At 43.4% G+C, this 57,671-nt stretch carries 42 protein-coding genes and 2 pseudogenes (1 of these 44 running past the window's edge); 9 read left to right on the forward strand and 35 right to left on the reverse strand.

Features of this window, described 5'->3' with window-relative positions; all coding sequences use genetic code 11:
- Window positions 1-257: 257 nt before the first annotated feature.
- Window positions 258-638 (reverse strand): hypothetical protein, encoded by a 381-nt coding sequence (locus ACKLNH_RS16970; protein WP_413113450.1) that lies wholly within the window; start codon window positions 636-638, stop codon window positions 258-260.
- A gap of 318 nt (window positions 639-956) precedes the next feature.
- Here ACKLNH_RS16970 and ACKLNH_RS16975 point away from each other — a divergent pair.
- A pseudogene (locus tag ACKLNH_RS16975) lies at window positions 957-1,214 on the forward strand (transposase); the annotation flags it as partial.
- Window positions 1,215-1,467: 253 nt separating this feature from the next.
- On the opposite strand, the gene ACKLNH_RS16980 reads toward ACKLNH_RS16975, so the two are convergent.
- A complete protein-coding gene (locus tag ACKLNH_RS16980) occupies window positions 1,468-1,941 on the reverse strand; it encodes an ASCH domain-containing protein (RefSeq protein WP_413113451.1) in 474 nt (157 codons plus the stop codon).
- 188 nt (window positions 1,942-2,129) lie between these two features.
- On the opposite strand from ACKLNH_RS16980, the pseudogene ACKLNH_RS16985 reads away from it, so the two are divergent.
- Window positions 2,130-2,405, forward strand: a pseudogene (locus ACKLNH_RS16985) (site-specific integrase); the annotation flags it as partial.
- Between the two features lie 164 nt (window positions 2,406-2,569).
- Here the strand turns inward: ACKLNH_RS16985 and ACKLNH_RS16990 are convergent.
- From ACKLNH_RS16990 to matP, 5 genes are all read right to left on the reverse strand, one after another.
- Window positions 2,570-2,881 (reverse strand): hypothetical protein, encoded by a 312-nt coding sequence (locus tag ACKLNH_RS16990; protein ID WP_413113452.1) that lies wholly within the window; start codon window positions 2,879-2,881, stop codon window positions 2,570-2,572.
- A 363-nt stretch (window positions 2,882-3,244) separates the two neighbouring features.
- Window positions 3,245-3,739: a hypothetical protein gene (locus ACKLNH_RS16995; protein ID WP_413113453.1), complete on the reverse strand. Its 495-nt coding sequence runs from the start codon at window positions 3,737-3,739 to the stop codon at window positions 3,245-3,247.
- A 548-nt stretch (window positions 3,740-4,287) separates the two neighbouring features.
- Window positions 4,288-5,001 carry a PilZ domain-containing protein gene (locus tag ACKLNH_RS17000; RefSeq protein ID WP_413113454.1) on the reverse strand — a complete coding sequence of 238 codons (714 nt, stop codon included), beginning with the start codon at window positions 4,999-5,001 and terminating at the stop codon, window positions 4,288-4,290.
- 101 nt (window positions 5,002-5,102) lie between these two features.
- Window positions 5,103-5,405, reverse strand: a complete 303-nt coding sequence (locus ACKLNH_RS17005; RefSeq protein ID WP_413113455.1) for a DUF3634 family protein — start codon at window positions 5,403-5,405, stop codon at window positions 5,103-5,105.
- Window positions 5,406-5,407: 2 nt separating this feature from the next.
- On the reverse strand, window positions 5,408-5,857 hold the full coding sequence (gene matP, locus ACKLNH_RS17010; RefSeq protein WP_413113456.1) for a macrodomain Ter protein MatP: 450 nt from the start codon (window positions 5,855-5,857) through the stop codon (window positions 5,408-5,410).
- Between the two features lie 191 nt (window positions 5,858-6,048).
- Between matP and ACKLNH_RS17015 the strand changes: the two genes are divergently transcribed.
- Window positions 6,049-7,704, forward strand: coding sequence for an AAA family ATPase (locus ACKLNH_RS17015; protein ID WP_413113457.1), 1,656 nt, complete (start codon window positions 6,049-6,051; stop codon window positions 7,702-7,704).
- A 71-nt stretch (window positions 7,705-7,775) separates the two neighbouring features.
- A complete protein-coding gene (gene fabA / locus ACKLNH_RS17020; protein ID WP_413113514.1) occupies window positions 7,776-8,291 on the forward strand; it encodes a bifunctional 3-hydroxydecanoyl-ACP dehydratase/trans-2-decenoyl-ACP isomerase in 516 nt (171 codons plus the stop codon).
- A 156-nt stretch (window positions 8,292-8,447) separates the two neighbouring features.
- On the opposite strand, the gene rmf is transcribed toward fabA, so the two are convergent.
- The 14 genes from rmf to ACKLNH_RS17090 all read right to left on the reverse strand — a co-directional run bounded on the left by rmf (window position 8,448) and on the right by ACKLNH_RS17090 (window position 29,346).
- The gene (gene rmf, locus ACKLNH_RS17025; protein ID WP_413113458.1) at window positions 8,448-8,621 is read right to left on the reverse strand and encodes a ribosome modulation factor; all 174 of its coding nucleotides are present in this window, start codon (window positions 8,619-8,621) and stop codon (window positions 8,448-8,450) included.
- Window positions 8,622-8,784: 163 nt separating this feature from the next.
- Window positions 8,785-10,632: a DUF3466 family protein gene (locus ACKLNH_RS17030; protein WP_413113459.1), complete on the reverse strand. Its 1,848-nt coding sequence runs from the start codon at window positions 10,630-10,632 to the stop codon at window positions 8,785-8,787.
- On the reverse strand, window positions 10,632-12,563 hold the full coding sequence (gene uup, locus ACKLNH_RS17035) for an ATP-binding cassette ATPase Uup (RefSeq protein ID WP_413113460.1): 1,932 nt from the start codon (window positions 12,561-12,563) through the stop codon (window positions 10,632-10,634). The genes ACKLNH_RS17030 and uup overlap by 1 nt, the downstream gene beginning before the upstream one ends.
- The gene (locus ACKLNH_RS17040) at window positions 12,541-12,792 is read right to left on the reverse strand and encodes a glutaredoxin family protein (RefSeq protein WP_413113461.1); all 252 of its coding nucleotides are present in this window, start codon (window positions 12,790-12,792) and stop codon (window positions 12,541-12,543) included. Before ACKLNH_RS17040 ends, uup begins: the two co-directional genes overlap by 23 nt.
- A gap of 18 nt (window positions 12,793-12,810) precedes the next feature.
- Window positions 12,811-14,943 carry a bifunctional 23S rRNA (guanine(2069)-N(7))-methyltransferase RlmK/23S rRNA (guanine(2445)-N(2))-methyltransferase RlmL gene (gene rlmKL / locus ACKLNH_RS17045; RefSeq protein WP_413113462.1) on the reverse strand — a complete coding sequence of 711 codons (2,133 nt, stop codon included), beginning with the start codon at window positions 14,941-14,943 and terminating at the stop codon, window positions 12,811-12,813.
- A gap of 584 nt (window positions 14,944-15,527) precedes the next feature.
- The gene (locus ACKLNH_RS17050; protein WP_413113463.1) at window positions 15,528-16,070 is read right to left on the reverse strand and encodes a cell division protein ZapC; all 543 of its coding nucleotides are present in this window, start codon (window positions 16,068-16,070) and stop codon (window positions 15,528-15,530) included.
- Between the two features lie 125 nt (window positions 16,071-16,195).
- Entirely contained in the window at window positions 16,196-17,206 is a 1,011-nt protein-coding gene (pyrD, locus tag ACKLNH_RS17055) for a quinone-dependent dihydroorotate dehydrogenase (RefSeq protein ID WP_413113464.1), read from the reverse strand.
- Between the two features lie 45 nt (window positions 17,207-17,251).
- Entirely contained in the window at window positions 17,252-22,078 is a 4,827-nt protein-coding gene (locus ACKLNH_RS17060) for an NAD-glutamate dehydrogenase (protein WP_413113465.1), read from the reverse strand.
- A 179-nt stretch (window positions 22,079-22,257) separates the two neighbouring features.
- The gene (locus tag ACKLNH_RS17065; RefSeq protein ID WP_413113466.1) at window positions 22,258-22,479 is read right to left on the reverse strand and encodes a DUF2835 family protein; all 222 of its coding nucleotides are present in this window, start codon (window positions 22,477-22,479) and stop codon (window positions 22,258-22,260) included.
- A 47-nt stretch (window positions 22,480-22,526) separates the two neighbouring features.
- On the reverse strand, window positions 22,527-25,139 hold the full coding sequence (pepN, locus tag ACKLNH_RS17070) for an aminopeptidase N (RefSeq protein WP_413113467.1): 2,613 nt from the start codon (window positions 25,137-25,139) through the stop codon (window positions 22,527-22,529).
- A 137-nt stretch (window positions 25,140-25,276) separates the two neighbouring features.
- Window positions 25,277-25,933, reverse strand: coding sequence for a lipocalin-like domain-containing protein (locus ACKLNH_RS17075; protein WP_413113468.1), 657 nt, complete (start codon window positions 25,931-25,933; stop codon window positions 25,277-25,279).
- Window positions 25,934-26,126: 193 nt separating this feature from the next.
- Window positions 26,127-28,121, reverse strand: coding sequence for a carboxy terminal-processing peptidase (prc, locus tag ACKLNH_RS17080; RefSeq protein ID WP_413113469.1), 1,995 nt, complete (start codon window positions 28,119-28,121; stop codon window positions 26,127-26,129).
- A gap of 17 nt (window positions 28,122-28,138) precedes the next feature.
- Complete coding sequence (gene proQ, locus ACKLNH_RS17085; protein WP_413113470.1) at window positions 28,139-28,780, reverse strand: RNA chaperone ProQ; 642 nt, start codon at window positions 28,778-28,780, stop codon at window positions 28,139-28,141.
- A gap of 107 nt (window positions 28,781-28,887) precedes the next feature.
- The gene (locus ACKLNH_RS17090; protein ID WP_413113471.1) at window positions 28,888-29,346 is read right to left on the reverse strand and encodes a GAF domain-containing protein; all 459 of its coding nucleotides are present in this window, start codon (window positions 29,344-29,346) and stop codon (window positions 28,888-28,890) included.
- Window positions 29,347-29,548: 202 nt separating this feature from the next.
- On the opposite strand from ACKLNH_RS17090, the gene ACKLNH_RS17095 reads away from it, so the two are divergent.
- The 3 genes from ACKLNH_RS17095 (at window position 29,549) to rsmF (ending at window position 34,929) form a co-directional block, all read left to right on the forward strand.
- The gene (locus tag ACKLNH_RS17095; protein WP_413113472.1) at window positions 29,549-30,757 is read left to right on the forward strand and encodes a PqiA/YebS family transporter subunit; all 1,209 of its coding nucleotides are present in this window, start codon (window positions 29,549-29,551) and stop codon (window positions 30,755-30,757) included.
- On the forward strand, window positions 30,747-33,353 hold the full coding sequence (locus ACKLNH_RS17100; protein WP_413113473.1) for a PqiB family protein: 2,607 nt from the start codon (window positions 30,747-30,749) through the stop codon (window positions 33,351-33,353). Before ACKLNH_RS17095 ends, ACKLNH_RS17100 begins: the two co-directional genes overlap by 11 nt.
- A gap of 148 nt (window positions 33,354-33,501) precedes the next feature.
- Entirely contained in the window at window positions 33,502-34,929 is a 1,428-nt protein-coding gene (rsmF, locus tag ACKLNH_RS17105) for a 16S rRNA (cytosine(1407)-C(5))-methyltransferase RsmF (RefSeq protein WP_413113515.1), read from the forward strand.
- 241 nt (window positions 34,930-35,170) lie between these two features.
- Here the strand turns inward: rsmF and ACKLNH_RS17110 are convergent, their stop codons facing one another.
- The 14 genes from ACKLNH_RS17110 to ACKLNH_RS17175 all read right to left on the reverse strand — a co-directional run bounded on the left by ACKLNH_RS17110 (window position 35,171) and on the right by ACKLNH_RS17175 (window position 53,114).
- A complete protein-coding gene (locus ACKLNH_RS17110) occupies window positions 35,171-36,466 on the reverse strand; it encodes a MipA/OmpV family protein (RefSeq protein WP_413113474.1) in 1,296 nt (431 codons plus the stop codon).
- A gap of 97 nt (window positions 36,467-36,563) precedes the next feature.
- The gene (locus ACKLNH_RS17115) at window positions 36,564-37,229 is read right to left on the reverse strand and encodes a beta/alpha barrel domain-containing protein (RefSeq protein WP_413113475.1); all 666 of its coding nucleotides are present in this window, start codon (window positions 37,227-37,229) and stop codon (window positions 36,564-36,566) included.
- Window positions 37,230-37,472: 243 nt separating this feature from the next.
- Entirely contained in the window at window positions 37,473-38,747 is a 1,275-nt protein-coding gene (locus ACKLNH_RS17120; protein WP_413113476.1) for a glycosyltransferase, read from the reverse strand.
- A 164-nt stretch (window positions 38,748-38,911) separates the two neighbouring features.
- Window positions 38,912-40,021, reverse strand: coding sequence for a hypothetical protein (locus tag ACKLNH_RS17125; protein ID WP_413113477.1), 1,110 nt, complete (start codon window positions 40,019-40,021; stop codon window positions 38,912-38,914).
- On the reverse strand, window positions 40,018-41,400 hold the full coding sequence (locus ACKLNH_RS17130; protein WP_413113478.1) for a DUF3131 domain-containing protein: 1,383 nt from the start codon (window positions 41,398-41,400) through the stop codon (window positions 40,018-40,020). Before ACKLNH_RS17130 ends, ACKLNH_RS17125 begins: the two co-directional genes overlap by 4 nt.
- A gap of 23 nt (window positions 41,401-41,423) precedes the next feature.
- The gene (locus tag ACKLNH_RS17135) at window positions 41,424-42,824 is read right to left on the reverse strand and encodes a DUF3131 domain-containing protein (RefSeq protein WP_413113479.1); all 1,401 of its coding nucleotides are present in this window, start codon (window positions 42,822-42,824) and stop codon (window positions 41,424-41,426) included.
- A 26-nt stretch (window positions 42,825-42,850) separates the two neighbouring features.
- Complete coding sequence (locus tag ACKLNH_RS17140) at window positions 42,851-44,173, reverse strand: DUF3131 domain-containing protein (RefSeq protein ID WP_413113480.1); 1,323 nt, start codon at window positions 44,171-44,173, stop codon at window positions 42,851-42,853.
- Complete coding sequence (locus tag ACKLNH_RS17145) at window positions 44,163-46,025, reverse strand: glycosyltransferase (RefSeq protein ID WP_413113481.1); 1,863 nt, start codon at window positions 46,023-46,025, stop codon at window positions 44,163-44,165. The genes ACKLNH_RS17140 and ACKLNH_RS17145 overlap by 11 nt, the downstream gene beginning before the upstream one ends.
- 21 nt (window positions 46,026-46,046) lie before the next feature.
- On the reverse strand, window positions 46,047-47,705 hold the full coding sequence (locus ACKLNH_RS17150; RefSeq protein ID WP_413113482.1) for a glycoside hydrolase family 9 protein: 1,659 nt from the start codon (window positions 47,703-47,705) through the stop codon (window positions 46,047-46,049).
- Between the two features lie 9 nt (window positions 47,706-47,714).
- The gene (locus ACKLNH_RS17155) at window positions 47,715-49,871 is read right to left on the reverse strand and encodes a glycoside hydrolase family 2 protein (protein WP_413113483.1); all 2,157 of its coding nucleotides are present in this window, start codon (window positions 49,869-49,871) and stop codon (window positions 47,715-47,717) included.
- Window positions 49,872-49,890: 19 nt separating this feature from the next.
- The gene (locus ACKLNH_RS17160; RefSeq protein ID WP_413113484.1) at window positions 49,891-50,343 is read right to left on the reverse strand and encodes an ATP-binding protein; all 453 of its coding nucleotides are present in this window, start codon (window positions 50,341-50,343) and stop codon (window positions 49,891-49,893) included.
- Between the two features lie 10 nt (window positions 50,344-50,353).
- Complete coding sequence (locus tag ACKLNH_RS17165) at window positions 50,354-51,553, reverse strand: nucleotidyltransferase family protein (protein ID WP_413113485.1); 1,200 nt, start codon at window positions 51,551-51,553, stop codon at window positions 50,354-50,356.
- A gap of 17 nt (window positions 51,554-51,570) precedes the next feature.
- Window positions 51,571-51,903: an STAS domain-containing protein gene (locus tag ACKLNH_RS17170; RefSeq protein WP_413113486.1), complete on the reverse strand. Its 333-nt coding sequence runs from the start codon at window positions 51,901-51,903 to the stop codon at window positions 51,571-51,573.
- Window positions 51,855-53,114: a SpoIIE family protein phosphatase gene (locus ACKLNH_RS17175; RefSeq protein ID WP_413113487.1), complete on the reverse strand. Its 1,260-nt coding sequence runs from the start codon at window positions 53,112-53,114 to the stop codon at window positions 51,855-51,857. Before ACKLNH_RS17175 ends, ACKLNH_RS17170 begins: the two co-directional genes overlap by 49 nt.
- Before the next feature lie 225 nt (window positions 53,115-53,339).
- Between ACKLNH_RS17175 and ACKLNH_RS17180 the strand changes: the two genes are divergently transcribed.
- Both ACKLNH_RS17180 and ACKLNH_RS17185 read left to right on the forward strand, forming a co-directional pair.
- Complete coding sequence (locus tag ACKLNH_RS17180) at window positions 53,340-54,332, forward strand: hypothetical protein (RefSeq protein ID WP_413113488.1); 993 nt, start codon at window positions 53,340-53,342, stop codon at window positions 54,330-54,332.
- A 177-nt stretch (window positions 54,333-54,509) separates the two neighbouring features.
- Window positions 54,510-57,671, forward strand: partial view of a beta strand repeat-containing protein gene (locus ACKLNH_RS17185; protein ID WP_413113489.1) — the 5' portion only. Its footprint extends 1,485 nt past the window's final position; 3,162 of the gene's 4,647 nt are visible here — the first part of the coding sequence; the start codon lies at window positions 54,510-54,512; the stop codon falls past the right edge of the window.

A 57,671-nucleotide genomic window follows, 5' to 3' on the forward strand; every position in this document is an offset into this window, starting at 1 on the left:
CCCGCAGCAAGCCCCCCCCCAAGCGCACAGCCCAGCAGCGGGCAATCAGGCAGCTCGAAGCCATCAACCCGGTACTCATTCACTCGGAACAATTCAAAGCCAGCAACCGGAGAAAGCCATGACATCCCTACTCCACAGTCACATAGAATTCCTTTTGAATCTGAGGTTAAAGGCCATTTAGCACAGATGATGAGTGATGTTTATCATGTGGGATGAAAACATCACCAAAAATTAGTGATTGACGCCATAGTCGTTTGCTATGTACATTTTTCCAACATCAACTGCCAGTCACTTTTTGATACCCAAGGCTCGTAAACCTTAACCCTATGATACCCATTTGAGGTCAAAGACGTGATACGAATATATCGCTTTCCCCAAATTGACCTTTGATACCTTAAAGCAGCCGGAATACCGAATAGATAAATATCGGCGTTATCCGTCGTCAGGTTGCTTTCACTTTTTTTCATCGTCCCTACGTATTGGAAAATAGCACCAACTAGAACTGCACCATAGGTAAACAAGTTTTGCTCTACAGAAAAGACAAACTGCATTACTAGTAATGCAGATATGCCGGCAAACAATGATGCCATACTCATAGAAAGCGCTCGGGGAAACCCCATAAACTTAATTTCTCGCATGTATAGAACCTCCTTTACTTATTGTGCTATGAAATGCGAAAAGTGCACCCGATACCTAGAATCATTGCGAGATGGTTAAAATAGATGCATGCACATAGACATATTGACCCCCACGAGGTGCTAGCCTCCAATATCGTGGATTAGCTTGACGCTAGAGCCATAATTAGTGTGTTAACAACCAAATTTGGAGGCTAGCATGAATAACGATAGTCTAATTTTCATAGACTTAGATACCCACAAGTCCTTTATTCAAGTCGCACTTCTGAGAGAAAATCGAGGAGTAAAGCCCGAGCAACTTGGACGAATAAAACCTAACAGTGGAAACATCGTACGCTGCCCACACTGAAGTTCTTGATGCTCATCTTGCAGCATGTCCTTCCCAAAGGGCTACTGCGGGTAAGAGATTATGGGTTCTTGCGAGCACAAGCACGACAGGTATTAGGCCAAATACAACTGCTGCTTGGCCTGTTTTATCAACTGCCGAGGCTTAATCCTGTCACCCGAGCGAAAGCCACTCGCCACTGCCCATGCTGTCAGCATGAGATGACCTGCGTCGGTATCTCTCGACCGAGGTAGCCGAAAGGCGAACATAATAAGGATAATGGCATGGGATAAACGGGGAGGAGTTAACACTTAAAGACCAACAGACAGCAAGTAACCATCTGATAAGACTAAACTCTTTGTCTTGTCATGACTGCGTTCGCCTTGAGAAAACCATCAAGGCGATGCCACTTCTAAATATGATCGCACAATTTACTAATATAGAGGCATCGGGCTTGTTTAACAATCGGGATTTAGCGCTGGCTTCGCAGCGTTTAATCCTTATTTGTTATATTGCGGATTGATAAACCACATGAAATCGCTCTAAAACAAGCATCATATCTTCACTTGGTTCGATATTAAGCTCTACACATTCTTGTGCAAAGAAATCCCAATGGGCTTTTCGCCACCATTCAAGTGAACGATCACCTTCGCCTTCCAAGTACGCAAAATCAGCTGAAACATCGGAGTACTTACACTCTTCTACCGAATCAATTTCAACGATACAAATAGGCTTACCATTCCAATCTGTGACGACCAGCAAGTGACCAATTGTTGGCATTGGTTCATCATCTAATTCATACCAATATTTCAGGCTACAGGTTGCTGTCTTTTGACCAATACGAATCAATTCAGCACATAAATTGGCATTATGTTCATCAGCACAAAAGTAGTCTGCGCTAAATGATTGATATTTCTTACGTTCAGAATCACTTAATGATTCAAGGTATTGATTTAGATAAATTTGTGCTTGTTCTTCCATGATATCCACTTACTATTTTTGCAATATAACGCTTGCCATAAACGGCGAGCGATTTTTGCGAGTCCAGCGCCCGCAGGGCGCGATGTTTGATGGCTTTGTTGAACGAAGCCGCTCTGCGGCAGAGTAAAGCGTAAGACCACCATACTCTTTGTAACCCATCATTCGATGGTCAACAAGGAGTCAGTACCATGAACACCACTGAACTTTCTCGCTACAACTTCCTTTATTAGCAACACCTTACCAACCTATCTCTGCAAGGTAAACGCCCTGCAACCATTGATGCCTATTCTCGTGCGGTTCGTCGGATAAGTCAGTTCTTTAACTGCTGCCCTGATACATTAACTTCCGAGCAGCTCAAGCAATACTTCGCCAGCCTGATTAAGACTCACTCATGGAGTACCGTTAAACTCGACCGTAACGGATTGCAGTTCTTCTATCGCTACACGCTCAATAAGCAATGGGAGTGACTCAATATTGTAAAACCACCAAATTGACCACTTAAAACACAGAAGCGAGTAGATACAAAATTGCCAAGCGTTTTTGAATCCAGTTGAACAATTTGTATGAAGCTATTTGCGAAACCAAATACCAAAGTCCTTGAATGCGAAGACTGTGAAATAGCGCAAAGTCAATTTGTCACGACTGCATCACCATATGCAATAACATATGTTACTTGCCACTCCGAACCTTTAGCTTGATAAGACCCAGACATTACCTTCACATTAACAACCGAATCTGCACCTTTCTCTTTAGCCGCAGATAACAAGCTTTCAAAAATATTCCCACTTATTTTAGGTATATCACCTGCAATACCTTTCTTCGTGTATTCAATGAGCCCTAAAGACTTAATTATTTCCTTCCCCGGAATACTAGGTAATGTCGTGCAGCCTTCTATTAATGAAGAGCTCTCTTCTGGTCCACCCAATCCCAAAAAGCCCATGAAATCTCCTTAATGATATTAATTGCTAATGTAGTTGGTACGTATGCGCCCTAACGCTTTACATATGGCGAGTAGCCGCATATTTCCCTAATAACGCTTTCAGATTACACTGCATTATTTCTATTAAATCAATAAATTATGTTTAAAATGTTAATCACGTAACAAGTTATGCGGCAGGTTGATAGGCAAGTGGCGGCCCGGTTTACAAATTCACATTGGGTAAGGTTTTGACACTAACCACCATGGTACTGTTTATTTGTACAGTAATGGTGTTATTACATCCATTTCTGGCAAATATGCACCAAACCTGGTTACGCCCTACCCACTTTTAGCGGTTCATCGCTATGTTTCTTCATCACGCAATTATGCATTCGAGCAAAAATAACCCAAAATACCTAATATGATAATTGGTAGATACGGAATATACACTAATGGAAGTAATGCGTTACTAAGCGTTTGATCTAACGGTGTTTTGTTTATCTTTACTTTCTCATATTTATGCACTGGAGGATCTAACGTGTACGCCTTAAACCAAGAGTTATATACTTGAAATGGTTTTATATCTTGGTATTTTTCCTCACCACGAAAGTAAGCCTCTAGCACTCTGATTCGGTATGAATTGGCATATTGAAAAGTTTTCCATTTTGCTTCTATTACCCAAAACAGAAACGCCGATAATGCAACAAAAGCAAAGAGAGTTGAGCTAAATCCACCTTTCCCTTCGTCAAAACCAAGAGCAAGTGCACCCAACGAAACCGTTATGCACCAACTCTTTATAAGCAATGCTCTATTGTCGAAGTCTTCATATGTCTGCTGAAGGAAAAGGTATTCTTCTTTTAGTTCATCCCTGATGCTCATTTTACCTCCTGTATGCAGAATCTATTAACCAATAGTATAGTAAATTGCCGGAGACTTGACTTATTTCATGGGCATCGCCCAGAGTTAGCGAGTCAGTGATATAATAGGTGACTCGCTGATGTTTCAGCTTGCACCAGATCTAAACTCACCGACACAGACTTAAACGCCAAGTCATATTTTGAGTGCCTTCACTTCTGTTAATGCTTATTCTTATTATTCCTTAGTTGTCAAAAAAGCGCATGATAAGTAACTTCGCCGGTCGGAATATTATTGGCTAGCGATAGGCCAATACTTATTTTGGGGGAAATTTGAAATCAATATCGTGCAAAGGAAGGAAGCCGCTTGCGCGGTACGGTGTTTGGAACCGTTTGGTGAAATCAACAGGCGATTAACGGCAACTAACCTACTCTCTCGCACTAAGACTAAAGTCTCAGTGCAATTAGGTAAGAAACAGTTAATATGGTTACTAAATTGAAAGTGTATTTCCGTCATTGAGTGACTCAACGCTAGCCGACATTGCTGTTGAGTTACTCGTTTTTTTGTTCCGTTTAGCTGTCTGTAAATGCCAGCACACTACCGTTATAAGTGAGTTGCGACATTAAATGTTTCACGCTGCTCTCACCTTGTTCGTCGAGTTTCACCCCAGCGCGGATTTCCATGTTGTTCTCTGTCAGGTTCATTACTTCGCCCGTAAAGGTATAAACTTGCCGAGTTGATTCGTTAATGACCTTAACCTTTATTTCATCATCAACAACAAATTCACAGTGAAGTCGGTTAACAGAGAGTCCACATCCATGCATAGAGAGATCGGTGACGGTTATCGGAACTTTCTTATTGTGTCTTAGCGCAATACCTTTCAGTGACGTGCTATAGCGGGATTCACTACGTAGTGTTTTCATTGTGACCGTAAAAGGTAACTCTATCGCCAATAGGCCTAGGCTATCAACGTATTGAACAATTTTGGATTTGAATGCTAGCTTGGCGCCCTCACCTTGGTCACAAATGGTATTCACCTGTACCCAATACCCTTCATTAAGAAAGTACCGTTTGTCATTGGGAGAGATGTCGGGAATACGCAAGTATATATGCTGCTTAAAATCACAGCCGATCAAGCTAGACTTACAACGAATTTTCTTACCCAAAGCGGTAGTTATTGACAGTATCATCTCCGTTGTTAACGATACTAATTGCAAAGCTTCGGCACCTCTTAAGTACTTCAGCTCATCATTACTTTCCAACTGTTTTGTCGCTAACTGAGACACAAAAACCTCATTATTGCACCGCTTAATTTACTGTTTTTTCTCATGAAAATTCTATTTATCATGAACTTAAATGTATCAACATCATGTGGTAGAGCTTACAATTAGGCTCGCTTTCCAGGTTTTAACTTACTTTGATGGGGAAAAACATTACGAATACGCTGCTTTACCTTACTAGGCACTGATTTTGAGAATACGATTTTGGTTGTAAATCGATTTTTATACACCTTAATCGTGCCGCTAAAGGGCTGCTTATGGGCAATCTCTTTACTATTTTGCAAGAAACCTCCCGGTATTTGCCCTTTGCTCTTGATCAACTCACCATTATTGAATTTCAAGTAAATGATGGGACGATCGATAAAAATAAAAAGACAAACCGCAAGTGCGAGAACGGCGACATATAACATTGCTACTCCTCATCCATCTTTAAAAGTTCATGTAGGTCGTTCTTAATATCAACAACCCGCTTAGATGCTCGATTAGACTCTGTGATAAGATACTCAATTGTTTCAGAGAGGGTTGAGCCTAGCTCTGTCGATTTATCTGCAAGCATCTTCCAAACCTTGTAGTCCAAATCAATTGATTTCTTGCGCGTGTGCTCCTGCTCAGCGTTAAAATGGCGTTTACGCTTTGCTCGGATAGCCTGCTTGAGCTTATTTTCAATATCTGTAGAGATGTGAGTATCTATCCAATCCAACACATGCGTTGGTTCGTGCTCTAATGAGAGCAGTGTCTCTACCGCAGCTTGATCTTCACTGGTATCAATGTAGCGAGTAATGTGTTCACCATCGCGATGTTTTTTAACAAGGTACGTCCACTTCCAACCGGCTTCTAGATTTTCAAGCTGTTGATATTTCATTTTTATTATAATCCTTTTCGTCACATCATCACTGTTACAGTGTAATGCATTATTAAGTATAGTTACAATCTCCGCCCTTATAGTTTCACGGTATTCTGTTTCACTTTGTGAATTGTCTTGGATTCGCTACTTAATTTTCAAGAAATCCTATATACTTCCGAGCTTTCTTACGATATACAGCGAACCAGAACATGCAAGACAATCATTGGTTGAAGTTTGAACCGAATTACGCCCCTCTAGATGATGCATTGAGTAACGGTGCACGTATGCGCGATGGGTTTAGACAACGTCTGCAACCAAGGCTGTCTGATGCTATAAAACGTTTCTGTTCCTTGACATCGCAACCAAGAGCGATGCGCATCACAGCGCCAGAAAATCGAATTTATCGTGGCGAAATACTTAACTTAATAAATGCAACGTCAAATAAACCGGTTATTGCACCGGATTATATTAATGAACGTACACTATTAGGTGCAGTCACATTAGACGACCAGCAAGCAATACATACGACCCCCGGTTTTCTGCACCAAGCTGATGGCGGATATTTATTATTGCCAGCGACTCAGCTTCTCGCGTCGCCGCAACTTTGGCCCATACTGAAAAGTACCATTAACGGTAACCCGCTAAGTTGGCGTGCCGCGAACAGTAAGCAGCACCTCATTTTGCCAGAACCCGTCGAACTTAACGTTAAACTGATCATTTACGGTGATAGAGCTTTAATGGCGGAACTCGAGAGCTTAGAGCCTGATCTATTTACTGGCATATGGATGTACAGCGAGTACGAGCAAGACATCGCGTTAACAGACGCTGTGCTTCCTGCTTATCAAGCAATGGTAGATGATTGGTGTCAAACGCTATCTATACCGCAGATTAATGATAACGCCGCCTGGAAAGCACTCTTTCGAGCAGGATCACGAGAGTGTGAAGACCATGATAAAGCCCCATTGTGTCCCCTATGGCTTATTGGTGTTCTCAGTGATGCCGCGCTAGAGAGCGAAGTTAACGCCATTACAGCACAGGCGATTAAGCTCGGACAAATTGCCAAAGAGTACCGTGAATCTTACCTGCCAAATCGTGCATTAGAAGATATCCATGGTGGGCATGTCATCATTGATTGTAAAGGTAGCGAAGTCGGCCAAATTAACGGCCTGACGGTGGTTGAGTTGCCAGGTCACCCTAAAGCGTATGGCGAGCCAGCGAGGATCTCTTGTGTCGTGCACTTTGGCGATGGTGATATTTCAGATGTAGAGCGTAAAGCCGATATGGGCGGTAATATTCATGCAAAAGGGATGATGATCATGCAAGCCTTTATTAGTGCTGCATTGGATTTACAGCAACCCTTACCCTACTCTGCATCCATTGTTTTTGAACAGTCATACTGTGAAGTTGATGGTGATAGTGCATCATTAGCTGAGTTATGTGCCGTTGTAAGTTCACTAAGTAAAGTGGAAGTTAACCAACAAATCGCTGTAACAGGTGCCGTCGATCAATTTGGTCGAGTACAGGCGGTGGGTGGCATAAATGAGAAAATTGAAGGATTTTTCCATGTTTGCGCACATCGTGGGTTAACTGGTTCACAAGGTGTTGTTCTGCCTCACGCTAACATCGTTAATTTATGTTTGAATGACGAAGTACTGTCAGCCATAAAAGCGAACAAGTTCCACTTATGGCCTGTTAAAGATGTTCATCAAGCATTGCCATTATTAACCGGCATGCCTTTTGATGGAGAGAAGCACGAAGAGACACTACTAAATAGAATAGGCCAGCGTATTGATTCTTTTCATGATGGCGAACACCCACCACGCGGGGTGTTATCACGGATTCTAAACTGGTTTGTCCAGAACTGATCCGAGTTGTTTGGCGTACACGTGTACGCTAAATTGGCATCATAATTTTTAGGGAGTTACAAAAGAAGATGCTGATGAAACGCCAATCATTTGAGTACGAGGATTTAGTTGCGGCTGGAAAAGGAGATCTTTTTGGTCCGGGACGCCCTCAATTGCCAACGAACAACATGCTAATGTTGGATAGAATCGTGACCATTACAGATGAAGGTGGCGACTTCGGTAAAGGCTTCATTCATGCAGAGTTAGATATTAAACCGGAACTATGGTTCTTCGATTGCCATTTTGAAGGTGACCCTGTCATGCCAGGCTGTCTGGGACTGGATGCAATGTGGCAACTTGTTGGTTTCTTCCTCGGTTGGAATGGTGGCACAGGTAAAGGCCGTGCATTGGGTGTTGGTGAAGTGAAGTTCACTGGACAAATCCTACCAACAGCGAAAAAAGTCACCTACGAAATTCAGATGAAGCGTGTAATAAACCGCAAACTGATTATGGGTGTTGCCGATGGTCGAGTGTTAGTTGATGGTAAAGAAATTTATGTTGCCAAAGATTTGAAAGTTGGATTGTTTGCCGATACTTCATCTTTCTAATTGAACACTAATATTTTGATAAAAGCCGCCTTTTTTATAGGGCGGCTTTTTGTTGTGCTCACGATGTAATTGTTGATTGGTTCTTGCAAACAACACAAGTTATAGTGCGCTAGATGGGCAAGTAAAAAGCCCCTTGGGGGGCTTTCCTGAGGTTAATTACTTATAGAGACCAGTTTGCAGATCGCTTCTGGCTTCCCGCCAACCACCGAGCCATTGTGTTCGGGCATCTAGTGTTTGATATGGACAACTTTCTTGAGAACGGCCGTTAATACCTGCTTGGTAACCGCTTTTTTGGGCGCGCTCTAAACGATCCCGTTTTTGTCTCTTCATAGATTGTTCCTCATCCTTACAATGCGTGGTGCATCACTACTGTTACGTAATGATGGAGTTTTTGTGACTCCAGTTATAAGAATTAGTGAAACAACGCTAGAGGTCAACAATAATCTCGTCCTAACGGTCATTTTGTGAGCGTGGACGAGATTATTAGCTGAGTTTACTTACGTCGGCGTAAACCAAGTAAGGCAAGCAACGATAGCGCACCCCACCCTAAGCTACCTCCGCTACGCGAGACAGACTCACTTTCTGTTGGGCGCTGTTGAATACTTCCCGCGGTTGACTTCGGCACTAACGTTACTGAAACCAATGACTCAGACGTACTACAAGTGGCGTTTTCGGCCAGTGAATCGTATCCACCTTCACACTTAAGTGCTGAGGCTACAATCACCCCTTGATCGTTGATGTCAGAGGCCTGAGCAATACGGTAGTGATTAGCATTACCATCGACCTCACCATCGTTTATAAGGTCATCTAGGAGCCAAACTGGCGTGTTTTCAAAGATCTCGTTATTACGTTGGTTATCTGTCGCATAACGATAGATATAACCGCGTTGTCGGCGTGGACGCCCGGATATTTCGTTAACACTTTCAACGTCAACCCAGCCAACAATTTCATCGTAGTTATTAATCGCACTTGCAAAGTTATTAGAACCATTAAAGAACAGCGATGAATCAGACGTACCTAACAACTTTGCATCTGCAGAGTCGTTGGTCAGATCGTAAACAAAGCTCTTATTTGGGTATGTTCGGCGCTCTGGAAGCTCATTCTTCGCATGGCCAATGACTAGACCATTATTATTCACACCAACGGCCATAGTGAAAAGACGAATAGCATCTCGACCAGAGAAGATATCAATCCCTGGTATAACCTTTGTTTCCCACTGTGCTGTATTCAATGCGTTACCATCAAAATCAGCCTTTGGTGCGAAAACCGCCGCTCTAGCGGCAACAGCAACACCATCTCTATCGTAGTATTGTGTTGTGTACCCAACCCCATAAGGTAACGGTGTGCCAGAGTTATCGGCATCTACCATTGCAACGCCACGTGCAGACGCTTGTGCTGCACGATCAAGGCGGATACCACTACTGTTCCAGTTTGGCCAGCCATCAACCATTGGGAAACCAGCATACGACCCATCAGGGTTTTCAGTCCACACATAGGCTTGAGTGACAAAGCTAAGGTTGTTACACGCAAAGCTGTCTACACCTAGCGTGCAACTATCCTTGCCATCTTTATCACTGGCAAAGTTAGAACCAAACACCGTAACTGCACCAGAGCCCACATAATAAGACTGGCTACCATCTGAAGCACCATCAAAGGCACTGGTGTGGCCATGGGCTTGAATTTTATCGATACTCTCGCTACTTGGTGGGAGCATGACAGGATCAACACCCGGCTTAGTAATAAAACCACGCTTAGCAAATTGACGCGGATAATTACCTTCGTTATTTGCGATGAACGCAGCGCTGGTAATACCAACAATTTCGCCGTCATTTACGATAGCGTTAACAACGCTATTGGTCGACTGGCCCTCGTCACCTGTGATGGCATCGAGTTCTAGCGCGGCTTCGTTACCAAAAGCCGTTGCGTTCGACTCATAGCCGTTAAACCATGCATTCCGCTCAAGCGCCAAAGCATCCCACTGCTCTTCGCCCCACGTCGTACAGGTACTGTAGCCAAGAAACTCATTACAATAACTACGTAAGTCCCAATCTTCGTCAATATCGAATCGATAAAAACCCATATACGCGACTTCATCACGGTATGGCACACCCATGCGCCCACGCAGTGACTCAGAAGCAGTGAGTGGAGATTGTTGACTACAGTCATTTTCAAAACAGTTGTTGTCAACGACATTGTCTATAGGACCAACGGCACGACCATAAACCGATACATCACTTCCAATTCCAACTTCAACGACATCGTAAAGTGCCGCGTTTGCGTGTGTGGCTGCAGCGATTGAAAGTGCCAATGCACTGAGCTGTAAAACATACTTATTTGACATTATTGTCCCTTTTGCATTGCCTCTAACTCTTCCCAGCGTTCGAACGCTACTTCAAACTCTTGTTCAGCTTCCGTCAATCGTGACAGTGTCTCTTTAGTGTCACTGTCTGACTTCTGGAAAAAGGCAGGATCATTAATTGCTTCCTGCAAGAGTGCAATTTCATTTTCTAATTGTTCAATTTTTTCCGGCAAACCATCTAGTTCACGTTGTAACTTATAAGACAGCTTTTTAGAATTCAGTTGGGTCTTTTCTGCCTGCTTGGTCGCTTTTTTCTCGTCAGCTAAGCGTTGTTTCTCTCTGCGCTCGGCTTCCTGCTTCGCGATCATGGCAGCGGAGTTAGCACGCTGCTCTTGAGCATCATGGTAACCACCTACATACTCATCAATTCGACCCTGACCTTCAAATATCCATGAACTTGTCACAGTATTATCAACAAATTCACGATCGTGGCTGACCAGTAATAATGTACCCTCATAGTTGGCAAGCAATTCTTCTAAAAGTTCCAACGTTTCGATATCTAAGTCGTTTGTTGGTTCATCCAAGACCAATAAGTTACATGGTTTTAGGAACAATTTGGCCAATAATAAGCGGTTTTTTTCCCCGCCTGAGAGTGCTTTTACAGGTGTTCGTGCGCGTTTAGGGTGGAAAAGGAAATCTTGCAAATAACCCAAAGCATGGCGCGTACGGCCGCCAACGGTGACCTCTTGCTTACCATCCGCAAGGTTATCCATGACTGTTTTTTCAGGATCCAATTTTTCACGATACTGATCGAAGTAAGCCACTTCTAGCTTCGTTCCGCAGTGCAATTTCCCTTCGGTGGGTTGTAGTTGGTCTAGCATGAGTTTCAACAGTGTACTCTTACCACAACCGTTTGGACCGATCAGAGCAATTTTGTCACCGCGCATAATCGTAAAGCTAAAATCATTTACGATCGGCGTATCGCCATAACTGTACTTTAGGTGCTCTGCCTCAAAGACAATTTTACCCGAGCGAGTGGATGTATCGAGATTAATATTGGCTTTGCCCATCACTTCCCGGCGTTCACTGCGCTCCCGACGTAATTGTTTAAGTGCACGTACACGTCCTTCATTACGCGTTCGACGTGCTTTGATGCCCTGACGGATCCACGTCTCTTCTTGTGCTAGCTTTTTATCAAACTCCGCATTTTGCTCTGCTTCAACGCGTAACAACTCTTCTTTGCCGTCGAGATACTTATGATAATCACCAGGCCACGACGTCAATTGTCCACGGTCTAGATCAACGATGCGGGTCGCCATCGACTGAATAAATGCCCTATCGTGAGAGATAAACACAATGGCGCCTCTAAACTCTTTTAGATAGCCTTCTAACCACTCGATAGTGGTGACATCTAAGTGGTTCGTCGGTTCGTCTAGAAGCAGCACGTCCGGTTCACAAGCCAATGCACGTGCTAATGCTGCTTTACGCTGCCATCCCCCAGATAAGCTATTTAGTGGCGCTACACCATCAAGGTTAAGATCTTCCAATACTGAACTGATCTTAGTGTCGATACGCCATGCGTCAGCTAGGTCAATTTGCTCTTGTAAACGGGCTAGTTTGTTAAAATTTGATTCAGTGGCTTCTGTCGCAACCAGATCCAACATCGCATGATATTGAGTGAGTATGTCGCCCACATCAGCCACGCCCTGCGAGACATACTCAAAAACAGTCCCTTGAGTTCCTCGCGGCGGATCTTGCTCTAAGCGCGAGACTTTAAGATCCTGCATCAATTGTATCGAACCATCATCAAGCTGAATCTGACCATCAAGAACCTTCATCATGGTCGATTTGCCTGCCCCGTTTCGCCCGACTAAACAGACGCGCTCACCAGGTTGCAGAACAAATTCCGCCTTATCCAGCAAAGGATGATCGCCAAACGCCAACTGTGCGTTACTTATTGTTACTAATGCCATGTAATTTTAACCAATCTGCAAGTACCACTGAATCGAAAGGCCAGTTCAGTGATACATCTTGAGTATGCTTTAATTGTATAACAGGGATTGTGACCCCGTAACGAGAAAACAGTTCATCATCAAAAGCGATATCGACGATCTCTGTCTGAGAAGAAACCTCAGCTTGAACAAGGAGGCTATAAGCCTCCTCACAAAGGTGACAGCCTTCCGTGCTGTAGAGTATTAGCATTGCTTCCTGCGCCACCATTTATATGTGTTTTACGATCCAACAATTATGAATCTGCTTATTACGCGCAAAGTCTTGCGGCAACGTTTGAGAAGAAATATTCTCAGCCTGTAAACCTAACGCAGATAAACGTTCAAAGTCCATCTTAAAACCGCGTTTATTGTTTGAGAAAACAATTGTTCCGTCTTTACGTAATAGACGTTTCAGGTTTTCCATCAACATGATGTGATCTCGTTGAATGTCAAACGATTGCTGCATACGCTTCGAATTTGAAAACGTTGGTGGGTCAATAAAAATAAGATCATATTCGCCATCAACCTGCTGCAACCACTGCAAACAATCAGCTTGAATGTACTGATGCTGCGAACCAACTTGACCATTCAATGCCATGTTTTGCTGAGCCCAGCGCAAATACGTGTTGGACATATCAACGGTGGTGGTACTTTTTGCGCCGCCAACGGCTGCGTGCACCGTTGCTGAGCCGGTATAAGCGAATAGGTTTAAGAAGTCTTTGTCTTTCGACATCGTACCCAGTTTACGGCGGGTAATGCGGTGATCTAAAAATAGCCCTGTATCAAGGTAATCATATAAGTTAACTTCAAGCTCAACATTATACTCTTTCACTGTCATGGTTTTTTGCGCTTGGGACAGTTTCTCATACTGCTTCGTCCCCTTTTGACGCTGACGAACTTTGAGTATGACATTGTTGGGATCAACACCTGTCACCTCGATCGTTGCGCGCATAATATCCATCAGACGTAAACGGGCTTTTTCTTCTGGTACCGATTTAGGTGCTGCATATTCTTGAATAACGATATAGCCGTTATACCAATCAATGGCCGCATTGTACTCCGGTAGATCAGCATCATATAGGCGATAACACTCTATACCTTCACGCTTTGCCCACTTGGTAATTTTTGCTTGGTTTTTCTTTAAACGGTTAGCAAAATCAGGAGCAATCTCGGCATTTTTCACCTCTGCTACACCACTTTCAGTGTCGCGTTTTACTGCGCCACCGGTAATGAGGTAGCTTTTCAATACTGCATCTAGCGCACCATTGGGCAGTCTATATTGCTTATCTGCACGCATGCGAAGACAGCTTAATAGTTCATTCGATGATGAATAGATCGCTGCAGTACAACCAGAGAAAGCGATTTTTAGGCGGTTACCTAGATCGGTATAAAGCTGAATCAACGCAGGCGTGGTCCCCAGACGTTCACCGTAAGGCGGGTTTGATAATACAACACCACCAGTAAAGCCTTCAGGCGCCGTCAGTAATGAAGCATCTTCTACTTTAAAATCGATTAAGTTCTCAACACCGGCACGTTTCGCGTTCTCACGAGCGATGGACAAAACACGTTGATCCACATCGCGACCATAAAATGACGTTGTCACTTTATTTGGGCCACGACGAGACTTCACTTTGGCTTCAGCTAGTACCGTTTGCCAAATCGTCTCATCATGCGATTTCATCGCTTCGAAGCCCCAACGGGTACGTTTTAGGCCAGGCGCAATATCGGCTGCCTTCATTGCAGCTTCGATTAACAATGTGCCAGAACCACACATAGGATCTAATAATGGTTTATCCGATGTCCAGCCACTCTTAACCACTAAGGCTGCAGCGTGAGTTTCACGTAAGGGTGCCTTACCCGCTTCAGTACGATAGCCGCGCTGGTGCAGGCCACTACCTGCCATATCTAAACCTAAGATTCCCTTATCGCGTGACAAACGCATATGAATTCTTAAATCTGGTCGCTCACGATCAATATCTGGTCGAGGCAAGCCCGCTTTGGTAAAACGGTCAACGATGGCATCTTTAATTTTTAACGCACCATACTGGCTATTTCGAATCTCTCGGTTCGTGCCATTGAAGTCAACCACAATACGTGTTGATGCACTAAATTGGCTTGGCCAATCTATTGCTGACGCGCCAAGATAAAGTTCAAGATCGTCCCGGACACTAAATTCACTCAAAACATGAATAATACGTGACGACAGGCGAGACCAAAGACAACAACGATAGGCTGTTTCTAAGTCAGCTTTAAATCGGACACCTGCACCGACGACATCCACTGATGTCGCGCCAAGCTGGGTAAGCTCGTCTGCAAGTAAATTTTCAATACCACGAGATGTGATGGCTAGATACTGATTCATGATGTTATTCGTTTAACAATGTTGAGCTGGATTATAACTGAATAGTGACGGATTAGCTTATTGAATCCAGGCCTTTTCTACCACTGCCGCCATTAAATGGGCAATAAATCGCCGTGATGACACGCATTTACCCCCAACAGACCTCAACAGATAGTGCGCATATGGAAACAATGTGGCCCAATCACCAATTCCCCTACTTTCCGCAGGTAAACACTCACTTTCACTACACCCTCGATAAAACTTACCGAATCAAATTAATTCCAAGAAGGAACTAATCTCCATGGGCACCTCACGCCTTGTAATAAAATTACAACCTCGGCATAAATAGGGAAAAACAACCGCTAAATTGAACCTTTACTTCATTGATTTGGCTGATTTTCATACGGTATACGCACAAAAGTCTTAAGAAGAAAAATCATTGTTGATGTAAATTTGTGAGTTATATCACGAAGTAAATTTAAGAAAGAGAGAGGCGTTGTTCGCTTTTTAAGCAAAACAGGTTGTGTTAACGCAGGTAGGCACGCAAAAAAAAGACTTTAAGCCTTACACTTAAAGTCTGAAACTAGCAGATAAACATCGATTGATTAGCCAACTTTAGCAAATTGATGTTTTAACTCATCAAAGTAAGCAATATGCATGCGATCATTCATCACCTTAATACAATCACAAAAGCTAAGTGACTTATTGTCGGACATTGCCAATGACTCTAGCGAGGCTAGCATACACAGGCTCGCAGAACCGCTGTTTTCAATAACGACAAAATGCGCTTGTCCATATGCGGTCTCTAAGACAATAACATCCGCTAATTCGGGCACAGACGGCTCTCCTGCCGTTGAAAAGAACCAACTCTTAGGTAGCATAGGCTTATGATAACGATGTGCCGCTATCGCATTAAGGACAAGCTCTGCACGCCTTGGAGCCGATAAAGGCAGATGGGCAATACTATCGTTAAATGTTTGAAATAAAGTGGCGTCTTCAACCGAAAACGGAATTTGACGTGTCGCATCGGGAATGAGATTTTTCGCTGGAATAGCAGTTCTAAACATCATATCACCGCCTAAATCCAGCATCAGCTGTTGGTCTTCAGCGTTATAAAACCAGGTCCATGTATTGTTCGGTTTTAGCATATATTTGCCTTACCTATCCCTGAGTAATGATATGAAGTAGAAAGTTTAAATAGATAAGGTAAATTTTAATAAGCACAAGCGGGGAAATCACTTTCCCCTTTTTCTCGATTTTAATCAAATATTGATTAAATATTATTCACAATATCTTTAACCAGCTTAGGACCATGGTAGATAAAGCCAGTATAAACTTGTACCAACTTGGCTCCCGCTTGAATTTTCTCGCGCGCCGCAACAGCAGAATCAATGCCACCTACCCCAATGATTGGAATTTCTCCATTAAGGGCTTCTGCAAGCTTACGAATGACTTCGGTACTCTTGTTTTGAACAGGACGTCCACTTAAACCACCGGCCTCATCACAATGCTTCATGCCTTTTACTAAGCGGCGATCCAATGTGGTGTTTGTACCAATCACCCCATCCATCTTATGGCGTAGACACGCTTGTGCCACTTGGACAATTTCGTCGTCTTCGAGATCGGGGGCAATTTTTAACGCGACTGGAACATATTTATCATGCTTTTCAGCTAATTCTGTCTGCTTCTCTTTTAATGCCGATAGCAGTTCGTCTAATGCATCACCATACTGCAGAGAGCGTAAATCTGGTGTGTTTGGAGATGAGATATTAACGGCGATATAGCCAGCATGCTCATACACTTTCTCCATACAGATTAGGTAATCATCTTTACCCTTCTCTATCGGCGTATCTTTATTTTTGCCGATATTGATGCCGATAATACCATCGTATTTTGCTTTTTTTACATTTTCGACAAGATTATCAACACCATGGTTATTAAAGCCCATTCGGTTAATAATTCCTTCCGCTTCTAATACGCGAAATAGTCGTGGTTTGTCATTCCCTGGCTGTGGTCTTGGTGTTACTGTTCCAACTTCAATGAAACCAAAGCCCATTGCACCAAACGCATCAATACAATCGCCATCTTTATCTAAGCCTGCCGCTAAACCTACAGGGTTCTTAAAAATAAGCCCCATGGCTTCGACAGGCTTATAAGGAACATTTTGTCGATAAAAGAGATCAAGAGGTGTGCCGGTGAAACGTGAAAAGTTTTTCATGGTTAGATCGTGAGCATGCTCAGGATCCAACTTAAAGATTGCCGCTCTGGCGAGGGGGTATAACATTGCACCTCCAATAAAAAAAGCCCCGTATAAACGGGGCGTTATTATTCACTTATTTGAGCGACAATTCAAATTTAATAACACAAGTTCGCGCATTGCGACTGAAAATTTTGCAAATTCATGCACCGCACCAACACGAAACTCAGCAAGTATACTCTCCCAACGTGCAACAGCGCCCTTATGTCGTTCAATCCAGTCACTGACCACTTCCTCTGGAGTGAGTTCTTCCGGCATGTCAGTCAATATCGCAGCCGTTAATAAGCGTTGCTGCCAATCGAGATCTTCTCTAAATGTGGCTCTTGCTAGTGCCTGCCAGTGATTATCTACACTTTGGTGGTTAATTTGGTCTAAGAACCAATGTAAAGAGAGCTTAGCCCCCATAATAAAGTAGATTCTAGCCACAACAGCAATGTCTTTACCCTGCTCTTCCGCAATTTGCGCAATGTCCATGGCCGAATAAAGACTACTCATTCGCGCAATAGTATTTGCCAACGATTGAGGAACGCCTTGATCCATATATTGTTGTGCATCACGATCATGATCCTCGATCTCACTCGGCACTAAATAACTGCCAATATGATCCTTAAGATCATTTGCGACAGGTTGATAAATCGAAATTTTCTCTTCTATACCTAGCCCATCTTGCGAACGCAATATCCAACGTGTTGCGCGTCGCAACATACGACGGCATTGATAGAGTAACTGGTATTGCAAAGTCGCATCAATACTATTATCGAGGGCACGAATATCCTCAAGCATCTGTTTAAAATGAAAAACTTCACGAGCGACACTATAGGCATTTGCAATAGATATAACATCGGCACCAGTTTCATCATGCATGCGCTGCACGAAGTTGCATCCCATATCGTTGGTCATTTGATTGGCCAAACAGGTGGCAATAATCTCTTTGCGTAACGGATGTTCTTCCATCGCCGCACGATAGACATCTTGCAAATCCGTCGGAAAATATGCGGGAAGCATCCGTGCATAATAAGCATCATTTGCGACAAGTTCTGATGCCAACTGCTCTTTTAGCACCATTTTTCCATAAGCGGTAAGCACAGCATGTTCTGGCCTTGTTAAGCCTAAACCTTGCTTCTCTCTATCTGCTAACGCCTCGTCGTCGGGTATGTACTCTAGTGCCCTATCCATATGGCCTTCCCGCTCTAAGTAATGGATAAAACGATTCAACTCTTTTAACGACTCCACACCACTGATAACGGACACCGAAATGGACTCTGCTTGCCAATAAGCGTCATTAAGGACGATGGCACTCACCTCGTCTTCCATTTTCTCTAGCAGTTGATTACGCTTTTTAACCGTGAGCTCTTGCGCCATAACAAGTGAATTCAGCAAGATTTTTATATTTACTTCATTATCTGAACAATCGACACCACCGACATTATCAATAAAGTCTGTATTAACTCGCCCACCTTGCTTAGCAAACTCAACCCGAGCTAGCTGAGTCATCCCCAAGTTTCCGCCTTCTCCAATAATGGCGGCTCTTACATCACACGCGTCAATACGCAATGCATCGTTTGCCCTATCGCCTACATCGGTATTGGTCTCTTTACGGCTCTTAATATACGTACCGATCCCACCGTTCCAAAGAAGATCCACAGGCATCTTAAGGATCGCATTGATCAACTCGTTGGGTGTCATCGATTGCTTAGATGTTGCTAGCAGTTGCTGTATTTGCTTAGTTAAAGGAATGGATTTGGCACGTCGAGAAAATACACCTCCACCTTCAGATATTAACGAAGGATCATACGCATCCCAACCTGACGCCTGACTACTAAATAACCGCTTCCTCTCTTTATAAGTTTTCGCGGCATCGGGGCAAGGGTCAATAAAGATGTGCAAATGGTTGAAAGCCGCTTGTAGGCAAATATGTTTTGATAACAACATGCCATTACCAAATACATCTCCTCCCATATCGCCAATCGCTACACAGGAAAAGTCAGAAGACTGGCAATCAACACCGATCTCTCGAAAATGGCGCTTCACTGATTCCCACGCACCTTTCGCTGTAATCCCCATTTTCTTGTGGTCGTAACCATTCGAACCACCTGATGCAAACGCGTCGCCCAACCAAAAATCGTACTCCTGAGAAATACTGTTCGCTAAATCAGAAAAAGTGGCCGTACCTTTATCTGCGGCAACAACTAAGTAAGGATCATCATCATCGTGGCGGATCACGTTTTTAGGTGGGACTAATTCACCGTCAATTATATTGTCAGTGAGTTGCAATAGGGATTGAATAAATATGCGGTAGCACCGTTTGCCTTCTTCTAAAATTTCCTGCCTGTCTGTCATTAGTGGCTGCTTCTTACATACAAAGCCTCCCTTGGCCCCAACAGGCACAATCACGGTATTCTTTACTTGCTGCGCTTTTACTAATCCCAATACTTCGGTACGAAAATCCTCACGTCGATCAGACCAACGTAACCCACCTCTCGCCACTTTTCCTCCGCGTAAATGCACGCCTTCAATGTCTGGCGAATAGACAAATATTTCATAAGCTGGAACGGGTGCCGGCATGTCAGGAATCAAGATGGGTTGTAACTTGATCGCCAGTGATTGCTTATTTTCCCCACCGCTATCTTGTTGAAAATAGTTTGTTCTAACCGTCGCCAGCATCAAATTAATATAGCGACGTAATATACGATCATGATCAAGGCTATCGACTCGTTCTAATTGAGAATAAATTTTCGTGACAGCGTCACTAATTAGCTTCTCACTGTTTTTACGCCGAGGATCAAAACGCTGTTTAAAAAGATCGACAAGCTGACGTGCAATGTCTGGCTGGCTATTTACTGTAAACTCAATATAATCGGGACTAAAAGGAAAACCAATTTGACGCATATATTTTGTATACGCTCGAATAATCGTGACTTCTTTACCGGTTAAGCCGGCATTAAGTACCAATTTATTGAACCCGTCATTTTCAAAAATGCCCTGCCAAACCCCTGTTAAGGTTTGTTGAAAACGTCCTCCAACTTCTAACAGATCCAATTTTTGTGTCGCGCTATGTATCATCTCAAAATCGAGTATCCAGAAAACAACGTCATCTGATGTCACTATCTCGTATGGAGCTTCTCCAACAACACGCACCCCTAAATTTTCCAACATTGGCATGACGTCAGAAAGATGAATAGGTTTATTGCGATGAAAGAGTTTAAGTTTAAGTAGTTTTGAATCGCTTCCCTCTTCTTGGGGACGATAAAGCGACATAGCCAGTTGTTTATCATGACCCAGTGTTAACAACTGTTGAATATCAGCCACCGCACTTCCCGGTAACATGTGCTCTTTATAGGAGCGAGGAAACGCTCGAAGAAAACGTGTTGCAATTGGCTTGCCTTCATTTTCACCAAAATGCGCAACCAAGGATTGCTGTAATCTGTCATCCCAAGAACAGGCCGCCTCCATCAAGTTACGCTCTAACAAATTGACATCAACATCAAAATTATTGTTTTCCACACGAACAATGTAGTGAGTGCGTGCGAGTGGGCTTTCCGAAAAGAAGGTGGTGAATTCCACGTTGAGATCAGACCCGAAATACTCTGCCAATATGTCTTGTGTTTTTCTTCTTAGCTCCGTGTTATATCGCTCTTTGGTGGTGTAAACCATGCAAGAGAAAAATCGCCCAAAGGGATCCCTTCTAACAAAAATCTTTAGAAGATCACGATCTTGCATTTTTACTACACCAGTCCCTACTTCTAACATTTCATTTTCAGATGCCTGCAATAATTCATCTCTTGGATATGTCTCTAGTATTATCTTCAATGCCTTCCAAGAGTAAGAATCAGGGGTGTATGAGCTCAACGAGAGAATGCGTTTCACTTTGTCGTTAAGCAAAGGAATATTATCAACACTTTGATGGTACGCTGTCGCCGCATATAGACCAAGGAAGCGATGCTCGCCGGTTACCTCACCCGTCTTATCGAACGTTTTTATGCCGATATAATCCGTATATGCCGGGCGATGAATTTTCGACTTGGTATTGCCTTTGGTTAAAATCAGCAATTGTGGTTTACGCGCTTCTATTCGTGCAGATTCGGCAATAGAGGAGAACTTAACTGGTTTAACACGATCACACCCCGCCAATATACCAAGACCACTGCCTTTAACTGGGGTTAAAAGAAAATCGCCTTCCACTGGCTCTAGTGAGTAGTGATGGTATCCCATAAACGTAAAATTATGTTCACTTACCCACTCTAAGAATGCACTCGCTTCTGCTTTTTCATGCTCGTCAACTGGCGAAAACGAATTCAACAACGATGTTTTCACCTCCATCATTTTCTCTTGCATCGCTTGCCAATCATTAACGACTAAATCGACATCTGCCAAGACAGATTCCAACTCATTCTTAACTGCAAGCATTTGTCTATCATCAACCAGCCTGTCTATTTCAACATGAAATATCGAAAGCAGTGCCCCCGTATCTTCACATACTTTTATGATCTGTCCTGACTTATCACGGCAAAATCGGTGCGGACCGTTTAACATCAAATGGCTAGTAATTTCCATTCTTGTTAATGCCATTCGAACGGACTCAACAAGAAAGGGTCGATCTGCGCAAACTATTTCAATAACAGTGTGTGTCGACTGCCATCCGTGTAGATCCAATGTTGGGTTAAATACACGTACCGAAATTTCATTGTTCTGGTTATCATTCAAGTGTTGCCACAAACTAATAACCGCACCATAAAGGTCGCTCTCGTTACGTTGAGAGAGATCATTATCATCCAGTTGCGTTAATAATTTCTGTGCGAGTGTTTGAACAAGCTGATAAGTGGGAGAGTCTACTTTTTCTTGAATCAAATGATAGACTTTTTCGAGTAATACGGGAACAATGGCGGCCATAACTAGCATTCCAAGCAATTGATATACAACTAGTATAGAAAAAATTTGCTTTAGAATGACGATGGGCAACAACAAACATGCACCATATCACAACAAATAGCAAAGCATCGCGCGTTAAACTTTGCTAAGGTTTTGGTTGCTCAAGTTTCTATCCCCCTTTGCGGTAGATACATTATTGAGCGAACGGATTAGTCCAACTTGCTTATTTGCTTTATCTTATTGTTTTCATCAATAATAACGGTAAATCGACCGTTTATACCACAATGTTTCAAATATGGACGAAAACGATTAGCTGGTAATTGGAGGCGTGGCCCTTGCTCAGATTGAATAACAAGCGATGATGCTGCCCCCATATAGTGCGTTAAAAACGTTTGATACGGTATCGCGACCCTAAAGGTAAAACTTCTCATAAATAATGAAAGGCGCAATATAAAATTGCGCCTTGAAACTCCAATTTCTATTTCTGTGCTAGCGCTTTGGATATTTTCTCAAACAGATCTTTCGCTAATCCATCTAATTGAGATAACTGAGTTAAAGCTTGGCGCATCAACCGTTCTCTATCACTATCATAGCATTTTAGTTTTAACAGGGGATCGATCAGACGAGCTGCCACTTGAGGATTAACGCTGTTTAACTCAGTGAGAATCTCCACCAAGAACTGATACCCTTTTCCACTACGATCATGAAAACGCAAGGGGTTCTGGGAACAAAAAGCACCGACTAAGCTACGACACCGGTTAGGGTTCTTAATGTTAAATGCAGGGTGATTCATCGCCTCTTTCACATTTTCTAACGCATTATCGGCCGGATTGTTACCCTGTAACACAAACCATTTATCCATCACCAAACCATCATGTTGCCATTTCGCACTAAAGTCGTTCATTAACTCTTCACGACAGGCAAGCTTTCCATGATTTGCGGCATTAAGTGCTGCCATTACATCCGTCATATTATTGGCAGATTGATACTGTTCAGAGACAAGCGCTTCCGCTTCCGGCACCAAAGCTAAATACCTTAAGCATCGATTACGAAGTGCACGCTTGCCCATTGAGGTATGTTCGTTATCATAACTTTGTTGCATTAATTGATGGTACGTTTCTTTAAACGTTTCTTTTAGTTCAACCGATAGCGTTTTCTCTACAAATCGAATAGCGGCAGCAATCGCTTCAACATCAGCAGACTCAAACCAACCCGCTACTTCTAATTCAGTGGGCAGCGTGAGCATCTCTGCAATAAATGCGCTATCAAGCGTTTTATTGGTTAAAACAGATTCGAAGGCTGCAATAACGGCCAGACTAATCTCAAAAGGCTGCTGTTGTTGGATCAACTGAATATTGCGACGTATATACTTCGCTAATAGCATTTGACCTGCATCCCATTGAGCAAAAGCATCTTTGGCATGTACCATTAAGAAAACTAACTCTTCATCGCTGTAATCATATTGCAATTTAACAGGCGCTGAGAACTCTCTTAGAGCTGAAAGTACTGGCTTTTCAGTAATTCCTTCAAATGAATAGGTCTGTTTTTGTTCTGTCAGATTCAAAACATGACCAACAGAACGCTGATTTATCACCAAGGGGAATACTTTGCCATTAGAGGCATAGAGTTCAACACTAAAAGGAATGTGAAGCGGCAGCTTTTCATGTTGATCTGCCGTTTCTGCTGTTCGCTGTGACAGCGTAACATTAAAGATTTGTTTCTTTTCATCATACTGAGTTGCGATCGTTACTTCTGGAGTTCCAGACTGACTGTACCAACGTTTAAACTGAGTCAGATCGATACCTGAAGCATCTTGCATCGCATTCACAAAATCATCGCATGTCGCTGCCGTGCCATCATAACGCTCGAAATACAATTTCATACCAGCTTGAAAGTTAGACTCGCCCAACAACGAGTGTATCATTCGAATCACTTCACTGCCCTTTTCATACACAGTGAGAGTGTAAAAGTTATTCATCTCAATAACTTTGTCCGGACGAATTGGATGTGCCATCGGCCCTGCATCTTCAGCAAATTGCGGGCCTCGCATAATCCGCACATTATTAATACGATTAACGGCACGAGAACCCAAATCCGAAGAAAATTCTTGGTCTCTAAAGACGGTCAAGCCCTCTTTCAAACTTAATTGAAACCAATCTCGACAAGTCACTCGGTTGCCAGTCCAATTATGGAAATACTCATGCCCAATTACTGCTTCAATACCTAAGTAGTCAGTATCTGTCGCTGTTTCTGGTTTTGCCAAAACGAACTTAGAATTGAAAACATTCAGCCCCTTATTTTCCATTGCGCCCATATTAAAAAAATCAACAGCGACAATCATATAAATATCAAGGTCGTATTCGAGATTGAATCGCTCTTCATCCCATTTCATTGCACGCTTAAGTGACAGCATTGCATGATCAGTTCGATCTAAGTTTCCTTTATCAACATAAATCTCTAGCGATACATTTCGACCGCTTTGAGTTACAAAGGTATCTTTTAATACATCAAAGTCACCAGCGACAAGAGCAAACAAATAACTTGGCTTTGGAAATGGGTCATTCCATTCTACCCAATGACGTCCATCATCCAGTTCACCATCACTAACTCGATTACCATTACTTAATAACGCTGGATATTTTTTACTCGCAATAACTTTTGTTGTAAACACTGCCAAGTTGTCAGGGCGATCCAAATAGTAAGTAATTCTTCGAAAACCTTCTGCTTCACACTGGGTGCAGAACGCCCCTTCTGATAAATATAAACCTTCAAGGCTTGTATTGTTTTGTGGATTAATTTCAGTTTCAATACGAAGTTCAAAGTTGTCTGGAACTGAGTTAATGCATAGCCCAGATTCATGAACCACATAGTCGCTATAATCTAGACCATCAATCTGTAGTTTTTTAAGCGTTAATGATTCACCGTGTAGTTGTAGCTTTTGGTCACTAGTCAGATTCTGTTTTGTGACTTGGCTAATCGCCACAACATAGGTTTTTGTCTCATGCAACTCAAAAGTAAGATGAATATCAGTAATCTGAAAGTCTGCTGGCTTATAATCTTTACGATACTTCGCTGTTGGTTTATCGACCATTCTTTCATTCCTTTTATACGGCTATTTTCCAATTTCAACTAGCATCTATTATTGTGTTTTTGCTGATAAACTCAATCATTTATTCTTGGTTAATAAAAAAGCCCAGCATTGCTGAGCTTGTTTGAGTAGTTTTTAGATCACTGACGCTGGAAGATAGCTTCCATACCAAATTGATCATTTTTCAGCGTCAAAGTATCAGAAATAAGTGAATAGCGACTATCATGCTGCCCATCTTCGTAAATCAACACAATATGATCATCTTCAATATAGTAAACCCCACGCTGCTCATTTGATTTGCCATTTTTGCCATGAATCATCAATGAAAACAAAAAGTCAGGGCGAAGATTGATTGCTAACCGCTCAACATTGTTAGCAACGTCAGTACCTACAACACTAGAGCTAATCCATTCTCCGGGTAAGTTCTCCGGCGCTAATTTAGTAAAGCGTGCTCCATCGAGTAAAAACTGATTGTAACTCAACTTATAATCATGCATCTGAGTTGGATGTCCATCTGCCATCATCGCCAATTTGTCTTCATCAATATTGTACTTACCTTTCCAACCATCTATCTGACCATCAATTCGTAACAGCCTTACAATATAGTCATAGTCTGAAGAAAACTGAATATGCATTGCGCGATACTGCTTTCCTTGACTTTGAATACCATCTTCACTCGGACTAAACCAGTACCAGTCACCAATCAGTAACGGGTAGTCAAACTCTGTTAGATCTTCAGCAGTAAGGCTAAATGAACACAGAATTATAAAAAGGGCAGAAAAAAAACGCTTAACCATAAAACATCCCCCATGGCGGCCTATCTAATAACCATAGAGCTTAGTCAGGAATTCTTCTAGCACAATAATGAGAATGACAATAATTTTCACCGCAAATTATTAATGTCACTAAGATTACTCTGATAGTAACTGTTTGAAAAAACAAAAAAGGCAGCCAAAATGGCTGCCTTTTCCAACGAACACATTAACTCACTCAAACCTGTAACAGATCTAGTGTAATTCGTGCCGCTTCATCTAAGTAAACATCCGGAACTTCATAATCCTTTGGCACATCATCCAACGACTCAAAAGCATCTTCTCCCAATGCTTTTTGACGAAGGTTTAGTCTGTCTAAGCGCGCTTTATCTTCTTGCTCTTGCTCCTCAATGCGCTTTTGATAACTCAGTGCAATCGTATTACGATCTTTATCTGTCTGGTATTTAGCGATATCTTCAAGAATAAAACCAAATTCCATGCTATTTTCAATTCTAGCTAAATGCTGTTGTGCTAACTGTTGAATCGCCGCAGACTTGTCTTTGACCATTTTGTACTGCGCAGGCTCAATACTATCCCATGGTAACGCATTATCTTCGACGCTTTCGCCCGTCTCAGCAGCATCAACCGCCGTTGGGAATGGAATGTCTGGCACTACACCTAAATGTTGTGTACTTCCACCATTTATTCGATAAAACTTCTGAATGGTATACTGTACATGACCCAACGCATTATCGAACAAATCATAAATATGATTCAACGAACGATGTTGCTGTACCGTTCCTTTACCAAAAGATTGCTCGCCAACAATAACAGCTCTACCATAATCTTGCATTGCTGCAGCAAAAATCTCTGATGCCGAGGCACTATAACGGTTAATCAATACGGTCATTGGGCCATCAAAGTAAATGTGTTGATCCGAATCCCCATTAACCTTAACGCGTCCATAGCTATCCCGAACTTGTACAACTGGACCAGCTTTTATAAACAAACCAGTCAGTGCTGTCGCTTCAGTTAACGCACCGCCACCGTTGTTGCGCAAGTCAATAACTAGGCCATCGATGTTGTCTTTATTAAGTTTTGCTAACTCTTTTTTTGTATCTTCACTTAATCCGACGTAAAAGCTGGGGATCTCAATCACCCCTACACTCATGTCACCGAATTCTAGCACCTCTGACTTTGCAGCCCGATCTTCAAGGCGAATTTTATCTCTAACTATTTTTACAGAATAACTTTTGGCATTTGGTCCTTCTGGAAGAATTTCCAAAATAACTTCGCTACCTTTGGGGCCTTTAATTAACTGAACAACGTCATCCAAACGCCAACCGATAACATCGACCACTTTATCGTCTTTTTGCCCAACGCCAATAATTCTATCACCTGGAGACAGCTGCTTAGAACCTGATGCTGGTCCACCAGCGACTAATGAACGAATAACAGTATATTCATCTTCCGTTTGTAAAACTGCACCAATACCTTCAAGTGACAAATTCATCTCTGATTGAAATTGCTCTGCATTTCGAGGAGAGAGATAGCTGGTATGCGGGTCGACTTCCCTTGCGAATGCATTCATATAAAGTTGAAATACATCCTCATTATTGGTCTGAATCAGGCGTTTAATGGCATTATTATACCGCTTAGACAGTGTCTCTTTAGTTTCATCCCAATTTTTACCTGCCAGTTTGAGATTAAGCGCATCATACTTAACTCTTGATTGCCAAATAGCATTCAATTCATTTTGGTCAGCAGGCCAAGGGGAGTCACTACGATCAACAACAAACTCGTCGTCCAATGTAAAATCGAACGGTTCTTCAAGCAAACTTAGCGCATACTCAAAACGTTCGAAACGCTTGATCAATACAGTATTGAAAATATCATAAGCTGCGATCGAATCGCCAGAGCGCAATAAGTCATCAAACTTGTCTTCCCAACGAGCAAGCTGTTCAATATCACTTTGGATCAGAAAGCTTTTGTTGTAATCAAGCATACTTAGATAACGCTCAAAGATAGCTTGAGAAAATGCATCATCTAATTTGAACTGTTTATAGTGGGAACGAGTGAAACGCGAGGTAACACGTTTACTGGCAGTTGCATGTTGCTTTTCAGCATGCAAATGAGGCACATCTTCGATCGAGTAGGAACTATCTAGTGCCTGAGAAGTTGCTGCCAGAAACATACTGGCAGCAATTATTGAAAAGCGGTATCGACATTTCATGCGTCGAGTGTTCTCCTTTACGAACGAAGGTGATCCGCTTTAACCAACATAGTAAGACCATTAGTCAAACGGACTCGTACTTCGTCCTTATTAACTTCAACAATGGATGCAGGCATATTGCCGGTACCCATATTTACGTTCACCTGCTTACCAACTTGAATTTCATCTGCTGATAGCTGACGAGTTTCAACGACAGGTTTTTCATTTAGTTTAGTCGTTTTTTTCTTATTGTTTCTAGGTTTAGCAGAATTTGCACGAACTTTCTGCTCTTTTTTATCTTGAGCTGCTGCTTTTTTCTCTTTCACTGCCTGCTCTTTGCGACGCTCACGTACACGGGCCTTACTTTCAGCCAATGCTTGCTTCGCATGCTCAACGTGTTCTTGCTCTAGCTCGTCACCTTCAACACCATCAAGATCAATACGTTTCGCGCCGACTTTTACCCCGTGTAGGTAACGCCATGAAGAAGTGTACTGGCGAAGTGCTGCACGTAACTGTGTTTTACTTACTTTAGGGTCGTCATTTAAACGCTCTGCCAAGTCTTGGAAGATACCAATTTTCAGAGGTTTTGCTTCGCCTTCCAGCGTGAAACATTTAGGGAAACGTTCAGCAATATACGCGATAATTTCTTTGCTGTTCGTTAGCTTTTCAGTGTTATCCATGAATATTCTCAAAAGGTGCAAACTAAACGCTTGCAGGTTGTACAATACAAAATATGATGCTGGCTATTATAGTGTGCTCTATACGAAAAACCACCTTTGAATCGACGTTAGAGATGTTTTTGTACAGTTTCAATGAAATATACCAAGCCAATCTCATCCTCTTGACCAAATCTTGACAATTCGGGACTATCAATATCCAAGACACCAATGCATTGCTCATTGACATAAAGTGGGATGACTATTTCGGAATTACTCGCAGCATCACAAGCAATATGACCATCAAACTGATGCACATCATCAATTCTTTGCACACTCTTACTCGACACTGCAGTACCACATACACCTTTGCCGACAGGAATTTTAATACACGCAGGCTTCCCTTGAAACGGGCCAAGCTCCAACATGTCACCCTTTAGCAAATAGAACCCAACCCAGTTAGTACGATCTAGCGCCATATTAAGTAACGCACTTAAATTAGCTAAGTTACTAATTCGATTATCTACGCCATCAACTAGTCCTAATGCTTGTTTCGTCAGTTGCTGATAAAAGCTAGACACCTTTCCCATACGCTTCTCTTACTTCCCTTACCCGTTACTCTAACCACGTAAACCAGAAGTACTTAGCCTACAGGAATCAAAATGAAAGCATAAGGCATTTATCAAACAACGCCCGGTGGTTAGACCTGCTATTGGACTATTTTTGTAACACATTGAGACTAAATGGTTTTATACTACATGCATTACGGTTATTACGAAGCGATTTAATACTGTGCCATGGTTAAAGCAACAAACCATTATATGTACTGGTTGTAACATGACACTGACTCAACGCCAGATGGATGAACAGCTCAGTAGCTACTGTCCACGTTGTGAAACTCAATTGCATAAAGGAGGCGTTCTTTCACTTAATGCCGAACTGGCAATTGTTTTTGCCTGTTTAATATTATTGGTTCCTCTCCATGTTTTTCCTTTAATTACGATAAATCTCTTCGACGTTGATATCCCAGCGACTTTATTAGATGGCGTAAAACAACTCTTTGATAGTGGCTCGCCTTTGGTCGCTGGGCTGGTTTTCTTTTGCGGTTCTTTAGCGCCAACACTTTTCATTTTGATAACACTGGCCATTCATCTCAGCTTAAAGAAAGAACATTTCGTTATCTTTTCATCCGCCATGCGTGCAAGAAAGTTACTAATGCCTTGGGTAATGATAGATGTCTACCTGGTCAGCCTCGCTGTTTCCTGTTTTAAAATTCGTGACTATGCCAGCATTCAATTTGATGTCGCACTATACGCACTAGTTACAGCGCAGATTTTACTGATCCTATTACTGAGCCGGACGCACAATCAACGCTATTGGCATGCGTGGGCACCGTTAAATCATAATGAAGGACGCTTATCAACATCGCTTGTTCATTGCAGTAACTGTGAACTAACTCAACGTATTACTGCTGATTGCATTCGCTGCAAACGCAAAATAACGAAACCCAACACACTGAGCCTACAACGCTGTTGGGCTTACTTGATCACCGCGACATGTTTTCTACTTCCAGCCAACCTTTACCCCATATCAATACTGATCACGAATGGGCAACAATTAGAAGACACTATCCTCTCTGGGATTTTATCCCTCATTCGCAGTGATATGACGTTTATCGCTGCGATTATTTTTACCGCCAGTATACTGGTACCACTGCTTAAAGTTATCGTTCTGTTTTACCTATTACTCTGCATCCATTTCAAAAGCCAACGTTGGCTCTTGCTACGTATGAAGCTACATCGCATCGTGCATTGGATAGGCAAATGGTCCGTACTCGATCTTTTCGTTATCGCTATCATGATGACATTATTAGATCGAGGTCAGCTACTCGATTTTACACCAGGACCAGGCGCAATCGCCTTTGCCGTGGTGGTAGTAACAACCATGCTTGCAACTGAAGCCTTAGACTCTCGTTTATTTTGGATTCGCCATGAACAATGATCAGCACCCAAACACCGACATTCGTAATGACCGCTCGATATCTCCTCTCTGGATATTGCCTCTTCTCTCATTGGTGCTAGCAGCATGGTTAATTTATGGCGCAATTAATGATGCAGGTACACGAATCACCATTGAATTTAAATCAGCTCAAGGGCTAACCCCTGGCCGAACGCCAATAAAGTACAAAGGCTTAGATATTGGTATGGTGAAAAAAGTCGCCCTAGCTGAAAATATGAACGGCATCTCCGTTGTTGCTGATATTTATCCCAATGCTCAACATACACTGCGCGATGACACACTCTTTTGGTTAGTTAAACCACAAGCAACCATAGAAGGCATCAGTGGGCTTGATGCGCTAGTAGCGGGTAACTATATTGCACTGCAGCCAGGCCAAGCCGCTAATCAAGCAACGCTATTTAAAGCTCTCGATAACGCGCCGATTGATGTCACTGAAGGTCTACCGATCAGGCTAACTACAGACAACCTTAAAGGCATCACTAATGGATCTAAAATCTATTATCGCCGCATCCCCGTTGGCGCGGTACATCACCATCGACTAAGCGAAGATAATCAATCGGTGGTCATAGATGCAGTCATACATTCACCTTATGAAGATCTCGTAAAAGAAAACTCTCACTTTTGGAATATTAGTGGTATCTCTACACAAATTGATACCGCTGGAATAGATATTAAACTGGAAGGACTCTCAGCTTTAGTGCTCGGTGGGATTGCTTTTGACTCCCCCCCTAACGGCAAGGGTGCAACGGACTCAACCTTTGTGCTCTACCCTGATATTCAAGCCGCAGGAAGAGGCGTCAGCATCTCTATCGAACTGCCTCAAGGGCGTCAGGTTAAGCAAGATACTATCGTCTATCAAAACGTTCCTATTGGCAAATTGACTGAGCGACGTTTTAATCCCGTTTCCAACCATGTTGTCGCAAACGGCGTTATTGATGCAGAGTTTTCTCACCTGTTAACCAATAACAGTTATTTCTTAATTGAAGAAGCTGAGTTGTCATTTCAGCACTCAAAAAATATCAGTAATCTGATTTTTGGTGATTTTCTGCACCTTATCGCTAGTGAAAATGAAGGTGAACCGAGCACCCATTTTATCGCAGCATCACACGAAGACTTGTTCTTTGATAACCCAGAACATATTGAAGTTACACTCTACTCAGACAACACCTTTGGTGTCAGCAGAGGCACTGCTGTAAAGCATCGCGGTATTAACGTCGGTCAAGTCAAGAGCAGTCATCTGGATAATAATCGCATTAAAACAGTATTGGTCATCGATAACCGCTATGCGCACTTGCTAAGAAAAGATAACCAATTTTACGTTGATAGCGGATTACAAGCTTCACTAACCGCAGATGGCGTAAATGTTGACATACTTCCTTTTCATCGCCTTATTCAGGTTTCTCTCTCCTTTACATCAAAAGGAGCTCAGGGGCTTGCTGCACACTATCAACTCTATCCAACCAAGCAAGCTGCGACGACAGCATCAAACAATCAATATGGTACGACGCGCTATCAAGTTATTCATAAAAAAAAGCCGGGATTTGATGCGGGCAGCCCTGTTTTTTACCGAGACATTAAAGTTGGGAAAATCAGCGAATATGTGGTGAATGGTGACAACGTTATTATTTCTCTCGATATCAATAATGCCTATACCTACCTAATTGATGACCAAACGATCTTCTGGAACTACTCTGGTGTCACGATTAATGCAGGCTTAACTGGCTTTAATATTGAAGCTGGCCCTGTACAAACCTTATTAAATGGCGGAATTGCATTTGATAAACACCCTAATACACAAAACAAACAGCAAGGCTACTTCCGGCTATTTGATACTGAACAGCAAGCCAGACAAGCAGGGATTGAAATCACCTTTACTGCACAGGATGGTAAGGCGATATCCCGCTCAACACCGATTCGCTACCACGGCGTCACCGTGGGAGAAGTACTCCATGTTGAACCCAATTTTGCACAAGGAAATATTCAAATCAACGCCACCATCTACCCTGAATACAGTAAAACCGTGGCACAAAAGGATAGTTATTTTTGGCTGGTAAAACCAAAACTCAGCCTCACTCAGTCTGAAAACCTGGAATCTTTACTCACCACCTATATCGCTGTACAGCCCGGCAGTTCAGGAGACAGTGCACAACAATTTCAACTCAACGAAAGAGCCTATCAGCAAAAAGGGGTTTCTTTGAATTTACAAGCGCACAGCACCTATGACATTAGTATTGGTTCACCGGTACTTTATCGGCAGCTACAAGTTGGCGAAGTAAGCAGTGTCGAACTTGGTCAGCTATCTGATCGCATTGATATCGGCATTACGATTTATACCCCTTACCAACACTTGGTAAGAAGCAATACTCGCTTCTGGAATCAATCCGGACTCGAAGTCAATATTGGTTTAACCGGGGCATCCGTTCAGGCGGGTACGCTCAACTCCATTATTAAAGGTGGCATCTCATTTGCTACCCCTCCGGGTCCATTAAAGGCGCAAGCAGATAACCTTAGCCCTTTCTTCCTTCATGAAGCCGCCGATCCAACATGGATGACATGGAACCCAGCCATTCCTCGTTAAACAACAATATTGGAACGCTTCTGTACGTTGGTACGGAAGCGTCGGATGCTCAGCAAGTCATTTAGCAGCTTGATAGTATAGGTAAACATATTAATTGTAATTCTGTGTGCTAAAATCGGCCTATTCAATACTAGCCGAGCACTTAATTTTGCATAGCAATATCCACATTCCCCAGTGTTACATCGATACACTCTCAACAACGCTGCCCGATAACATCGCTTTAAATGATGTGCTCGATGCATGTCGTCGTCCGCTGAGAAAAAGCATAAGAGTGAATACATTAAAGGTCTCAGTTAAACAGTTTTTACAGCGAGCTGTTGAAAAAAACTGGGCTCTCATTCCTGTGCCTTGGTGCAATGAGGGATTCTGGATAGATTGTGATGAGTCGATAACGCCGCTTGGTAACTCAGCGGAGCATTTAGCTGGTTGGTTCTATATTCAAGAGGCCAGCTCAATGATGCCGGTTACCGCATTATTGTTCGATAATGACAATTTGGATGTCGTTCTAGACATGGCTGCGGCACCCGGTTCGAAAACAACCCAGCTTGCCAGCGCCATGCAACAACGTGGTGTGCTGATTGCCAACGAGTATGCTGCAAGCAGGATTAAAGTATTAGCTGCAAATATTCAACGATGCGGCATTTTTAATGCTGCTCTTACCCATTTCGATGCCAACATTTTTGGTGAATGGCTCCCAGAAAGTTTCGACTCAATCTTGCTTGATGCACCATGCTCTGGTGAAGGTGCGATGCGCAAAGATGAGCACGCTATGAAAAACTGGACATTGCAATCTGTGAAAGAGATTGCCAGTGTTCAGAAAAACCTGATAGAGAGTGCTTTCCATGCGCTTAAGCCCGGCGGAACGCTCGTCTATTCAACCTGCACATTAAATCACTATGAAAACCAGCAGGTCTGTGAACACCTGCTAGCCACTTTTGGTGACGCCGTCACAATTGAGCCACTCGATAGTCTATTCGATGGTGCTGCACAATGCATCACCCCAGAAGGCTATTTGCACGTTTACCCCCACGTTTATGATACCGAAGGCTTCTTTGTCGCCCGATTCAAAAAATGCACTGCGACCCCCCTGCCTGCTTTGAAAACGAAAAAAGGCAAGTTCCCGTTTACAGCACTAGAAACAAAACATCAGGACACAGTACAAGCACAATTATCACACGATCTTAAGCTGACATTACCAGCTGATAGTCAATTGTGGGTTCGAGACAGAGAGCTGTGGTTATTCCCTAAAGCAATCAATTCAATAATAAACAAAATCCGTTATCAGCGAATCGGCGTTAAGCTCGGTGAACAACACAAAAAAGGCGTACGTTGGCAACACGAAGGTATTCTTGCTCTCGCTACCATTCAAGATGTTGAGGCATTGTCACTCACGGCTGAGCTAGCCAAGGAATGGTACATGGGTCGAGATGTGCGCCCTGACCTTGAGAGCGGCAAAGGCGATGTATTAGTCAGCTATAAAGACATGGTGATCGGACTAGGAAAATGGGTTGGGTCCCGTATAAAGAATGGTTTACCGCGAGACCAAGTCAGAGATACGAACTTATTCTCTGAGTGAGAATAATTAAAATAACTATTTTAATTATCAATAATGGAAAGTTACGCTGATTGTACTATAGTCTCTAGTATGAAAAGTTAGCGCAAGGCTCGTAAAGAGCCATTCCCCTAAGCCCGAGACAGGAGTCGTTTCGGGCTATTTTTTTGTCTAACTTCCACAATCTTCTGTGTCTTTCAGGCAACAAGTCGAAGCGAATAGTTAACGCCTCGACTGACTGAGCTAACCTAAACTGAGCGCTATTCTAGAAGTGCCACTGTAGGTAGACTGTGTTGTAATTGCTTCCGCCTTTAATGCGACCAAACTGCGATGCTGACTCAAAAATGGCAGAGCGATGATGTAAGCTATACCCCAACCAAAGTGGATTCAAATCCGATTTATTTAGTATGCTTCCTACATTGACATCAATAGACATATCTAAATAATTCAGTAATTTACTTGGCTTATAACCTTTTTTTTCCATTTCTTCACGCTCTAACTGCGTGATCTTATTAACATACGATAAGCCTTCAGCAAAACCAACACGCCACGTCACTGGCCAGTAGAATGTTTTGTATGCCTTAATCGCCAAAACATATTCAGCGCCCGTCGCTTGATCTGTGTTCTTGTGATGCCAAACTGCGCCAGGAGTAAGGTATATCTCAAGGGGAAAACCAAACAGATTATCAGCAATAGGTAAGCCATAAAATAGGGAGCTTAACTGGTTATTGTTCGGATCTGACTCGGTGTCACCGACAAGAATTTCACCAATATTTGATGGTGTAGCCCAGCCGTGAGCGACGCGAAAATAGGGTTGGTGTCTTAGCGATGATGCAGGTTTATTCTTATCCTTAAAGAAACCAAAACCCATGAACAGTTCAGTTTGGTAATCAGCATCAATTAACGGACTACCGCGTGTGGCCGAATCAAAGCTTGTTACATGTGCCCCGCCGAGCAAGTAGAGATTGGAATAAACATGATAGCGCGTATCGATGCCCACCTTCGCTTCGATACCACTACCCAATTCACTTATATCGCCTGCAAAGTAGTACTGATTAAAGTCTGCGCTCTTATAACGAAGCGACATGCTGGGATAAAATTCAAACCGCCCTGAATCTATTTCACCGCTCACACTTAGATTACTGTGCATGCGTGAACGGTTATCCCACATGAATTCAGAGGCTACCCACCAGCGATCGTCGATGTTGTAACGCAACTGAACGCCGACATCGGCTGTATCGCCACCAAATTCGTTTTGAATTTGCTTAGGAATATCAACAAAGCGCATACGACTCAAGACATTGACTTCAGTCTCGCCATGTTTAAATAAACGCAAAGCAGCGGCCGTTCCGTCTAGCATTACGTAGTCATTCTTGTAATACAGTAACGGTAGGAAAGTAGAAACTGTATTGTCATCCGTTGCGTATGGGATAGAGGCTGTTCTTACCGTGGCAGCAATTCCCCAATCAGCTGAACGATAGTCGCTTTTCTCTTCCGCGGCCCACGTGTACGAATTAAAAACACCTAATAATAAAAGAACGCTTGATCTGACTTTTTTCACAAAACTAAACACTAACAAAAATAATTGTTGCTATTTTAGCATGTAACAATGGATTTCTGTCAGCTAAGCATCAGAATTCGTTTAATAATCAATATCGTTATTGCGTGCAAGCACACACTTTACCCATGCTATCTGTACATTCCTGATAGCGCATTCTGCTCTCTTTTACGATCCAATCAAGTGGATGACGTACCCAAGGTTGTGGGTCTGATGGCGCAAATTCATTAATGGCGCGCGTTGCAGCGCATTGCCACCCTAACGGTGATGACTGCCGAATACAGCGAGTAATATGCCAAGCTTGTGCAACAATCGTCACCTGGCGCAGTGTTGTCATGGTAAGGGCTTTACTGGCGACTTCAGCAGTACTCATATAAGACTCCCCTGCACTAAGTCGTATTGCCGAGAGTCGTTCAGCTAACTCTGGCGCGAGTGCTGAAACTATATCAGCAATCTCCCATTGTACTATCGCGTGAATAACACCCTGATCGAGTAGTGCAACAACCTCTTGTGCAAGAAGCGCATTGACCTCGGGTCCTGCTCCATAAGAGAAAGCCAACACAGGATTATCAAGCTTAATCTCTCCCCAAGATGAAGAGTACATGTCGTAATTATCTAGATAATGCGGCAGCTGCTTTTTCAATGTTGTTGTCAATGGCAACGACTTAGCGCTGTAATCACCAGGGGCAGCCAACTCGACTACCTTACCAGCGACAACAACGGTATTTACCTCTTTCGATATAAACGAAATGACGCTTTGTGTCATCTTACTACCTTAGTGCTACGTGAATTTACTAACTACTATTCAATCCATGCCTGCAAGCCTTGCAGATGACAATGTCGATACGCTTTGTCTCCTCAATCGGTGTATACCTTACACCTCCTAATCTATGGTTATTTTATCTGATTAAAAAGAAGTAAACATGACAAACTATTGAGACAAACAAAAAACGGCCCTTTACTAAAGGCCGTTTTGGTCTATCTCGTTAGTGTGCGCGACTAAGGTGTGTCACACAATCGTTGGTTGCCGACTTTTAACACTGACTAACCACTGCTTCAATTGCATTGGCGACATCAATTTAGGGTTACCTAAGTCACTCTCTTTAGCGTCTCGTAGCTCTGCAGGTAATAAATCGATAATGAGTTCTAAATCCTTGTGGCTTTTAACTTCTTCCTCAAAAACTTGCGCCATTAACACGTCATGATCAGCATGTCTGTCATGTGCCGCTTTTGCAAGCCCATGCAGTAATGTATACCAAGTTGTCATGGGCCCCTGTACAATGGAGGCAGATTCAGCCGCAGAGTCAATGAAAGCAAAGGGAACAGTTGTTATCTGATAGCCCTTCTCCATCGATGCCAAAATCCAATCTGTATCGAAAGAAAAATCATAGACCGACGGCGCTTCCAGTATCGCGTTAACGGCATGTTTGTCATACAGCTTAAACGCTGCCTGAGTGTCTTTAATTCCTTTGGTAAAAATCGAACGCCCAATCATTCTTTGCATATGACGCAGCGTTTTAATTCCAACCCCCCACCGTTCTTCTTGTTTAACTAATATGGAGTCTGGGTGTTTTCGGTTTCCTAGTACGACTTTTGCATCCTCTTTTATATAAGGTTCAATCAATAAACCGAGTTGCCCCAAATGTACAGAGTTATCAGCATCTGTATATACCACGCAATCGTTGCCATCTTGCACCGCTTTCTGGCAACCATAAATAATCGCACCTCCTTTGCGAGAATCATCTGCACTTGGCAGATGACTTAACGGTCCCTCTGACGTTGGAACCGCTTCCTCTAAGCGCATAACGGTAATTTGGTCACTCTTGGTATTTTCCGATGCAATAGACTGAGCAATACCAGCACTATTGTGCGGACAACCGTCATCAACAGGGTATAAATGCCATTCAACAGGCGTACCTTGGGTGACCCAGTTTAGTTGGGCAATTTTAACGTTTAAGGAATCCTCACCATTGGGGTTTTGTTTTGACTTTGGCATCAATCGGTTTTGCTCTCCCCACATAGCAAATACAATGCCAATTGATATAGGCTGTGTCACTTTCAACAAATAGCGGCGACTTTCAACTAACTTCACTGCTAATTTAAACTCTAATGGGCAACCATCCTGACTAGCAACCTGCTTAAAGTAATCGATAGGAATGTCTTTTAAACAGCAAAGCTTATTCGCTAGCGCAAATAGTCGCTCCTGCTCACCTTGCTCCGTCAAATCAAATGTGTTGCTCGACTGTTCTATTGCCTGCATAACTACTTTTTCTGCTTCAGTCATTCGTCGTCCCTTCTTAATGTGCAATTTACATGAACAATAAGGTCACCCTAATTAGACAGGGCTTAAAACAAGCCTAGTCAGCAGTCAATTAAATAGCCAAACTATTTTGCAGATCAATATCTCGTAACGAACGTGAAACATGAAAAGGTGTGTAATCAGTTCTGTCACATAGATTCTTCTGTAAAATCATACTGCTCTATCGGTGCAATACGAACACCAGCATCAGTTTGATTTACTTGCGTCGCGTCTGGTGCAATATGAGAAAGGGACGAAGATGGCGCAGAGACCGGTGAGGTTGCGATGGGTTGAGTGCTTTGTGACGGTCGAACAATAATACCTTTACTCATTGTGGGTGAGGCTTCTACTTTAACCTGCGCCTCTTTAACCACCAGCTGCCTAGCGACATTGCCGCTTTGCGATGGCGTTATCACATTATTATTGGCATCATCTTCAGGCAATGGTGAATTACCCTCCGGCAAAGCAGTCTTTTCTCCCTTGAGCGTCTTCTCTGCTTCAACCGCAACGCCACTAATACTCGTATCACTAAGAGGGGCAATGTTAGGAGAATCCAACTCTAATTCGAGCTCATTCTCCGCCACTTCTGATGGCGTAATATGTTGCTCCCCACCATGGTTTGTCCTCAACCCACTCAACTTCTTGCCTCGCGGGGGATGGCGTAAAGCTGGGATAGGCTGCGCAGGTGGAAATTGATTCGTGTCTCGTTGTGAAATGGTTTTGTCTTTCAGTCCCAGCCTTGGCTGACGAAACTGGAATACCTCTAGCTTGTCACGCCAGATTTGTAATGTTGTTAAGTCTTGCTGCCACTCTGAATCGATACTTGCGGCCAGATCGGTCACTTGCAGCTGGGTTGCTAACATTGTATTCATCTGCTCATAACGGCGATGTAATTGTTTTTGCATCTGTGACCAATCAGCACCACCAGTCATCAAATACCGTGTACTATCTGCCCAGTACTGATAAGCAACGGCATCATTCGCCCTGTCTGCAGACATGGCCGCCAATGCTTCGGATAAGCCGGCGTGCTGCCACATCTTTTTACGCCCTAATGTCGCTTCTGCACTTAAAAATGCAACCGTAAGGCGGTGCCACTGCTCTGCCGCTTGAAGATATTGTCCTTGACTGGCTAAATAGGTCGCTTTGGAATAATGAGACAACGTAATATCGACGGCATTTGCATAGACTCTAACGCTAAAGAGCATAACGCTGAAAAGCAAACACGTGCCAACAATGGTACTCTGGATTACGAACTTCATCGGAAAGTCTCCACCAAACATTTCCCAGGGTGATAAAAACGCGAGTCGAACTGTACATCTCGATACTCTTTACGTTCATTCGGTTGATATAACTTGCCTTTCACCTTGTATAACAATGCTTCCAAAACGCCTGCATTGGTTTGGAGCGTAATGCTCTTCTCGTAGCTACTGGTTTGCTCGTAACGTCCTTCATACCATCCCCTTTCGGGATCATACAACTCCCGGACTAACGTTAATAATCGGTCGGTGTACTCCGTTTCCCATAACGACCACATTTGAAATGCAACGCGAGTGGACACCAACGCTAACTCATCATAATCCGCCCCATCTTCCGCTATCGTTATCCAAGGCGTACCCAAAGCATAAATAGCATCATAAACAAAATAGGGGTCTCCTGCGACTACGTGCTCCCCACGTGCGGTATAGATACGATCAGTATTCCAACGAGATTCTTGAAGACGATAAACAGAGTCAGCCATTGCCGCCAATACAGGGTTAGAGTGCGTTGCATCTGACGATGTTGAATCGGTGATATTATCCCAGTTAAACTCGAGGCCTAACAATAGATAAGGGGTGCTATAGACGGGACGAAGTACATCATACTCTCTTGGGTCTCGGCCATCGAACAAAAGGTCGATACCATTGATCGTAACCACTTCATACGGTTCGAGTAACATCGCTTTCTCTGGTACGATTTGCCAATCTAAATAACCATAAGCGGTATACTCTTCAATCCCGAGGCGGCCTTCCTTATACCGTTCAACCTGTCCGTCAAAAATCGACCCGCCAAAAAGTTCGCCCTCTTCCGAAATCAACTCACAAAAGTTCCAACGTAATACAGCTTTATCTATATATTCAGAAAATTCAGGGTTATGTTGTTTGGTGATCGCTAAAGCAATTAACAGTCTGCCAATATCTAACGAGGACCAACCTAGCTCGCCAGGTTGATTCGCGTAATCAACCATATGCCCACTGCCTGTGCTATACACTTTATTTGGCACGCCCGTCATGCCTAAAGGCATTTCAGCCAAAAAACTGATGACTAACGTTAAGCGTTCATCATGCTCTTTACTCGTAACAAACCCAAACTCTTGGGCAGCAACTAGTGCAATCAAATAGTCAGCCAGATTGGTCAGATTAGTCGTCGGATAATTATCGAGCGCATTCACCAACCCCGTCGTGAGGTTGGTATTGTTATCAATATATTTCCACGCAACCTCAGCCCAAAACAATTCCTGTTCTGACAATGCTCCATAGCGCCCTTGCCGAATCATTTGCGATTTATCTAGCGTCGCAAGTTTATCTTGAACACCATTGACGATCACGCCGCAAGCAGTCAATAAAACTATGGTAATCAGAACCACCGCGTGTCTAAGCATTAAATTCCCTTTAGCTAATACGGTTACTTAGAGGCATTTCTGTTCTTACGCGGTAAACACTGCCCCTCATAGCCAAATGGTGATTCGAGAGCCTTTTCCCATAAACTTGGCGCGACATCATCCTGATACTGCAGTAATTTTCCTTGCTGTTTATACAGCAGTATCTCTAGCGTTATACCGTTATTATTTGATGTGAAAGTATCTATTAAGCCCGTTCCATTTTCGAAAATACCTTCATAGAATCCTTTCTCCCTATCATACGCATGCGAGACGTGATCAAACAACAAATCTGAATACTCAGTATCCCATAAAGCCCAAATCCCCATAGCTCCCTTTATTGCTACCGCTGAATATTGAGGTAGATATTCACCGACTTCCGATATCGTATTCCACGCAAAACCATCGGTATAAATCGTGTCATAAACGAAATAAGGAGGCCCAGCTAACTGATGCTCAGTTCGCGCAGTAATAATCCCCGTTTGCTTATAACGTTCTTCCTGAACACGATAGATCTGCAGTGCAAACTCCGCAATCCAATCACTGCTGTAGTTAGCGTCATGAGGTGTGCGATCCCAAACCTCATCCCAACCTAGCTCAACACCATCTAACACATAGCTTTCGGTTACAACGTAACTATGCGCTTTAAGCTTTCTTGGGTCACGGGTATCATATGGCACATCGTAACCAAATAGATTAATGGTGGCGTAAGGTTCCGCTAATGATGCCTGCGTTGTATCAAACCCCCACAATTGGAAGCCTTTTGCCGCGTACTCCTCATAGCCTAAGCGACCTTCTTGAAGGTACTGAACCGGTTTGTCCGGCTCAAGCAATGCGCCAAACATGGTTCCATTTTCATCAACAACATTACAAAAATTCCAACGCAATATTGCTGAATCGATGCCTGTTGCATACTCAGGATAACGGTGCTTAATGATATGTAACCAAATCAACAACCGTCCCAAATCTAACGCCGAATAGCCAATTTCCCCGGGTTGGTTACCATAATCCACCTTTGCCGCTGATTGCGTGTTATAGGCTTTATTCGGTAACTCCCCCATAAATAGATCGAGTGTATTCAGTGTTGTGAGCATTCGAATAAAACGTCGATCAAATTCCTCTTTTTCAATAATACCCAACTCATAGGCAGACACCATCCCCGCCATATAGGAGGCAGCATCCCACCACGTCACCGAAGGGTAATTATTTACCGCATTCACTAGGCCTGTCGATTCCTGATAGTTATTTTCAAAATACTTCCAGGCAATCCTTGCCATGTCCATCTCTTTTTCAGTTAACTCCCCGTGGCGCGGTTTAGGAATAGACCAATGTGTTTTCCGTTCCACCACATCAGGAGAAAACGAACTATATCGATTCCCACATCCCGCAAGCATCATGCCAAATAAGCAAACAATGATATAGCGCATAGCGCACTCCCTCTCACCTTGGTGGATTAATTCACACCAACACTCAATAATGCACCGTTCTCAATGTACGCCAGAGATTCCAAAACAATTCCATTGGTATTCGCAGTAATCGCTTTATTGGTTCTTCCGTCTGACTCATATCGACCTGAATACCAACCTTTATCTTCTGAAAACAGTGTTTGAGCATCGTCTATCAATAAACTGGTGTACGGTGTGTCATACAATGCATACCAACCAAACGCGGCTTTTGTAGACAACGTTTTCAAGTGAGACATATCATCGCCTTGGTCTGAAATAGCGTTCCACTCTTTACCGTCTGAGAAAACGGTGTTGTAGACAAAGTAAGGGGCTTCATCAACATTATCCTCACTAACCGCCGTTAATATACCAGTGCGCTCATAACGGTTTTCCTGTGCTTTATAAACTCGGTGCGCAAAGATTTTAGACACACTATCAGCACCAAACTCGAGTGCATCCAGAATGTAAGATTCACTGACAACATAGTTGTGCGCATGGAACTTCGCTGGATCACGTTTATCTGTGGGTATTTCGATGCCATCAATGTCAATGAGCTCGAGATAATCAATGTATTTCATGGCATTAAACACATCTCGTCCCATTAGTGACATCGATTTTGAAGCGTACTCTTCGTAACCAATACGGCCCTCTTGAACCAGCTCCATAACATTCGGATCGCGTTGCGATGGACGTGAGCCATACAGGTAGCCTTCTTGAATCATGGCACTAACATCCCAATGGCTCAGCACGTTATTTACATGCAAATTATATTTAGGGTATTGCCAAATTAAGATATTTAACGGCACCAAAATACGCCCGATATCGATCGCTGACCAACCAATGCCATTTTCAACTGGGGTATTCGCGTAGTCCACCATCTCCAGTGTTTGCGTGTTATAGGCCTTATTGGGTAACTGACCATCAATCAACGGCAATCGCGCTAATGTCTGCAGTGCTTTTTCCATGCGAATATCAAACTGGGACTCAGTGATGACATTCAGTTTCTCTGCAGCCAGTAATCCCATTAAGTAAGAGGCTGTATCCCACATCGTAGTTGAAGGATAACCATCTACAGAGTTAACCAAACCGGTATTCTCTTGATAGTTGTTTTCAAAATAGGTCCAAGCAGTATTTGCCCACTGATACTCCTCTTCAGACAACACTCTACTGTCACGATAAGGGAGTTCTTCTGGCGCATCAAAGGTAATATTGCCCAACACATGGCCGTAATCGCGCGTCTCTATGCTAAAAGCAACAACTAGCGCCGTTATTAGGCCCAATATAAATACGATATGATGTCGTGCATTCACGACGGCATGTTTAAACTCCATACTTTAACTCCTCAGACGCCTGTCCCTGCTCCGAATCAGATGGGGGTGTCCAATATGCTGCTGCAATCATGCCCCACATCGCCATCATATTATTGATAATCCAAAATGAATTAAGTACTAACCCACCAAATGAATAGTCTCCGTAAACCCCTGTATAAAAACCGAACCATGCCAATAACATACTAAATAGGCTTAAACCGAATATAATCTTCTGCGGTATGACTAAGGTGCCAAATGAACCATCTTGTCGCTCCTTTGGCGTCGCAGGGAAACTGATCTTCCGTCCTCGTAATACCGTCCATAATGCCCTTAAATTGACCGGGAAAAATGAGAGAAAATTGGTTTTTCCTTTGTACCCAGCTACTCCCCAAGTACCAACCATCATTGCGACTTCCGCAGTTAAAATAAACGGCAGGAAGTGAAGATAGAACGTGGTGTCATAAGCACTGACTGGAGCAATGCTAGTCAAGAAATACACGATCGGGCAGAGCAAAAAGATAATGTTCCACACCGCCGACAAGTTTGACCAGAAGCTCGCGCCATACATTAACTTCTGACCCAGTGATAAGCCTTTCCTAAAGATCGGATTATCGTTCATAAAGATATCGATCGACCCACCAGAATATTTAAACCGCTGTACCGTCCATGTCTGCAAGTCTTGAGGTGATAGCATTTTACTTTCGACGTCAGGGTGCATCACTGAGCGCCAATTTCTATCGGTGTCAGAGTGCAGCACGATTGATGTATAAATGTCTTCCGAAACGTGGAATTTATAGGGGGTAAATTCTGTATCAAAAATTATTTCCTGACGTAGATTCTCGGAAATATCCCTATCGATACTTTTTTCTTTGGTGATTTTTCGAATTTGCTTTTCTACTTCATCGTGCTCTTTACTAATTTGCTCGCTATAAGCACGTAGTGCCGCTTCCATGACAGCTTCTCGGCGGTGTATTGAGCCTGCACCACAACAAAAAGACGCATTAACCCAGTTCCGTCTGCGCTGAATAACGTCATAAAACATCTGTGGATCATTCACATAGGGATCTTCTCCTAGTGTTACTGGCCCATAGATTCTCTCAACACCTTTACCAATTAACTCACCAAAGCGGCCAAGTTTTTTCCTTAGAGTATTAGGAAGCCTCTCTCCTTCTGGTAAATCAAAGAACCACTGAGGGGTTTGTACCCAAGCGACATCAGGGTCTCTAAAGTAACCCATCGTATGCTCTAGTATGGTCGGGAAAGGCCGTGTATCTGCATCACAAATTACGATAAAGTCGCCATGGGTTTGCTCCAGCGCATTACGTAAATTACCGGCCTTATAGCCAATGTTGTTTTCCCGCGTAATATACTCAACACCCATTTCACTGGCGAGTGCTGCCATTGCTGGGCGCTTACCATCATCTAAGATAAATATCTTAATATCGATATCGTGAGGATATCGCACTTTTTGCGCATCAAGAATGCTCAGTTTTACCAACTCTGGCTCTTCGTCATAGGTGGGAAAAAAGACATCAATACTAATTGGTCTAACCTGATCAGCATCGGGCGCACCTTCTGCCAAACACTCGTTAATAGTGTGCGGTGGCGATTTTTTGGGCTCGTCTTTGGTCTTCCACAAGTTAAAAGTAAACAGCAGCGACCCAATATAAGCACATGACTCAGCAAAAACTAAGGGGAGCGAAAACCACATCGCGTCATAATTTAACGCAGACGTCCAACGCCACCACAAATACCATGCGCCAAGCGTTAAACTACATGTCGCAAGGAATTGATACAGCAACTCTCGCGGCATGCTGTATGGCACTGGTTCGGGTGGTTTACGATGTTCAAATCGCTTAAAATAAAAATCCATCTGCTTATACTCCGTGGCGCTCTAATTAAAATAAGCATGGTTTACGGCCAGTAACCCAATTAAGCTCGCGTTGTAATCAATCGCAAACTCATTTACTGCATAGGATTTTTCACTGTCCACGTAACTCAGCATTCCAAGATCTTTCGGCGCGACCCCTGCCTGCGCCTTTTCGTTGGGTCCGCCTACCAAAAAACCTGGCAAGCTAACACCTGAAGCAATACGATATAAGTGGTGTAAATTATTGACGCTATACACACCACTATTGGTCACAAAGCTCATATTGAAAGCATTTGCGCCTAATAAATAATCAAGCTGAGATTGCACAACCCTTTGATACTGTCGCTTTCCGTTCGCAATATCTGACCACGCAACCAAAATGCCAGCCTCTGCGGTCATCTTATTAGAACCCCAAATAAACCGCTGATTTGCAACACTGAATGGAGATGATGCAGCCTGCTGAACATAGCGCTCGGCTACCACATTCAAGTCTTCCGTTAACCGTCTGGTTAATTCTGTATCTTCAGCTTGTATCAAGTGCCAAAGCCCCATTAACATTGGGTTCTTCCATTCAAAAATAGCAATCAGAGACGGCGTATATAGCGACTCGTAAAGTTTGAGATAACGTTGATTCCCCGTCGTAATATATAGCTCAGATAGTGCCCACAAGCGGTCATCCGTATCTGTCTCTAACGAGACCTCCATATCTTCTTTATTCTTTATATAAGGCCCAGAACCACTATCATCACCTGATTGCCAATCAATATATTGAACGGACTGCGTTTCCAAATAATTCCAAGCATGCAATGCTGCCTTTAGATAAATACGATACTGGTTAATATCGTAAGGCTTATAAACCCGAGCAGCAAAAGCCATAGTAGCGGCAAATTTTGCGGTTTCAGGCGTACTCACCCCATAGATATAGCGCTGTTGACGGTCTTGCCAAGGTGGAATTTTGGCTGGCCACTGGGCACCAGACACTTTTCTATAGACCGCACCATCTTCCCGCTGCATCTTTAACAACCAATCTAGCGCATACTCCGCTTCATTAAGAAAGATGGACTTTTCGGCCACACCATCGTTAGCAACAGCGCCTTGACTAGACTGTAAATGGGCTTCAAGCAACCTCGCGACCGTGACAGTAGTGGTTGCAACATACTTTCCAAAGTCACCGGCATCATACCAACCCCCTGCCACATCAATAAAATCACCTTTCGCATGCAACATGTCTGTACGATAGACAATGCCATCTTGCATATGGCTTTCAGGACGTTGCATTCCTGTTGCATCATCACTGACGACAGTCCCCGAACGCTGGAGATAAAGAGCCCTAACCAGTCTATTGTTAAGGCCATCGTAAACCGACTCATTTATCTGGAAAGGAACGGACTCAACATCACCGGACTGAAGGTAGTACCACCCCCCGGCAACGACGGTTCCGAAAATAAGCGGCCTCACTATTCGGCCATCAGGTAGCGTTTTAGCCGCGCCAACATTGACCTCCTGCACCACTTGATCGTTATGGAAAGAGAGTAACTTGACAGACTTTTCTTCTGCAGAGATTAAATATGCGCACTTTTCGCCACTGGGTAAATATCCTTGTTGATTGACAACAATCTCTACGTCTGCCACAACATGCGCAGGCCATAAGCAACAAAGCAAAACGAAAATGTGCTTTACCATTTCACTCCCCTAAAAATCTTGTGGCTGATAACGATTTTCACTAATTACAACACCCTCTTGATTGGTTATCACCACAGAGAAAAAGAGTGGTGTACTATCCAATTCGAGTTCATTCGCGACGTTTACTTTCTGGTTCTTTGCAATACTGACATCGGCCCACTGCCACGACGTTTCGCTATATGGGGTCAATATTGTGACGACACTCTCGTTATAATTTCGAAGCCCATCATTAACAATATCAACCGACAGTAACGGTCCTTTCTCATCATCGTAAGTAATGCTTAATATGGGTAACAGTGGCTGAAAAGCCTGTTGTAATGCAAAATACCCCGGTTTAGGTTGCCTGTTTACATCCAGTACCGACCAAGATATTGATGGCCAACTGTCAACAAACATAAATTGATAAATAGCGGCAAGACCATTAAACCTATTTAACCTTAGTCGCTCAGTTGCATACTTGGTCACTACCCTTTGATATTCTTGCGAATTTATCCAAAAATGTGATTTATCTTCACCTAATGATACCCCGGCAATATTAATCGTTTCATGTGGCTGGTAGTTATGGTAAATCAAACGTGACACTGTCTCGTCATCCCATGGCCATGTTGAATCTTCTTTCCCTAAGATCTGACTGAACAATTGCCAATTAGGAAATGCTTGGGCACCGAACTCACTCACTATGGCAGGGTAGCTAAAATCAGCATAATCTTTATAACTGCCTGAATACCAACCTAACCAAGGATGTTCATTGGTATACGAAGCGGCTCTAACAATGCGACCATCGTTAGCCTGACCCAATGTTTCGGCTACCGCTTTTGTCAGCGCGATGTTCTGCGTTGCTTGATAAGTGGAATACTTGTACTGCATCCATGTAGCATCCCACGGTGGTTCATTCTGGCCGCACCAAAAAGCGATAGACGGATGGTTGGATAACTGGAGGGTCATTGCTTGTGCTTGCCGTTGCGCTTCGAGAATAAACGCCTCATTGTCAACATATCCCCATTGCAACGGGAAGTCTTGCCAAACAATAAAACCTAGCTCATCAGCGGCGTTATAAAACGCATTACCCGCAACATGGGCATGAACCCGCACGCTGTTTACGTTAGCCTTTTGCATCAACGTCAGATCATGGTGGTAATCTTCTTTGCTCATACTGCCTAACCATTGACTGGCAATATAGTTAGTACCGCGGATGAAATAGGGCTGTTCATTAAGATAAAACGTCGCGTTCTCGTCGTTAAAATCGACCGTTCTAAATCCAAACTGGTTTTGATAACGATCCGACAGCACACCATCAATTAGTACTTCAATATCCACATCATAAAGGACTGGTTCACCCCAATCCCAAGGCCACCACAGACGCCGTTTTAGTTGTGGTAATGTGATATCTACCCGCCCGCCTCCTTTCGGCAATTCAACCTCTTTACGATAAAATTCCGTCTCATCATAAAAAATAGAACCATGCAGTTTAGGGGTAATTTTAAGTTCAATTGATGCGGTTTGCCTATGTTGACTATCTAGCTCTATTTCAGCACGAGCGCGTGTTAACTCAGAGTCGACATCATCTACATTCGAACGAATATTCACCTTGCTAACTGCAACAGGCCCTGTTTCTCTAATGCGTACGCTGCCCCAAATACCTCCAGAATTTCGATCTTGGCCATCAAGCGACCACGCACCGCCAGGGCGAGTATCGTGGTGATTTAGCACACCCTTGATGAGTGTTTTATGTAATGACCAATCCTCACTTGCAACTTCATCTGGACTATTAACCCAAATATCAATATTGTTTATACCTACCTTTATAAAAGGCGTTATTTCACTCTTTGATTGAATAAAATAACCAGCTTGCTCTCCAACACGCTTGCCATTAATAATAGAAAGCGATTCATAATCAACCGCATCCAACTCTAACCAGTAGCGACTGCCTTCTGTTAACTTGTTTAGTGTAAACTGCCGGCTATAGTAAGCTTCTCCAGAATGGTCTATCCCAGACGTTACCCAGTTATGTGGCACATTGACTAAATGTTGGTCATGTTGAGCCGTTTTCACGTTTACAATTTCGAGTTGCCACTGGCCATCAAGCGAATAATCGATTACTTGCCAAGATTTAGCTAACAGCGTAGCAGCATGAAAAAGCGAGAATAACAATATAATCGTTCTCATCTTTACCTCGAAATATCGTTCAATTAATATTTCTTTTCAGGAATTTAAAGGTGTTCTTTTCCTTCCCTTGCGTATATTTAAGGTCATCAGTCAATTGTGCGACAATAATAAATCCCCGCCCTGACGTCGTCCATGTCGAGGGGTCTTCCGGATCGGGCTCAATAAAATCGGCACTCACTGCTCGTTCAAACTCAATTTCTGTCATTGACTCGCCGTAATCTGATACCTCAAATACCAGTTCATTCGACCCGTTTATAAAACACGAACACTCTATCGGCATATTGTCATGGTACTTATATGCATGTTCATAAGCGTTATTGACAATTTCTACCAAACATAATTCAAGCTCAGAGATAACCTGTTCAGATACTGCATGCTCTTGCAAATATTGTTGGACATCTTCAGCAATGATGCGCGACACATCAGCAGAGCTTTGATATTTTTTACTAAACCTCTCTGTTACCGTTTGCATGGTAATTTCCTCACTCACGCACTAAGTCGTTCACTTGTTGAGTTTCAACTTCGGTTTCAAGTGGTGATACGTATGAGGCAATATTACTTACACCATTAACAAGCGGTTGATTTTGTCTGCGATCTTTCAAAATATGTACAGCTCCGAGCTCTTCTAACGACTGTGTATATCCATCATGACTGATAAAGTAATCACCAAACACGGTTTTATTGTCGACATACGCTTCTGGTGTAACATGAATATACTCACCAATAATGCTACGCTTAATAACCGCACCCGACTCTATCTTACAATTCGCGCCAATAAGTGCAGGCCCTTCAATCACAGCACCAGCTTGAATCTCCACCCCACTACTCACGATAACGGGCGCAATAATCTTGCTATTCTCAAAGTCTATCGAGGTATTTATTCCTACCCAAACGCCCGGTTTTACTTGTGTGCCCGGAATAGGATAACCCGGAACTTTACCGTACATTATGTCACTCGTCACTTCCCATATATCACTAATATTGCCCACATCTAGCCACTGAAAATCCATCTTTGTCGCATGAAAGGCAATGCCCATATCGACTAAGTGGGGGAAGAGTTCACTGCCGATATCATATTCTTGATCTTTAGGAATAAATTCAAAAATAGCCGGTTCAAAAATATATATTCCAGTATTAATTTCAGTAGACAGCGCTTCTTCAATTGAAGGTTTCTCTTGGAAATTTAATACCTTACCGTAGTCATCTGAAACGACCACACCGTATTTACTGACCTCCTCTATACTGACATTTTTTGTGACTATCGTTGCGATGCCGCCATTTTCTTTATGTCGTCTAACCGCTTCGGAAATATTTAAGTCAATCCATGCATCACCACAAACAACAACAAAGGTATCATCAAAAAATCCAGAGAAGTCTTGGATTTTACGCATGCCACCAGCAGAGCCAAGTGCTTTGCTGACAAATTGACCGTCGACAACCTCGCCTTCATATGAAAACGAAAGTTGCACATTAAAATGATGTCCATCACCAAAGTAGTTTTCAATAACATCAGCAAGGTGACTCGTATTGACGACTATCTTATCAACACCATGCGAACCAAATAGTTCTATCATTGATTCCATAACAGGTTTACCCAGTATTGGAATCATTGGCTTTGGAATAACATGTGTAATGGGTCTTACGCGCGTCCCTTTACCAGCAGCTAGGATCATTCCTTTCATATCTCACCCCCAACAAGTTATGCGATAGCCGCCACCGCATCCTCTATCGTGTCAAAGCTCTCTATTAGCTTATCCATTCGAGTTAACTTAAGTAGCTCTTTAACAGGACGCTGAGGATTCACTAAGCTAATTTTTTTTCCTCGTAGCAACTTATAGACAGCCATCACTGCACCAAGGCCACTGCTATCCATAAATCGAACATCAGATAAATCCATCACAAAATGTGCACTAATCGATTCCGCCATGTTCTCTACTTCTTGACGAAATTCTGGAGCCAATTTAGCGTCAAAACGATCTTCTCTTATTTGAAGAATTGTGCATTGACCTTGGTTGATAATCTCGTATTGCATGGTTTTTCTCCTTCAGGGTAACCTGTCCATTCAACTACTAATACACTGACATCATCGTCAAAGTGTTTACTTTCTTGCCAATTACGAACTCTATTTACCAATAGCTCTGTTTGTACTTCTGTCGGTTGTGCTTTTAGGTCAACCACCGCTTGCTTAAACCCCTCTTCAGAAAATTGCTCTTTATCCTTTTCAGCTTCCGTAATGCCATCGGAGTACATCCATATTTTGTCACCTGGCTCAAGCTGAATATATGCCGTTTCATACTCAACAAAATCAAAAGCACCGACAACAAAGCTATCTTGACCAATAAATTCAGCATCACCTTTCTGACTATGTAACCAAACCAAAGGCGGATGCCCACCCACTGAAAACGCCAATTTACCGGTACGGATATTTAGCACGGCATATACCATCGTGAAATACAGCAAGTTTTGATCATTACCTAGGTAAAGATCATTGAGTTGTTTCAGTACTTCATGAGGTTCATTGATTCGATAGTAAGGTGGCGTATCTGTTAAGGATTTTACAATCGCGCCTTTGCCTGACTCTTTACTAATACTTTGTTGAACTGAAAAAGACATTAATGCAGAAGCCACACCATGACCTGCCACATCGAGCAGGTAATACCCAATGTGATCTTCATCGAGCTGCATGTAGCCCAACATATCTCCGCCAATTTGCGCACTGGGTATCGAGACATAACTCAACTCAACGCCGGTTAATTTTTTCTGCTTGGGCAACAGGCGTCGCACCATCTCACCTGCTGATTCCAGATCTTTTTGAATCACAGCATAGGCGCTATCGAGTTCTCTTTTTTTATTCAAAATTTCATTGTGTAGCCCTAGCGTTCTAAAGCCCGCTTCTACTCTAGCTTGCAGTTCATCAACATGGGTATCCTTATTAATGAAGTCGTCTGCACCGACATTAATACCTTCAACAATCGATTGCTTATCATTCTTTCCAGATAACAAAACAAAAAATACATACCGATCAAATTCACCGGACTTAATGTGACTACACAGCTCAATGCCATCCATGATTGGCATCATCCAATCACTGAGTACCATCTGAATGTCCGAGTCACTCGCTAAAACGTTTAATGCATCTTTTCCATGCTCGGCTGTCGATACATCGTAGCCGCGTTTGGTCAGTACCATTTTCATTAAAAACCTGACTGACTTGTCATCTTCTACGAGGAGTATTTTTTTCATTTTTCCTACCCAAGACACCACTCAGCACCAAACAAATGCCTCAAAACACAAAATCTGTCACACATTGAAGAGTGAATCTCAAATATTCAACATGTTACCTATACAATCAGTCTAGTAATCATTACTAACTATGCCAACTATCTGGATCTATTTTTTAAATTTATGATAACAACCCATCAATTAACTATAAAAACAATAAGTCGTAACAATCTCACGTCTGCTTTAATGTGTGCAAAATACGTGCTTATCATTGCTTGTTGGCCTAACTTTACCGTGGCCAGTGAGTACTTAAGTGAATCTCGAAAACACGCGCCCGAACCTGTCTCTCCCGCCTTTACCGCAGGTACAACTACACCATTAGACGGCATAGACAAGAAAGAAGAAGAAAGTGAACTGATCTGGAAAGGGGTGAAAAGCTCTTTCGCAATACCGTTTGAAGAGTGGGAAAAAAACGCCGACAAGGGATTATTGCATGGCTTAAGTGGTAACTTAGGTTTAGGCTATCCACTGCTAGATACGGTCGCTGCCAATATCCCACCGACAGCAAAATCAGGGCCGACCAATACCAACATTACATCAACCCTATCACTAAAATATACGCTGCTCGGCAATTGGTTTATTTCTGGAACACTATATTACTACCACGATAAAAACCAACAGCAACCTTGGAACCCTGATTTCACCTATGTCTTTGGCTACAGCGACTGGCGTCCCTACACATTCAGCTTAATGTATGCCAACTATGGCGGGAATAGGTTCAAGTCTACTGACGATCAAAAAGTCACCTATTTTGACCAAGGCACATGGTCTTTTGGGTGGAAGTTCCCCATTGTTGATCCCGTTTCAAGTTGGCTCACCTTTACCGATGAAGGAGCTATTGGGTGCCAAATCGATTTCAACTACACACCCGAATTTTTTGATTTAGCGAGTACCAGTTATATGAAAGGGCATCAAACCATCAGCCTTGGATGCAAGTACGCCCTCTTTGGTAACTGGTATGTGAATGGAACCGCTTTTTATTACCTCGACAGCAAACAGAAACAACCTTGGAATCCCGACTATACCTATGGTTTTGGCTATTTTGACTGGCGCCCAGGTACCATTACCGTCCAATACAACAACTACTCGGGTAATCGATGGCGCAGCGCTGATCGTGCAGATGGAACCGGCCGCTTTAAAGACGGCGCCATTACCATCGCTTACTCTTTCAGTTTCTAGCACTAATTTCAGCAATACCTCCCCCTGAACAGTGCCGATAAATCTTACCTAAACGCCCTGATATTTAGCTATTCTTAAGTGTGATGCTCGGCAGCCTGCCTTTGGCATCTTTATAGCAGTTCCGTAAAGAGAGCCCATACCCTAATCGTTAATGCTTCATATATGCGAGGTGCCAAAATGGAAAGTACTAAGAATGACGATAAAATCATTGGAACAGACAGCGACGACAACATTGATGCGCTAGCCGGAAATGATGAAGTCTTGGCGAAAGAAGGCGATGATTTTGTTGTCGGTGGTGAAGGGAGTGACACAATATCAGGCGCGCAAGGCAATGACACCATTTTCGGTGATCTCGAATATGGCAATGACACGGAAGAGCCTAGTGCTCCCGCTGAGACAGATACATGGGGCAATGCGCAGACCGTTTACCAATATGAAGCAACGGCCGAAGAAAAAGAGAACCCAACACACAGTGCTCGACTAGGAAATTACCTCGTTGACGACAATGGTTCCATTAATATTAAGTTCACTACACAACAAAATCATGGCGACATTACTTTAATCCTTATGGATGAAAATGGTAATGAAGTTGACAGAGTCAGTGCACAAACCGATGAAAATGGCCAAATCCTTGTTGACTATACCTATAGCAATCAGCAATTCAATGGCGATGCCGCGGTAACATTTTCACTCATCGACAGCAATGGGCAACCGATAAATGACATCGAATCGGCGAGCATCATTGCGAATAACATCTATGATGACATCATCAGTGGTGGTGAAGGAGATGATGTCATCTTTGGTCAGCAAGGCAGTGACACCATTGACGGTGGAGCGGGAAATGACTTCCTTGATGGCGATATCAATGATGACTATCTCAGTGGTGGATTAGGCGACGATACGTTAATTGGTGGTAATGGTAACGATACCCTGCTCGGTGGTGATGGTGTCGATACGCTGCTTGGCAGTGATGGCGACGATACACTTTATGGCGGAGCTGGTAACGATACCCTGCTCGGCGAGTTAGGCAACGACACCATATATGGCGGTGAAGGTGCCGACGTCATTATTGGTGATGACGGTGATGATCAGCTTTATGGCGCTGAAGGTGATGATATAGCCATTGGCGGTGATGGTAATGATGTCGTCCGAGGTGGTGATGGCAATGATGAAATTCACGGTGATGCCGGTGATGATCACTTAACCGGCGACGCCGGCAACGACTTCATCATGGGTGGTAGCGGAGACGACAACATTTCTGGTGGTGCCGACGATGATCTTCTATTAGGTGGCGATGACAACGACACTCTTTCTGGCGGCGATGGTAACGATGTGGTCCTTGGTGAGCTGGGCGATGATGTTGTCTCCGGTGGCGATGGACACGACGAACTCCATGGCGGTGAAGGGAATGATGTCCTCAGTGGTGACAGTGGCGACGATGTCCTATTCGCAGGATCGGGCAATGACCGACTGGATGGTGGTGCAGGCAACGATACATTGCATGCAAATGAAGGCGATGATGTCATCTCAGCGGGTGATGGGGATGACTTTATCTTCGCAGGGGATGGTAATGATACGATCGATGCTGGGAGCGGCAACGATACTATCTATGGTGAAACCGGAAATAATACCATTACGGCGGGCACCGGTGACGATACCGTCTACGCTGCCGACGGTGATGATAGCATTAATACTGCCGATGGCTTAGACACCGTTTACGCAGGTGCTGGCGATAATAGGATATCGACCGGTAACGATAACGACACAGTTTATGCCGAAGGCGGTCATGACGACATCAACACTGGCTCTGGCGACGACATTATCTATGCCGGAGATGGTAACAATACCCTCTCCGCTGGCGACGGCGACGATAAAATATTTGCAGGTGGCGGAGATGACACGGTTTATACCGGAGATGGTAACGATGAAGCTTATACCGGCGCTGGTGCTGACGAGATAAATGCTGGCGCAGGCGATGACAAAATCTTCGCTGGCGAAGGTGACGATATCATCAAAGGCATCAGCGGAAATAACCAACTTTATGGTGAGGGCGGCAATGACACAATTGATGCAGGTAGCAACGCCTCTACCCTCTTTGGTGGACATGGCGACGATCACCTCACTGGGTCTAAAGAAGACGACCATCTACTGGGCGGCAATGATAACGACACACTCATCGGTGGCCTTGGCAACGATACACTCGAAGGTGAATCCGGTGAAGATACACTGCTCGGCGGAAGCGGTGACGATGTCCTGCTGGGTGGTGGCAGCAACGACAACCTTGATGGTGGCGCTGGTAACGATGTCCTTGTTGGCGGCAGTGGCGATGACACCCTTTATGGTAAAGACGGCGATGATATCCTCGTCGGGGATGCGGGTAATGATCGACTCGATGGCGGACTAGGACGCTCCGAGCTTTATGGCGGTGATGGCAACGATACCCTTATCAGTCAAGGTGAAGATGACATCCTCAGTGGCGGTGATGGTGATGACACAATATCGGCCGGTGATGGGGATAATCTTGTTTTTGCAGGCTCTGGCGATGATACCGTCCTAACTGGCGATGGTAATGACACCATCTTTGCTGACTCAGGACAAAACACCCTATCGAGTGGACTTGGTGACGACACCATCTATGGTGGTATCGACAACGACGACATTAAATCCGGAGCTGGGCAAGATGAAATATACAGTGGTGATGGCCACGATCTTATTGATGCTGGTGAGGGCAACGATCACATAGATGCTGGCAGCGGTAACGATACAATCCATGCTGGTGATGGCGATGATGCCGTGTTTGGTGGTGGTGGTAACGATACACTTATTGGCGGCCAAGGTGCAGATTACCTCGCAGGTGGTGCCGGTAATGACACCATCGAGGATGATGGTAGTGATATTGTTCTTGGCGAAGCGGGTGATGATACATTGATTGCAGCAGAAACAGGTAGCCACCAAATCTATGGCGGTGAAGGCAATGACATGCTCATCGGTAGTGATGCCAGCGATACCCTCTATGGCGGTGCTGATAACGATACAATAAATAGTGCTGGCGGCGACGATACTCTCTTTGCCGGCGATGGAAACGACACCATAAACAGTGGCGATGGCGATGATATCGTCTACGGAGAAGCCGGTAATAACACCATCAACCTTGGTGAAGGCGAAAACCGCTTATTTGGAGGGACTGGAAAAGATAACGTTATATCCGGAAGTGGCCAAGACACCCTTTCTGGCGCCGACGGCGACGACACCATCAATGCTGGTGCTGGCGACGATTATCTCGAAGGCGGTGCAGGTAACGACCGCCTTCAAGGCGCATTAGGCGATGACATACTGGAA

It is taken from the genome of Thaumasiovibrio clandestinus (assembly GCF_047250365.1).
In the GTDB taxonomy this organism is placed as follows: Bacteria; Pseudomonadota; Gammaproteobacteria; order Enterobacterales; family Vibrionaceae; genus Thaumasiovibrio.

What these genes read in the sequence shown, in the direction of transcription:
- ACKLNH_RS16970 (WP_413113450.1), bottom strand. Translation starts at nt 638, where the DNA reads ATGCGAGAAATTAAGTTTATGGGGTTTCCCCGAGCGCTTTCTATGAGT.
- ACKLNH_RS16980 (WP_413113451.1), bottom strand. Translation starts at nt 1,941, where the DNA reads ATGGAAGAACAAGCACAAATTTATCTAAATCAATACCTTGAATCATTA.
- ACKLNH_RS16990 (WP_413113452.1), bottom strand. Translation starts at nt 2,881, where the DNA reads ATGGGCTTTTTGGGATTGGGTGGACCAGAAGAGAGCTCTTCATTAATA.
- ACKLNH_RS16995 (WP_413113453.1), bottom strand. Translation starts at nt 3,739, where the DNA reads ATGAGCATCAGGGATGAACTAAAAGAAGAATACCTTTTCCTTCAGCAG.
- ACKLNH_RS17005 (WP_413113455.1), bottom strand. Translation starts at nt 5,405, where the DNA reads ATGTTATATGTCGCCGTTCTCGCACTTGCGGTTTGTCTTTTTATTTTT.
- matP (WP_413113456.1), bottom strand. Translation starts at nt 5,857, where the DNA reads ATGAAATATCAACAGCTTGAAAATCTAGAAGCCGGTTGGAAGTGGACG.
- ACKLNH_RS17015 (WP_413113457.1), top strand. Translation starts at nt 6,049, where the DNA reads ATGCAAGACAATCATTGGTTGAAGTTTGAACCGAATTACGCCCCTCTA.
- rmf (WP_413113458.1), bottom strand. Translation starts at nt 8,621, where the DNA reads ATGAAGAGACAAAAACGGGATCGTTTAGAGCGCGCCCAAAAAAGCGGT.
- ACKLNH_RS17030 (WP_413113459.1), bottom strand. Translation starts at nt 10,632, where the DNA reads ATGTCAAATAAGTATGTTTTACAGCTCAGTGCATTGGCACTTTCAATC.
- uup (WP_413113460.1), bottom strand. Translation starts at nt 12,563, where the DNA reads ATGGCATTAGTAACAATAAGTAACGCACAGTTGGCGTTTGGCGATCAT.
- ACKLNH_RS17040 (WP_413113461.1), bottom strand. Translation starts at nt 12,792, where the DNA reads ATGCTAATACTCTACAGCACGGAAGGCTGTCACCTTTGTGAGGAGGCT.
- rlmKL (WP_413113462.1), bottom strand. Translation starts at nt 14,943, where the DNA reads ATGAATCAGTATCTAGCCATCACATCTCGTGGTATTGAAAATTTACTT.
- ACKLNH_RS17050 (WP_413113463.1), bottom strand. Translation starts at nt 16,070, where the DNA reads ATGCTAAAACCGAACAATACATGGACCTGGTTTTATAACGCTGAAGAC.
- pyrD (WP_413113464.1), bottom strand. Translation starts at nt 17,206, where the DNA reads ATGTTATACCCCCTCGCCAGAGCGGCAATCTTTAAGTTGGATCCTGAG.
- ACKLNH_RS17060 (WP_413113465.1), bottom strand. Translation starts at nt 22,078, where the DNA reads ATGCTAGTTATGGCCGCCATTGTTCCCGTATTACTCGAAAAAGTCTAT.
- ACKLNH_RS17065 (WP_413113466.1), bottom strand. Translation starts at nt 22,479, where the DNA reads ATGAGAAGTTTTACCTTTAGGGTCGCGATACCGTATCAAACGTTTTTA.
- pepN (WP_413113467.1), bottom strand. Translation starts at nt 25,139, where the DNA reads ATGGTCGATAAACCAACAGCGAAGTATCGTAAAGATTATAAGCCAGCA.
- ACKLNH_RS17075 (WP_413113468.1), bottom strand. Translation starts at nt 25,933, where the DNA reads ATGGTTAAGCGTTTTTTTTCTGCCCTTTTTATAATTCTGTGTTCATTT.
- prc (WP_413113469.1), bottom strand. Translation starts at nt 28,121, where the DNA reads ATGAAATGTCGATACCGCTTTTCAATAATTGCTGCCAGTATGTTTCTG.
- proQ (WP_413113470.1), bottom strand. Translation starts at nt 28,780, where the DNA reads ATGGATAACACTGAAAAGCTAACGAACAGCAAAGAAATTATCGCGTAT.
- ACKLNH_RS17090 (WP_413113471.1), bottom strand. Translation starts at nt 29,346, where the DNA reads ATGGGAAAGGTGTCTAGCTTTTATCAGCAACTGACGAAACAAGCATTA.
- ACKLNH_RS17100 (WP_413113473.1), top strand. Translation starts at nt 30,747, where the DNA reads ATGAACAATGATCAGCACCCAAACACCGACATTCGTAATGACCGCTCG.
- ACKLNH_RS17115 (WP_413113475.1), bottom strand. Translation starts at nt 37,229, where the DNA reads ATGACACAAAGCGTCATTTCGTTTATATCGAAAGAGGTAAATACCGTT.
- ACKLNH_RS17120 (WP_413113476.1), bottom strand. Translation starts at nt 38,747, where the DNA reads ATGACTGAAGCAGAAAAAGTAGTTATGCAGGCAATAGAACAGTCGAGC.
- ACKLNH_RS17125 (WP_413113477.1), bottom strand. Translation starts at nt 40,021, where the DNA reads ATGAAGTTCGTAATCCAGAGTACCATTGTTGGCACGTGTTTGCTTTTC.
- ACKLNH_RS17130 (WP_413113478.1), bottom strand. Translation starts at nt 41,400, where the DNA reads ATGCTTAGACACGCGGTGGTTCTGATTACCATAGTTTTATTGACTGCT.
- ACKLNH_RS17135 (WP_413113479.1), bottom strand. Translation starts at nt 42,824, where the DNA reads ATGCGCTATATCATTGTTTGCTTATTTGGCATGATGCTTGCGGGATGT.
- ACKLNH_RS17140 (WP_413113480.1), bottom strand. Translation starts at nt 44,173, where the DNA reads ATGGAGTTTAAACATGCCGTCGTGAATGCACGACATCATATCGTATTT.
- ACKLNH_RS17145 (WP_413113481.1), bottom strand. Translation starts at nt 46,025, where the DNA reads ATGGATTTTTATTTTAAGCGATTTGAACATCGTAAACCACCCGAACCA.
- ACKLNH_RS17150 (WP_413113482.1), bottom strand. Translation starts at nt 47,705, where the DNA reads ATGGTAAAGCACATTTTCGTTTTGCTTTGTTGCTTATGGCCTGCGCAT.
- ACKLNH_RS17155 (WP_413113483.1), bottom strand. Translation starts at nt 49,871, where the DNA reads ATGAGAACGATTATATTGTTATTCTCGCTTTTTCATGCTGCTACGCTG.
- ACKLNH_RS17160 (WP_413113484.1), bottom strand. Translation starts at nt 50,343, where the DNA reads ATGCAAACGGTAACAGAGAGGTTTAGTAAAAAATATCAAAGCTCTGCT.
- ACKLNH_RS17165 (WP_413113485.1), bottom strand. Translation starts at nt 51,553, where the DNA reads ATGAAAGGAATGATCCTAGCTGCTGGTAAAGGGACGCGCGTAAGACCC.
- ACKLNH_RS17170 (WP_413113486.1), bottom strand. Translation starts at nt 51,903, where the DNA reads ATGCAATACGAGATTATCAACCAAGGTCAATGCACAATTCTTCAAATA.
- ACKLNH_RS17175 (WP_413113487.1), bottom strand. Translation starts at nt 53,114, where the DNA reads ATGAAAAAAATACTCCTCGTAGAAGATGACAAGTCAGTCAGGTTTTTA.
- ACKLNH_RS17180 (WP_413113488.1), top strand. Translation starts at nt 53,340, where the DNA reads ATGTGTGCAAAATACGTGCTTATCATTGCTTGTTGGCCTAACTTTACC.